Below are 57,671 nucleotides of genomic sequence, written 5' to 3' on the forward strand. Positions count from 1 at the left end.
AACGCCTGCCACTGCTCGTCAGTCAGCTCATGCCTGCGCACCACGACACAAGATCAAACCACGTCCGGCCCACCCGCTTTGAGGACGGGCCCTAGGGCGGAACGGGCCCGGCTGGGTGCGGGCGACGAGGTCGAGCATCTCGGGGACGTCGGCGGCGGTGAGCCGCAGCGCCTCGGGGTCGGGGGCGGGGGTGACGCCGTCGTCGACCATCTGGACGCCGTCGATCAGCTCGGCGGCGGGCCAGCCCGGGGGCGCCTGCGTCGCGCCGGGCACGACGATCCCGCTGCCCGGCGTCGCCATGGCCGCGAGGTCGGCCCACTCCCGGGCGGAACCGGTCGGCACGGCGTGGAACGGGGACACGTCGTCCGGGTAGCCCGCCGCGTCGCCGTACCGCCGCGCGATCGACTGGTGCGGACCGGTCAGCGCCGCCCAGGCCGGGTTGTCCAGGAGTTCCTCGCCCACGTGTGCCACCAATCCCCTCGGTTCACGGGCGAACGCGCCCGCGGGTGCAAGCAAACCCCGTTCGTCGATATTCCCTCCACATGGCACGTCCCACATCCTGGGTGGGCCTCGGGGGCCTGGTTAGTGTCGAAAGCAAGAGCGGCTCTGGGAGGCCTTGTGGCTCTGCATCTGGCTTTGGAAACCGACGGGGCGGGCGCGCACCCGGCAGCGTGGCGGTTCGGCGATCCCGCGAACCACCTGCGGCCCGCCGCGATCCGGGACGTGGTGCTGGCGGCGGAATCCGCCGGGTTCGCGCTGGCGACGTTCGCCGATTCACCGGTACCGCGGGCGGGTGCGGTGGGGCGGCTGGAGTCGGTCGGGCGCGCGGCGTTCGTGTCGACCCGCACCACGGCGATCGGGTTGGCGCCCGCGGTGCCGACGGCCACGGTCGAGCCGTTCCACCTCGCCGCGCAGATCGCGAGCCTGGACCACGCGACGCGCGGTCGGGCGGCGTGGGTGGTCACGGGGACGTCCCCGGCCGCGCTGGCGACCGTGGGGCTGGAGGAGGGGCCCGCTTCCGAAGTGGTCGCGGCGGTGCGCGCGTTGTGGGACTCGTGGGAGGACGACGCGGTCATCAAGGATGTCGCTTCTGGGCGCTACCTTGATGCCGACAAGGTGCACCACGTGGATTTCGAAGGGTCGTCGTTCACCGTCAAGGGGCCGCTGATCACGCCACGTCCGCCGCAGGGACAGCCGGTGGTGATCGCGGACGCGGGCCTGGCACTGGACGCGGACATCGCGTTGATCCCGGCGGACGAGGTCGGCCGCGCACGGCCCGATTCGCTGGTGTTCGCGGAATTGGAGGTCGTGCTCGACACCGACGTCCCGGCGGAGTCCCGGTTGGCGGCGTTGGACGCCGCGGCCGAGTGGGGGTCTTCGCGGACGCGGTACGTGGGGTCGGCCGTCGGGTTGGTGGAGTTGCTGGGTGAGCTGTCGTCGTCGGTCGACGGGGTTCTGCTGCACCCGGCGGCGCTGGCGGTCGACCTGCCGGTGCTGACCAGGCACGTGCTGCCCGCGCTCGACCTGGCGCCGCGTCGGCCGACGCTGCGCGAAACCCTGGGGCTGCCCAAGCCCGTCAACCGATTCGCGAGGGCCGGGCTGTGAGCGACGCGCAACTGCACCTCGGGCTGTTCTACACCGGGGTCGGCGGGCAGTACCTGTGGCAGGAAGCGGGCGACTTCGACCACACCACGATCGACGCCTACCTGTCCGTGGCCAAGACCTTGGAGCGCGGCCTGTTCGACGCGTTCTTCCTCGGCGAGGGCCTGCGGGTGCGGGAGAACCGCGGCCGGATCCTCGAAACCGACGTCGCGGGACGCCCGGACGCCATCACCCAGCTCGCGGCGCTGGCGGGGGCGACCGAGCACATCGGGTTGGTGGCGACGCAGAACGCCACGTACAACTTCCCGGCCGACCTCGCCCGCCGACTGGCCACTTTGGACGTGCTATCCGGCGGCCGAGCCGGGTGGAACGTGGTGACGACCGACAACGCCTGGACGGGCGCGAACTTCCGCCGCGGCGGGTGGCTGCCGCACGAGCGCCGGTACGAGCGGGCGGAGCAGTTCGTGTCCGCCGCCAAGGAGATCTGGGCGGCGGAGCGGACGGTCGAGCGGCACACGGACCTCGTCGAGTTGAGCGTCACGCCGACCGTGCCGCGGACCAGACCGGTGGTGTTGCAGGCAGGCGACTCCCCCGGCGGCCGAGACCTGGCGGCCCGGCACGCGGACGCGGTGTTCTCCGGCAACACCGAATACCCGAAAGCGCTTGCGTACGCGACGGACCTGCGATCCCGCCTGGCCGGGTACGGCCGCTCCCCAGACTCCCTGCGCATCCTGCCGGGCGCCTCGGTGGTGCTCGGCGCGACGGACGCCGAGGCCCAAGAACGCGCCGAGTGGCTGCGGCGGGAGTTGCTGACGCCGCGGCGGGCGATCGGGTTCCTGGAGCAGTACTGGGACAAGGACCTGTCGGCGTACGACCCGGACGGGCCGCTACCGGACGTCGAACCGTCGTCAGCGGAACTCGACCCGTCCCGAGGCACCCTGACCATCTCCGACCGCACGGGAAAGCTGGACCGCATCCGCCAGTGGCGCGAACTGGCAGCGGAGAAGAACCTGTCGATCCGCGAACTGGTCCTCCAGGTCCAACCCACCCGCCACGACTTCATCGGCACCCCCTCCCGCATCGCCGACGAGTGGGCCCACTACGTCCGAACCCGCGCCGTGGACGGCTTCATCCTGGGCGCGGACCGCCTGCCGACCGGGGTGGAGGAGATCGTCGACCGGCTGATCCCGGAACTCCAGGAACGCGGGGTCTACCGGACCTCGTACACGGGCTCGACCCTCCGCGAACACCTCGACCTGCCCACGGTCGACTGACACCCACACCCGGCCCGCGCGGTCTGCGGCCCAGGCTTCCCAACCCCCTGCGCCCGCGAGGGATCCCCCGCGATGGGGAACCCCTGTCTTCGATTCTCCCGGGGTTGGCAAAGCGGCGGAAGCGTTGACACCGGCCTGTGGACAACTTCGGCGCATGTGCATGGGTGGTTGTCCACAGGCTTGATCGTCTTCGCCGCGACTTGTCGGTGACCGCCAGTAAAGTGGATACCGGGGGCCGGAGGCGTGCCCCAGGTTTATCCGGGCCGGACATCCGGGCCGGTGGGCGATAGTGTCGGGGCATGTACGTGTCGCGCGTCCGGCTGGTCAACGTGCGGGGGTTCCACGGCGGGCGCGCGGTCGAGCTCGACCTGCGGCGGCCCGACAGCACCTATGCCGGGTGGACGGTCCTCGCGGGCCGCAACGGTTCGGGGAAGACGTCGTTGTTGCGCGGGATCGCGCTGGCCATCGGGGGGCCCGCGGCGGCGCGGACGTTGGTCGCCGACTTCGACAACTGGATCTCGGTGGGGCAGCAGGGGGCCACGGCGGCCGTGCAGCTGACCTTCGACCTCAACTTCGAGCGCTTCAAGAAGGGCCGCCCGCCGGAGCGGCCCTTCTGGGCGGGTCTGCGTTGGGCGGCCCCCGACGCCGAGGACACGGCGCACGCGCGGCGGCCGGTGCAGCCTTCGCTCGAGGAGCACAGTGAGGACGGGCGGGCCAAGACCGCGCCCCGCAACGGGCCGTGGCACGACAACCCGTCCGGGTGGTTCTGCGCCGCGTACGGGCCCTTCCGCCGGTTGATCGGCGGCACCGGTGACGTGCAGCGGTTGATGCTCGGCGCGGGCAGCGTCGCGCGGATGGCGAGCCTGTTCCACGAGGACGCCTCCCTCGCCGAGGGCGTCGCGTGGCTCATCGAGCAGCACCTGCGGGCCCTGGAGCGCCGCGAGGGCGCGCGCTACCTCAAGGAGACCGCGCTCAAGATCCTCGGCGACGGGCTGCTGCCCGACGACTACCGCATCAACGAGGTCGACTCCGAGGGCCTGTGGGTCTCCTCCGACGGCGGCCACCGGTTCCCGCTGCGGGAGATGAGCGACGGCTACCGCACGGTCGTCGCCCTGGTGGTCGACCTGCTCAAGCAGCTCTACGAGAGCTACGGCGACCTGCACCTCGACGGCACCGTCGTCGGCGTCCCCGGGGTCGTCATCATCGACGAGATCGACGCGCACCTGCACGTCTCGTGGCAGAAGCGGATCGGGGAGTGGCTCAAGCAGCACTTCCCCCAGATCCAGTTCATCGTGACCACGCACAGCCCGTACATCTGCCAGTCCGCCGACCCCGCCGGCCTGATCCGCCTCCCCGGCCCCGACGAGGACACCAGCCCGCAGACCGTCGACGGCGACCTGTGGGAGCGCATCGTCTACGGCACCGGCGACGACGCGGTGCTGTCGGACCTGTTCGGCCTCGACACCGCCTACTCGCACCGCGCCATCCGGTTGCGCCACCGCCTGGTCGAGTTGGAGATCAAGGTCCTGGACGGCACCGCGGACGAGCGGGAACGCGCCGACTACCACGAGCTGAAGCAGACCCTCACCAGCTCGCCGTCCGCCCGGGTCACCGAGGTGGCCGCCCGGCTGATCGCCGACGAGCGGTGATCAAGCTCGTCCGCCCGCCGCTCACCCCCGACCTGGTGGACTCGCTGCAACGCGCCACCGACGGCATCCGCGCGGCGCGGCGCAAGGAGCAGGTCGCGAAGGCCCGCGCCCTCTGGCGCTCCCGACCGGCGGTCCGCCAGGCCGTCGGCGCCACGCTGCGCGGGTTCGCCCCCGGTCGCGAGCGCTGCATGTACTGCGGCGACAACCAGGGCACCGACATCGACCACTTCTCCCCCGTGGCCCTGACCCCGCTGCTGACCTTCGCCTGGCGCAACCACCTGCTGGCCTGCTCGGCCTGCAACAGCCACCACAAGCGTGACCGCTTCCCCCTCGACGACCGCGGCAAGCCGCTGCTGCTGGACCCCACCGTCGACGACCCCTTCGACCACCTGGCCCTGTCCCTCACCCTGGGCCGCTACCACCCGCTGACCGACCGCGGCGCGGGCACGATCGACATCTGCGGCCTCAACCGCGACATCCTGACCAGGGGACGGCAGAACGCCAGGTCGACCCTGGTGTTCCTGTTCGAGCGCTGGGCCGTCGCGCACCGGACCGACGACCGCGCCACCGCGGACCGGGTCATCGACACCGTGCGGGAACAGCCCTTCGCCGACGTCGTCCAGGCGATGCTCCGCTACAGCACCCGCCCCGGTGCGGCGGACGTCTTCTCGGAGCAGCCGGAGGTCCTCGACGTCTTGCGGCACCCGGACCTCCGGGCCCGGCTCGCTCTCTAGCCCCCACCGCACGGCAGGCACGTGCGCGGCGAGCCCTCGGCGAGACGAGTTGAGCCGCCGGAGCCGGGGCCTCGGCGGCCTGGCCGCAACGGTGCTTCCGCGCTAGTGCTTGCGGACCAGCGTCACGCCGTCGCGCAGCGGCAGCAGCACGGCGGAGACGCGGTCGTCGGCCACGATCATGTCGTTGACCGCCCGGATGGCGAGCGTCTGCTCGTCCTGGGCCGCCGGGTCGATGATCCGGCCCTCTTGCAGCATGTTGTCCAGCACGATCAGGCCGCCGGGGCGCAGTCGCACCAGGATTTCCTCGTAGTAGTCGGCGTAGCCGGTCTTGTCCGCGTCGATGAACGCGAAGTCGATGACCGGGTCCAGGGGCAGGGACCGCAGGGTCTCCACCGCCGGTGCCAGGCGCAGGTCGATCCGGTCGGTCACGCCCGCGCGGGCCCAGTACTTGCGGGCCACCGCCGTCCACTCCTCGCTGACGTCGCAGGCCAGCAGCGTGCCGCCCTCGGCCAGGCCGCGCGCGATGCAGATCGACGAGTAGCCGGTGAACACGCCGATCTCGACCGCGAACCGGGCGCCGGTGAGCCGGGCCAGCATCGTCAGGAACTCGCCCTGTTCGTGGGAGATCTGCATGGAGATCACGTCGCCGTGGTCGGCGGCGGTCTCCGCGGCCAAGTCGCGGAGGAGGTCGTCGCCGGGGCTCGAGTGGGCGAGCACGTAGTCGTTGATGGCCGGGTCGACTATGTCGATGCGGTGGTCCATGTCCATGCCGCACATCCAACCGTCAAGAGCGGTCGCCGGACTACCGGTAGTGCTCGAACGCGGCGACGATCCGCTCGCGTTCGGCGCCGTCGGCGAGCAACAAGAGCAACAGGACCCTTGCCTTGGCCGGGTCCAGGAAGCCCGCGTGCACGAGACCGCGGTCGAGCAGGTCGCGCTCGGAGCCCGGGTAGCCGTAGGTCTGCCGCAGCACCGACCCGGACCCGGTCCGCGAGGACAGCACCACCGGCACGTGCGCGGCGAACTCCGCGACCGCGGGCACCATCGCGGCGGGCACGTGGCCCGCACCCAGCCCGGCGATCACGATCCCGTCGCACACCCCGCCCGCGTGCCGCAGCAGTTCGCCGTCGTCCCCGAGCGCCACGGTGATCAGCCCGACCCGGAGGTTCTCGACGGCGGGCGACGCGGGCAGCGTCAACGGCACCCGCGGCACACCGCGCAGCCGGGGCTCCCCCTCGACCAGCAGACCCATCGGCCCGAAGCCGGGCGAGCCGAACGCGGCCGTGCTGCTGGTGTGGCCCTTGCGGACGAACCGGGCGCCGTGCACCTCGTCCGACATCACGACCAGCGCCCCCAGCCCGCGCGCGGCGGGCGCGGCGGCGACCCGGATGGCCGCGTACAGGTTGGCCGGGCCGTCGGCGCCCGCCGAGGTGGGGGCGCGCATGGCGCCGGTGACCACCACCGGCACCTCGGTGTCGACGGTGAGGTCGAGGAAGAGCGCGGTCTCCTCGATCGTGTCGGTGCCGTGGGTGACGACGACCCCGGCGGCGCCCGCGTCGATCTCGGCGCGCACCGCCCCGGCCAGCGCGACCAGGTCGCCGAAGCCGATCGAGGGGCTGGGCAGCGACCGCAGCCCGCAGGTGGTGATCTCCAGGTCGAGCTCGGCCAGGCCGGGCACGGCCGCGATGAGCTCGGCGGCGTCGAAGGCGGGCACCACACCGCCCGCCGCGCTCGGCGCCATGGCGATCGTGCCGCCCATGCCGATGACCGCGATCCTGGTCACACGTCCCTCCGCAACTCCCGGCCGCGGGTCAGGCGCGGGCGGGCTTGTCGAGCAGGTCCAGCAGGGGTTCCCACGGCGCCGACGGGTCCGCGTCGGCGATCCGGCAACCCGCGCCGCGCAGAGTGTCCAGGTGCGCGGTGAACATCGGGTGCGCCCGCTGCGCGTCACTCGCCTGCGGCCGGATCACGACCGGGACGCCGGGGAGGCCCACGGCCTCGCCCAGCGCGGTCAGTGCCTGGTTGTCCGCGATGCCCAGGGCCAGTTTGGCCAGCGAGTTCGTCGTGGCGGGGACGAACAAGAACGCGTCCGGCACCGGGTACGGCTTGGGTTCGCCCGGTAACCGGGGCTCGCTGCGCACCGGGAGGTCCGTCAGCGCCTGCAACCGCTCGGTCTCCCCGACCGCCGCCATCCAGCGCCCGGCGGTCGGGGTGAACGTGATCGCGAGCCGCCAGCCGCGCGCGGCCGCCGGTTCGGCGAGTTCGGCGCGCAGCCGCCGGTCCACACCCGCCGCCGCGGCGGACACCAGGCCGAGGATCACCGGCGGAGCAGGGCGCAGAACATCGCGTCCGTGCCGTGGCGGTGCGGCCAGAGCTGCACGTACGGGCCGTCGCCGAGGTCGGGCATCTCAGGGAAGGACTCGCGGGCGTCGAGGATGGTCGCGCCGGTCTTGCGGACCACCGTGGACACGACGCCCTCGGTCTCCGACAGGTGCGGCGAGCAGACCACGTACGCCACCACACCGCCGGGCCGCACCAGGTCGAGGGCGCTGGTCAGCAGCTCGGCCTGCAGGCGGGTGAGGTCGCCGACGTCCTCGGGCTGCCGCCGCCAGCGGGCCTCCGGCCTGCGCCGCAGCGCGCCCAGACCGGTGCACGGCGCGTCGACGAGTACCCGGTCGAAGGTGCCTTCGAGGCCGGGTTCGCGGCCGTCGGCGACGTGCACGGTGACCGGCAGGCCCTCGGTGATCCGCTCGATGAGCTTGCCCCGGTGCGGGGCCTTCTCGACCGCGTCCAGGGTGCCGCCGTTGATGGCGACCAGCGCGGCGAGCATGGCGGCCTTGCCGCCGGGGCCCGCGCACAGGTCGAGCCACCGGGTGTCGGCACCGTCGACCGACGGGCGGGTGAGGGCTAGCGCGCACAGCTGGCTGCCCTCGTCCTGCACGCCCGCCAACCGCTCGCGGACGGGTTCGAGGTCGCCCGGGTCGCCCGCGCCCGACTCGAGCCGCACGCCGTAGGGCGAGTACGGGGCCGGGTCGCCGCCGGTCATCGCGGCGAGCTCGTCCGCGCTGACCTCGCCGGGGCGGGCGACCAGGTGCACGGCGGGCCGTTCATCGTCGGCGCGCAGCGCGGCGGCCAGCTCGTCGCCGGTGGTGCCGAGCGCGTCGGCGAAGGCGCGGGCGATCCAGCGCGGGTGCGCGGTGCTCGCGGCGAGGTGGCCCAGCCGGTCCTCGGCCGGGTCCGGCGCGATGCGCGCGATCCAGCCGGGCTCGTCGAGTTCGCTGACCCGGCGCAGCACGGCGTTGGCGAAGCCGGTGACGCGCGGCCCGAGGTCGTGCCGCACCAGGTCCACAGTGGACGCGACGGCGGCGTGCGCGGGGACGCGCGTGCGCAGCAACTGGTACGCGCCCAGCCGCAGCGCGTCGAGCAGCACCGGCTCCACCTTGGACAGCGGGCGGTCGACGCACTCGGCGAGGATCTCGTCGATGAGGCCGAGGGCGCGGGCGGTGCCGTAGGCCAGTTCGGTGGCCAGCGCGGCGTCGCGGCCGGTGACCCGGCGCTCGCGCAGCAGCTTGGGCAGCACGAGGTTGGCGTACGCGTCGTCCGCGCGCACGGCCCGGAGGGTGTCGAGCGCGGCGCGGCGGGCCGGGTCGTCGATCGGCGGTCGGTCCGGGGTGTCCGGCCTGCGCGGCGGGTGCGCGCGGCGCGGGCGGGACGGGCGCTGGGGGCGGCGTCCTGGCTGGTTCATCCCAGTCGCTCCCCGGCCTCGAGGCGGGTGCCGCGGGCCCAATCGCTGGCTTGCATGCGTTTCTTTCCCTGTGCCTGGACCTCGCCGAGCCGCACCGGGAAGGTGGCGGTGCCGACGAGGACGCGCTTGCGCTCCACCAGCACCTCGCCCGGGGCGAGGGTGGTGTCGGACTCGGCGCGGGTGACCGGGCCGAGCTTGAACCGTTCACCGCGGAAGAGCGCCCACGCACCCGGGTCCGGGGTGACGGCGCGGATCCGGCGGTCCACGGCGAGCCCCGGTTGCCCGAAGTCCACTTTGGCGTCTTCCACGGCGATCTTGCCCGCGTAGCTGACGCCGTCCGCGGGTTGGTCGACGGCGGTGAGCGCGCCGTCCTGGATGCCATCCACAGTAGACAGCAGGAGACCGGCGCCCGCCTCCGCCAAGCGGTGGAGAAGTGTGCCCGCGGTGTCATCCGGACGGACGGGTTCGGTGAGCACGCCGAAGACCGGGCCCGCGTCCAGCTCGCGGACGATGCGGAAGGTGCTGGCGCCGGTGATCTCGTCGCCGTGCCAGAGCGCGGCCTGCACGGGGGCGGCGCCGCGCCAGGCGGGCAGCACGGAGAAGTGCAGGTTGACCCAGCCGTGCGGCGGGATCTCCAGCGCGGACTTGCGCAGCAGCGCGCCGTAGGCGACGACCGGGCAGCAGTCCGGCGCGATCTCGCGCAACCGGTCGAGGAACGCGGGGTCGGAGGGCTTCTCCGGGGTCAGCACCTCGATGCCGTGCTCGTCGGCCAGCGCGCCGACCGGTGAGCGGGTGACGTGCTGACCGCGGCCCGCGGGCGCGTCCGGTCGGGTGACGACGGCCGCGACCTCGTGCCGGGAGGCGATCAACGCCCGCAGCGACGGCAGCGCGACCTCCGGGGTGCCCGCGAACACCAACCGCATCAGCGGCTCCCGAACAGCGGGTGCGGGCTCTGCTTGAGGACGGGCACGCCGCCGTCGAACCACTCGGACTGGCGGATCTCGCGCATCGCCTGCTTGCGGGTGTCGTCGTCGAGCCGGTCGAGGAACAGGACGCCGTCGAGGTGGTCGGTCTCGTGCTGCAGGCAGCGCGCCAGCAGGTCGGACCCCTCGATCTCGACGGGCTCGCCGTGCTCGTTGAACCCGCGCGCGACGACGTTGCGGTGCCTGCGGCAGTCCCAGTAGAAGCCGGGGATCGACAGGCAGCCCTCCTGGCCGTCCTGGACCTCGTCGTCGACCGCGGTCCACACCGGGTTGACCAGGTGCCCCTCGACCCCGTCGCAGGCGTAGGTGAACACCCGCAACCCCACCCCCAACTGCGGCGCGGCCAGCCCGGCACCCCCCTGGTCGCGCATGGTGTCCCACAGGTCGCGGACCAGGTTCCGCAGCTCCTTGTCGAAGTCGACCACCGGCGCGGCGGGCGTGCGCAGCACTGGGTCGCCGAAGAGCCGGATCGGCTGGACGGTCACGGGTCTCCCATCAAGGGTCAAGGGTCGCGGTCGGTCCAGTCTATGCACCCGCGCCCGACCCCGACGCGCCCCGGCGGCCCTGGACCGGGATCGAGCCCGGCCGACGCTCGCTCGCGACGCGTTTCGACACGCGCGCCCGCACCTCGGGCCCGCGCCCGGAACCGGCAAGATCAAAACGGGTGGCGCGCGCCTCCGGCCCCCGATGACCATGCTACCGGCGGGTGCCGACGGTCCGGGCCGATGATGATCAAGCCTGTGCACAGCTCCTGCCCTATCGGGTGGAGCCTGGCCGAGCGGTCGAGTTGTCCACAGGCCACTCGGTTGATCTTCCGGTTTCGTCGCCCCCGCCCGGTAGCGTGGATACCGGGGGCCGGAAGCATGCGTTGATCAACATGCGCCTAGATGAGTTCGAGCGGATCCAGCTGGACGCGTAGCGGGTCTTGGTCTTTCCGGGCGGTTCGCACGCCTTGCGCCTTGGCCAGCACCGCCGCGAGGTCGCGGCCGTGGGCGCGGTCCACGCGGACCAGGGCGCGTTCGCGGGTGCTGTCGGCGTCCGGGGGTCCGAGGGGGACGGGGCCCAGGATCTCGCCGGTCGGGGGGAGCGGGAGGTCGGCGAGCATCCGGTCGACGGCCGCCGGGGTGCCGTCGATGGCGGCCATGCGGACGGCCGGGGGGAAGCCGAGTTCGGTGCGGCCCGCCAACTCCACGCCCGCGTGCCAGACCGGGTCCCAGCGGACCAGGGCCTGGACGGGGGTGACGGTCGAATCCGCGAGCACCACGACCCGGCCGCCGTCGGTCGCCGGTCGCACCAGGGCGGCGGCGGTCATCCAGCGGCGCAGGGCCTCCTCGGTGGCCCGCAGGTCCGCGCGGCCGAGCAGGGCCCAGCCGTCGAGCAGGAGAGCGGTGCCGTAGCCGCCCTCGGCGACGGGTTCGGCGCCCGGGGTCGCGACGACGAGCGCGGGCCGCGCGTCCACTGTGGAGAGCACCTCGGCGGCCCCCGAGGTGCGCACGGGGAAACCGGTGAACGCGCGGCCCAGCTCCTCCGCCGTCCGCTTCGCTCCCACCACCACCGCGCGCAGGCGGCGGGAACCGCAGTTCTGGCAACGGAAGTTGGCCTCGGCGGCCGCGCACCAGCGGCACGCGGGTGTGCGCGCGACCTCCGAACCCGCCGGGATGCCGAGTGGGCCCGCGCAGCGGCGGCACCGGGCCGGTGTGCGGCAGTCTTGACAGGTCAACCCGGGCACGTAACCCCGTCGGGGCACCTGCACCAGCACCGGGTGGCCCGCCGCGAGCGCGGTGCGGGCCGCCTCGAACGCCACGGACGGGATGCGGGCCGTGCGAGCGGCGGGGTCACGCGCGAGTTGGGAGTCGTGTTCGCCGATCGCCGTCACGCGCGGCGCGGCGGCGCGGACGTCGTTGCGGGAAGCCACGATCTCCGGGGCCCATCCGGCGTCCACGAGCAACTGCGCCTCGGCGGTCCGCGCGAACCCGGCGACCACCAGCGCGGCCCCGGTGAGCGTCGCCCGCTGGAGCAGGACATCCCGCACGTGCGGGTAGGGCGAACGCGGGTCGGAGTGCTGGTCGTCCCCGTCGTCCCACACCACCAGAACGCCCGGATCCGCCACCGGCGCGTACGCGGTCGCCCGGGTACCCACGACTATCCGCGCCACACCACGCCGCACCGCCAACCAACGTCGATAACGCTTGGCGGGCCCCAAATCAGCCGACAGCGCAACCACGGCCTCTTCGCCCGCCAACGCCACACAGGCCGCGTGCACACGGGCGACATCCCGGTGATCCGGCACCACTACGACCGCACCACGCCCCGACGACGCCGCAGTGGCCGCGACCTCCGCCAACCGCGCGGGCCAGTCCTCACCCGGTAGGGCCTGCCAGACCGCGTGGGCCTGTCGTCCGGCTCTTACCGCTTCGAGAAAAGCGGCTCCACGCGGGTATCGCGACCAACCGGCCGGATCAGGCGCCATAGGGGGCGCGGCGGGATCGGGTGGCTCCTCGGCCTCCACACGCGCGTGACGCGGCGGGATGGCCAACCGCAAGACGTCGATCATCGTGCCCGCGTACCGGTCGGCCACCGCCCGGCACAGCGTGGCGACCTCGGGCGCCAGCACCGGCTCGGGCGAAACCACCCGGTCGAGGAACGCCAACGTGCCCTGGTGGTCGGTCTCGTCGCCGCGCGCCACCAGGTAGGCGTCCACGAGCTGCCCGGCGAACCGCACCCGAACCCGGCACCCGGGCACCGCGTCGGCGTCCATCGAAGCGGGCACGAGGTAGTCGTAGGTCCGGTCGAGGTGCGCCAACGGCACGTCGACGTACACCCGCGCGATCGGCTGGTCCTCCGCCTGCGCGGGCCGCCCCTTCGCGGGTTTGGTCGCCTTCGGCGGCGGGACGGGCTTCACCGGGACCTCGACGGCGAAGAGCGCGTCTGGGTCGGGCTCGGCCATGGTGGCTGGTCTACCAGACCCCTAGTCCGGCCGGTCCGAGTGGTAGGCGGCGTACATGGCCACGATCTCCGCCCGGTCGCCGGACTCGGCCTCCTCGCGGATGCGGCGGTTGAGGCCCACGGGGTACCCGTGCCGGACGAGCCTGCGCTCGCAGGCGTCCTCCATGAACGACAGCGAGAAGTACAGCCCGGTCACGTACCCGGCGGCGACCATCGACAGCCGCAGCGACAGCGGGCCGGGCACGAGCAGCACCAGCCACACCGGCAGCAACAACACCATCACCCGGGCGAAATGCCGAACCACCCAGGTGGTGGCGGACAGGTCCCACAAGACCCACGGTCGGTAGGCGTCCGGGAGCGTGCCGCCGACCGCGTACCAGAGCCACCGCACCGCACCGGGTCGTTTCGGGCGCACCCCGGTGATGGTAGGCGCCATGACGCACCTCGTCCCCGGCCGGGTACCCGGTCGGGGACGAGGTCGACGCATCAGGCGTTGACGGCCTTCTTCAGCGCGTCGACGCGGTCCGTGCGCTCCCACGGCAGGTCCAGCTCCGGACGGCCGAAGTGGCCGTACGCGGCGGTCTGGGCGTAGATGGGGCGCAGCAGGTCGAGATCGCGGATGATCGCGGCGGGCCGCAGGTCGAACACCTCGCGCACCGCGGCCTGGATCTTGGCCGGGTCCAGCTTCTCGGTGCCGAAGGTCTCCACGAACAGCCCGACCGGCGCGGCCTTGCCGATCGCGTACGCGACCTGCACCTCGATCCGGTCGGCCAAGCCCGCGGCGACCGCGTTCTTGGCCACCCAGCGCATCGCGTACGCCGCCGAGCGGTCCACCTTCGACGGGTCCTTGCCGGAGAACGCGCCGCCGCCGTGGCGGGCCATGCCGCCGTAGGTGTCGACGATGATCTTGCGGCCGGTCAGGCCCGCGTCCCCCATCGGGCCGCCGATGACGAACCGGCCGGTGGGGTTGACCAGCAGCCGCACGTTCTCGGTGTCGAGTTCGAGGTTGGCCAGCTCGGGCAGCACGACCTGCTCGCGCACGTCCACGCCGAGCAGCTTCTCCAGGTCGACGCCCTCGGCGTGCTGGCTGGAGACGACGACGGTGTCCAGTCGGACCGCGCGGTCGCGGTCGTACTCGATGGTGACCTGGGTCTTGCCGTCCGGGCGCAGGTAGGGCAGCACGCCGTCCTTGCGGACCTTGGTCAGCCGCCGGGACAGCCGGTGCGCCAGCGCGATCGGCAGCGGCATCAGCTCCGGGGTGTCGGTGCAGGCGTAGCCGAACATCAGCCCCTGGTCGCCCGCGCCCTGCCGGTCGATCTCGTCGGAGGCGTTCTCCACCCGGGTCTCGTGCGCGGTGTCCACACCCTGCGCGATGTCCGGGGACTGCGCGCCGATGGCCACGTTGACGCCGCAGGAGTTGCCGTCGAAGCCCTTGGCCGACGAGTCGTAGCCGATCTTGAGGATGACGTCCCGCACGATGCTGGGGATGTCGGCGTACGCCTCGGTGGTCACCTCGCCCGCCACGTGCACCTGGCCGGTCGTCACCAGCGTCTCCACCGCGACCCGGGACCGGGGGTCCTTGGACAGCAGCGCGTCGAGCACGGAGTCGCTGATCGCGTCGCAGATCTTGTCCGGGTGCCCCTCCGTGACCGACTCCGAGGTGAACAACCTGCGGCCCGTCTCACTCACGACAAAACCCCCACCACATCTTTGTCCGGCAGTGTCCGCGCAACTCTACTGAGTCCGGGTTACGGACGGCTCAACGATCACGAAGAGACATGGCCGAGTCCCAGACTTCGGTCGCCATGGCCGACTTCGAGCCCAACGCGATGGGCTGTTCGGTCCCGTCCGCGGCCAGCACCCAGCCCGCGTTGTCCTCGGTCTCGAACGCCTTGCCCTCCCCGACGGCGTTGACCACCAGCAGGTCGCACCCCTTGCGGGCGAGCTTGGCCCGGGCGTGGTCGAGCACGTCGGCGCCGGAGTCGCCGGTCTCGGCGGCGAACCCCACGATGGTCTGCGTGGACCCCGGCACGCCCCGGCGCGCCTCGACCAGTTCGGCGAGCACGTCGGGGTTGCGGGTGAGGCCGATCGGGTCCGGGTCCCGGTCGGTCTTCTTGATCTTGAACTCGGCCCGGGTGACAGGCCGGAAGTCGGCCACCGCGGCGGCCATGACCACCACGTCCGCGTCGGCGGCGGCCTTGTGCACGGCGTCGCGCAGCTCGGCGGTGGTGCCGACCTTGACCACGTCGACGGCGGCCGGGTCGGGCAGCGCGAGGGTGTGCGCCGAGACCAAGGTCACGCGGGCGCCGCGCTGGGCGGCGGTGCGTGCCAGCGCGTAGCCCTGCTTGCCCGACGAGCGGTTGCCCAGGTAGCGGACCGGGTCGAGGGGCTCGCGGGTGCCGCCCGCGGACACCACGACGCGCAGGCCCTCCATGTCCCGGGGCAGCGCGTCCGCGCGGTGCAGCAGCAGCTTGGCCAGGTCGACGATCTCGGCCGGGTCGGCGAGCCTGCCCTTGCCGGTGTCGGCGCCGGTGAGCCTGCCGCTGGCGGGCTCGGTCACCACGGTGCCCCGGCCGCGCAACGCGGCCACGTTCGCCCGGGTGGCGGGGTGCTCCCACATCTCGGTGTGCATCGCCGGGACCATCAGCACCGGGCAGCGCGCGGTGAGCAGCGTGCCGGTCAGCAGGTCGTCGGCGAGGCCGTGGGCGGCGCGGGCCAGCAGGTCGGCGGTGGCCGGGACGACGACCACCAGGTCGGCTTCCTGGCCGAGCCGGACGTGCGGGACCTCCGGCACGTCGGAGAACACGCCGGTGTGCACCTTGTTGCCCGAGAGCGCCTCGAACGTGGCGGCGCCGACGAACCGCAGCGCGGCCTCGGTCGGCACCACCCGCACGTCGTGCCCGGACTCGGTGAGCCCGCGCAGCACCTCACAGGCCTTGTAGGCGGCGATCCCGCCGCCCACCCCCAGCACGACCCGGGGCCGCGGGGTCATGCGGTCACTCGCCCTCGGTGTGCTCGAGCAGACCGGAGTGGATCTCGCGCAGCGCGATCGACAGCGGCTTCTCCCGGGGACCGGGCTCCACCAGCGGGCCGACGTACTCCAGCAGGCCCTCGCCGAGCTGCGCGTAGTAGTCGTTGATCTGACGGGCGCGCTTGGCCGCGTAGATGACCAGCGCGTACTTCGACGAGACCTTGTCGAGCAGGTCGTCGATCGGCGGGTTGGTGATGCCTTCGAGAACCGTGGTCGGCTCGCCCAGGGCGCCCAGCTCGGTGGGGGTGATCACTCGCGATACTCCTGGTTCGTGGTGTCCCGGGTCGAGGTGCCGGGAAGTACCCAGGTTAGCAACTCCTCGGCGGCGGTCCGCACATCGGCGTTCACCACGACCGCGTCGAACTCGGCCTCGGCGGCCAGCTCGTCCTTGGCCACGGCCAACCTGCGGGCCACCACGTCCTCGTCCTCGGTGCCGCGACCGGTCAGCCGGGAGACCAAGGTCTCCCAGGTCGGCGGCACCAGCATGACCAGGAAGGCCTCGGGCATGGCCCGGCGCACCTGGCGGGCCCCCTGCAGCTCGATCTCCAGCACCGCGGGCCTGCCCTCGGCGAGGGCGACCTCGACGGGGCCGCGCGGGGTGCCGTAGTGGTTGCCCGCGTACTCCGCGTGCTCCAGCAGCTCGCCCGCCTCGACCATGCGCTCGAACTCGGCGTGGTCGACGAAGTGGTAGTGCATGCCGTCGACCTCGCCCGGCCGCGGTGGCCGGGTGGTCGCCGACACGCTGAAGTAGACGTCCGGGTGCAGCAGGCGCAGTTCGGCGACCACGCTCGACTTGCCGACCCCGGACGGGCCGGAAACGACCGTGAGCCGGGACCGGACGACCACGTCCGACCCCGGCCCCCGGCCATGAGACCGCTCGGTCACTCGACGCTGAACTCGGCGATCAGCGCCTTGCGCTGGCGCTCGCCGAGGCCGCGCAGGCGCCTGCTCGGCGCGATCTCCAGGCGCTCGATGATCTGCTGGGCACGCACTTTGCCGACGCCCGGCAGGGCCTCCAGCAGCGCGGTGACCTTCATCTTGCCCAGGACCTCGTCGTTGTCAGACAGGGTCAGCACGTCCTTGAGGGTGGTGCCGCCACGCTTCAGACGCTCCTTGAGCTCGGCTCGGGCGCGACGGGCGGCAGCCGCCTTCTCCAGCGCTGCGGCCCGCTGCTCCTCGGTCAGCTGGGGAAGGGCCACGATTTCCTCCGTGGGGTGGGATTTCTTCCGGATCGGTGCCGCGACGTTACCGACCCCTGGCCTGCTGGGACAACGCGGGTCCATCGTGTGCGGATCGTGACCGACCCGCCGAAGTTGATCAACAACGCGTGATCTCGTGTCCCTTGACCTGGGAGTATAGCCCAGTGGCTGCCGTCACTCTCGGCATCACGCAGCGCGATCGATCGCCGACGATCGGCGAAAGTGTCACCTCCGCCACTCTCCCGGGCCGCGCAACGCACCCGGACAGACCAACGCCGTCACACGCGCGTTCACCTGCCGGTTCACCTGCGGGGACGCGTGCGCAGGGCACGCCGAAGCCACCGAGATACCCGGCGGGCACTTCGGTGGCGGATTTCAGCGTCGGAATCGGTCGGGAATCGATGCCGTTCCGGGGTGAGTTTCGGTGGGGTTATCTCCGCGAGATCTGCTCGAGATTGTGTCCGATCGATGAGCGCTCGCCGACCGGGCAGGCGGTGGGAACGCGACCGGCCGGCGGGGGTCCCGCCAGCCGGTCGGTGTGGTGTTCCCGGGGGTTCTTGCTCAGCTCACCGCGGCCGCGAGGTCGTCGCGGACGCGGAGGGCGGCGGTGCGCAGTGCGGCCGGGTCGGGGCCGTGGCGCAGCACGTCGCGGGAGCTGGTGGGCAGCACGTGCGGCAGCGCGGGGCCGAAGACCCGCGCCAGGTCGGCCGGTCCGGCGCCCTGGGCACCCAGCCCGGGGGCCAGGATGGGCCCGTTGAGGCCGGAAAGGTCAAGATCCGTACGAGATACCGTAGCGCCCACCACGAGGCCGACGGAGCCCAGTGGGGCCGCGCCCGCGTTGCGGGAGGCCGCTTGGTCGACCACGGTCTGCGCGACGCTGCGGCCGTCGACGGCGGCCCGCTGCACGGTCGCGCCCTCGGGGTTGGAGGTCAGGGCGAGGACGAACACGCCCCGGCCGGTGCGCTCGGCCTCGGCCAGCGCCGGGTCCAGCGAGCCGAACCCCAGGTAAGGCGACACGGTGACCGCGTCGGCGGCCAGCGGGGACCCGTCGGACAGGTACGCCTGCGCGTACGCGGCCATGGTCGAGCCGATGTCGCCGCGCTTGACGTCGAGCAGCACCAGCGCGCCCGCCGACCGCGCGTCGGCGATGACCCGCTCCAGCACGGCGACGCCCTTCGAGCCGTACGCCTCGAAGAACGCCGACTGCGGCTTGAGCACCGACACGTCCCCGGCCAGCGCCTCCACGCAGGTCAGCGCGAACCGCTCCAGCCCGCTCGCGTCGCGGGGCAGGCCCCACTGGTCGAGCAGCCCCGGGTGCGGGTCGATGCCCACGCACAGCGGTCCGCGCGCGCCGACCGCCGCGCTGAGCCGGGCCCCGAAGGACGCGGTCACGACCGAGCCGCCCAGTCCGCGCGCAGGGCCTCTTGCAACGCCTGCAACGGCTGGACGCCGATGTCGTCGCGGATCAGCGCCTCGATGCCGTGCACGGCCGCCGCGGCGCCCTGGATGGTGGTGACGCACGGGATGTCGCGGGAGACGGCGGCGGTGCGGATCTCGTAGCCGTCGACGCGGGGCCCGTGGTTGCCGTACGGGGTGTTGATGACCATCTCGACACCGCCGTCGCGGATGAGGTCGACGATGTTGTCGTCGCCCTCGAAGTGCTTGCGCACGACCGTGCACGGGATGCCGTTGCGGCGCAGCACCTCGGCGGTGCCGGAGGTCGCGAGGACCTCGAAGCCCAGGTCGGCGAGCCGCTTGACCGGGAACACCATGGCCCGCTTGTCCCGGTTGGCGACCGAGACGAACACCCGACCGCTGGTGGGCAGGGAGCCGTAGGAGGCGGTCTGCGACTTGGCGAACGCCTTGCCGAACGAGGCGTCGATGCCCATGACCTCGCCGGTCGACTTCATCTCCGGGCCGAGCAGCGAGTCGACGCCCTGGCCCTCGGGGGTGCGGAAGCGGTGGAAGGGCAGGACCGCCTCCTTGACCGCGACCGGCGCGCCCGCCGGGAGTTCGGCGCCGTCGCCGGTGGCCGGGAGCAGGCCCTCGCCGCGCAGGTCGGCGATGGTCGCGCCGAGCATGATCCGGGCCGCGGCCTTGGCCAGCGGCGCGGCCGTGGCCTTGGACACGAACGGCACGGTGCGGCTGGCCCGCGGGTTGGCCTCCAGCACGTAGAGGACGTCGTCCTTGAGCGCGTACTGCACGTTGAGCAGGCCGCGCACGCCGATGCCGAAGGCGATGGCCTCGGTGGAGCGGCGCACGGCCTCCAGGTCGGTGCGGCCCAGGGTGATCGGCGGCAGCGCGCAGGACGAGTCGCCGGAGTGGATGCCCGCCTCCTCGATGTGCTCCATCACGCCGCCGAGGTAGACCTCGGTGCCGTCGCACAGCGCGTCGACGTCGATCTCGATGGCGTCGTCGAGGAACCGGTCGACCAGCACCGGGTGCTCGGGGCTGACCTCGGTGGCGCGCTCGATGTAGCCGGCCAGGGTGGCCTCGTCGTAGACGATCTCCATGCCGCGCCCGCCGAGCACGTAGGACGGGCGGACCAGCACCGGGTAGCCGATCTCGTCGGCGATGCGCTTGGCGCCGACGAACGAGGTCGCGGTGCCGTACTTCGGCGCGGGCAGCCCCGCGCCGGTGAGCACCTCGCCGAACGCGCCGCGGTCCTCGGCCAGGTGGATGGCCTCCGGCGGGGTGCCCACGATCGGCACGCCGACCTCGGCCAGCCGCCGGGCCAGACCGAGCGGGGTCTGGCCGCCGAGCTGCACGATGACGCCCGCGACGGTGCCGGAGGTCTGCTCGGCGTGCACGACCTCGAGGACGTCCTCGAAGGTCAGCGGCTCGAAGTAGAGCCGGTCGGAGGTGTCGTAGTCGGTGGAGACCGTCTCCGGGTTGCAGTTGACCATCACCGTCTCGTACCCGGCCGCGCGCAGCGCCATGGCCGCGTGCACGCACGAGTAGTCGAACTCGATGCCCTGCCCGATGCGGTTCGGGCCGGAACCCAGGATGAGCACCTTGGGGCGCTCGCGCTGCGGGGTGATCTCGGTCTCGGCCTCGGGGTCGAGCTCGTAGGCCGAGTAGTGGTACGGCGTCTTGGCGGCGAACTCGGCCGCGCAGGTGTCGACGGTCTTGTAGACCGGCCGCACGCCGAGGCGGTGGCGCAGGCTGCGCACCCCGTCCTCACCCGCCAGTTCGGGGCGCAGCGCGGCGACCTGGCGGTCGGACAGGCCCGAGCGCTTGGCGCGGCGCAGCAGCGGCTCGTCGAGCACGGGCGCGTTCTCGATCTCGCCGCGCAGCTGGACCAGCGACGCGATCTGGTCGATGAACCACGGGTCGATGCCGGAGGCGTCGTGCGCCTGCTGCACGGTGGCACCCATGCGCAGCGCGCGTTCGAGGGTGTAGAGCCTGCCGTCGTGCCCGAAGCGCAGCGCCTCCAGCGTCGACTCCAGCGTGACGACCGCCGGGTCCGCCGTGGTCCAGAAGCCGCCCGCCTTGGTCTCCATCGAGCGCAGCGCCTTGCCCAGCGCCTCGACGAAGTTGCGGCCGATCGACATGGCCTCGCCGACGGACTTCATCGTCGTGGTCAGCGTCGGGTCGGCACCGGGGAACTTCTCGAAGGCGAACCGCGGCACCTTGACCACGACGTAGTCCAGCGTCGGCTCGAAGGACGCGGGGGTCTCGCCGGTGATGTCGTTGCGGATCTCGTCGAGGGTGTAGCCGATGGCCAGCTTGGCGGCGATCTTGGCGATCGGGAAGCCGGTGGCCTTCGAGGCGAGCGCGCTGGAGCGGGACACGCGCGGGTTCATCTCGATGACGACCATGCGGCCGGTCTGCGGGTGGATGGCGAACTGGATGTTGCAGCCGCCGGTGTCCACGCCGACCGCGCGCAGCACGTCGATGCCGACGTCGCGCATGTGCTGGTACTCGCGGTCGGTCAGGGTCATCGCCGGGGCGACGGTCACCGAGTCGCCGGTGTGCACGCCCATCGGGTCGATGTTCTCGATCGAGCAGATGACCACGACGTTGTCGCGCTTGTCGCGCATCAGCTCGAGCTCGTACTCCTTCCACCCGAGCACGCTCTCCTCGATGAGCACCTCGGTGACCGGGCTCTCGGCGAGACCGGTGGAGGCGAGGCGCTCGAGCTGCTCGTGGGTGTAGGCCATGCCCGAGCCGAGGCCGCCCATGGTGAACGACGGTCGGATGACGACCGGCAGGCCCAGCTCGGCGACGGTCTCGCGGATCTCGTCCATGGAGTGGCAGACCCGGCTGCGCGGGGTCTCGCCGCCGATGTCGGCGACGATGTCCTTGAACTTCTGCCGGTCCTCGCCGCGCTGGATGGCGTCGATGTCCGCGCCGATCAGCTCCACGCCGTACTTCTGCAGCACGCCGCGCTCGTGCAGGGCGACGGCGGTGTTGAGCGCGGTCTGCCCGCCCAGGGTCGCCAGGATCGCGTCCGGGCGCTCGGCGGCGATGACCTTCTCGACGAAGTCGGGGGTGATCGGCTCGATGTAGGTGGCGTCGGCGAACTCCGGGTCGGTCATGATCGTCGCCGGGTTGGAGTTGACCAGGCTGACCCGCAGGCCCTCCTCGCGCAGCACGCGGCAGGCCTGGGTGCCGGAGTAGTCGAACTCGCACGCCTGACCGATCACGATCGGCCCGGAGCCGATCACCAGCACGTGCTTGATGTCGTCCCGCTTGGGCATCTACTTACCTTCCATCAAGGTCACGAACTGGTCGAACAGGTTCGCCGCGTCGTGCGGACCGGCGGCGGCCTCCGGGTGGTACTGCACGGAGAAGGCCGGGACCTCCAGCGCCCGCACGCCCTCGACGCAGCCGTCGTTGGGGCAGTAGTGGCTGACCGTGGCCCGGCCGAACGGGCTGTCGAAGTCCTTGCCGGGCTCGCCCTCGAGGGCGAAGCCGTGGTTCTGCGCGGTGATCGCGACCGCGCGGGTGGCCACGTCGATGACCGGGATGTTGATGCCGCGGTGGCCGTAGCGCAGCTTGTAGGTGCCCAGGCCCAGGGCGCGGCCCAGGATCTGGTTGCCGAAGCAGATGCCGAACAGCGGGATCCGCCGCTCGAGCACGCCCCTGGTGAGCGCGACGGCGTGGTCGGTGGTGGCCGGGTCGCCGGGACCGTTGGACAGGAACACGCCGTCGGCCTCGACCGCGAGCAGGTCGTCGAGGGAGCTTGTGGCGGGCAGCACGTGCGTCTCGATGCCGCGCGCGGCCAGCATCCGCGGGGTGTTCGACTTGATGCCCAGGTCCAGCGCGGCGACCCGGAACCGGCGCTCGCCGTCGGCGGGCACCACGTAGGTCTGCTTGGTGCTGACCTCGCTGGCCAGCTCCGCGCCCAGCATCTGCGGGCTCTCGAGCACGCGCGCGACCATCGCCTCGGGCGTGACCAGGGCGTCGCCGGAGAACACGCCCGCGCGCATGGCGCCGCGCTCGCGCAGGTGGCGGGTCAACGAGCGGGTGTCGACACCGCTGATGCCGACCACGCCCTGGGCGACCAGCTCGTCGTCGAGGGAGCGGGTGGCGCGCCAGTTGGAGGGGATCCGGGCGGGGTCGCGCACGACGTAGCCGGAGACCCAGACGCGGGCGGACTCGTCGTCCTCGTCGTTCCAGCCGGTGTTGCCGATCTGCGGGGCCGTGGCCACCACGATCTGCCGGTGGTACGAGGGGTCGGTCAGGGTCTCCTGGTAGCCGGTCATGGCCGTGCAGAACACGACCTCGCCGAAGGTGGCGCCGGTCGCGCCGAACGCCTCGCCGCGGAACACCCTGCCGTCTTCGAGGACCAGCGCGGCGGCCGTCCTGGTTGTTGTCTCACTCACCGTCGTGTCCTTCTCCGGTCTGGTTCGAGCAGAGGGCGCGCAGGGCGGGCACCCACCGCTCGTAGTCGTCCTTGTCGTCGGCGCGGAAGCCGGTGTCGAACTCCTGCTCGCCGACCGCCCAGCGGACCACGAGCAGGCCGTCGCGGCCCATCACCTTCCCGGCGATCCCGGCCTCGGTCCGCGCGGCCCGCACCGACCCGGCGGGGATCCACACGGGAGTGGCGCCGGTGCGGTCGAAGAGCAGGCCGTCGGCCAGCAGGTGGGCGGTGGCGTCGGCGCGGAAGCCGACGTCGCCGACCGCGACCCGGTCCTGCCAGCTCGCGCCGGTCACCGTGCTGGCGTAGACGCCCGTGCTGGGTGGCAGCACGGTCTCCGCGGCCCCCGACCGCACACTGGCCAGGAGGTCTTCCGGGGCCGTGGGCAGCGCGGGCAGCACCTTCGCCTGGCGGCGGGCACGGTTGCGGTAACCCCACCACATGAGCGCGACCAGCAGCAGGAACACCGCGACGAACAGCAGCGTCAGGCTGAGCCGGTTCACGCGGTCGCCTTCCCGTCCCGGGCGGTGACCTCGCCGCGCAGCAGGGTCAGCACCACCGTGCCGGGCAGGTCCATGCCCTCGTACGGGGTGTTCGCGGCGATGCTGGCCAGTTCGGCGCCGCGCACGGTCCAGCGGCCCGCCGGGTCGACCAGGGTCAGGGTCGCGGGCTCGCCCACCGCGATGGGGCGGCCCTGGTCGGGCAGCCCACCGATCTCGGCGGGGCGCTCGCTCATCACCCGCGCCACACCGCGCCAGTCCAGCAGCCCGGGCTCGACCATGGTCGCCACCACGATCGGCAGCGCGGTCTGCAGGCCGAGCATGCCGGGGCGGGCGGCGGACCACTCGCAGTCCTTGTCCTGCGCGGCGTGCGGGGCGTGGTCGGTGGCCACGCAGTCCAGCGTGCCCGCCGCGAGCGCTTCCCGCAGCGCCTTGGCGTCCGACGCGGTGCGCAGCGGCGGGTTGACCTTGTTCACCGGGTCGTAAGTGTTGAGCCGCTCGTCGTCGAGCAGCAGGTGGTGCGGGGTGACCTCCGCGGAGACCCGGGTGCCGCGCTCCTTGGCCCAGCGCAGCACGTCGGCGGTGCCCGCGGTGGAGACGTGGCAGACGTGCAGCCGCGCGCCGACGTGCTTGGCCAGCAGGCAGTCGCGGGCCACGATGGCCTCCTCGGCGACCGCGGGCCAGCCCGCCAGGCCCAGCCGCGCGGCCAGCTCGCCCTCGTGCGCCTGGGCGCCGACGGTGAGCCGGGGCTCCTCGGCGTGCTGGGCGATGACCGCGTCCAGCGCCCGGGTGTACTCCAGGGCCCGGCGCATGACCAGCGGGTCGGCGACGCAGAGGCCGTCGTCGGAGAACACCCGCACGCGCGCGGCGGAGCGGGCCATGGTGCCGAGTTCGGCGAGTTGCTCGCCCTTGAGGCCGACGGTGACCGCGCCGACCGGGTGCACGTCGACCAGGCCGACCTCGCGACCCCGGCGCCACACGTGCTCGACGACCACGGCGTTGTCGGCGACCGGGTCGGTGTTGGCCATGGCGAACACGGCCGTGTAGCCGCCGAGCGCGGCGGCCCGGGACCCGGTCTCGATGGTCTCGGTGTCCTCGCGGCCCGGCTCGCGCAGGTGCGTGTGCAGGTCGACGAAGCCGGGCAGGGCGACGAGCCCGCCCGCGTCGATGACCTCGGCGCCGCCGGTGTCCAGGCCGGTGCCGATCGCGGTGATCACGCCGTCGCGGATCTCGATGTCGACGGGGTCGCCTTCGCCGTAGGGCTTGGCGCCGCGGATGACGGTCGTGCTCATGCGGCGTCTTCCTCTCCGGCCAGCAGGTGGTACAGGACGGCCATCCGCACGTGCACCCCGTTGGTGACCTGCTCGGTGATGGCGGCGCGGGCCGAGTCGGCGACCGCGTGGGAGATCTCCATGCCGCGCAGCATCGGACCGGGGTGCAGGACCACGGCGTGCTCGGGCAGCAGGGACGCGCGGGCCTCGTTGAGGCCGTAGGCGATGGAGTACTCGCGGGCGGACGGGAAGAACCCGCCGTGCATGCGCTCGGCCTGCACCCGCAGCAGCATCACCGCGTCCAGGGTGGGCAGCTCGGGGTCGAGGTCGTGCGAGACCACCAGCGAGCCCGCCGCGCCGACCGGCCAGTCGCCGACGGCGGTGGGCAGCAGCGTGGGCGGGGCGACCAGGACGACCTCGGCGCCGAAGGAGGTGAGCAGGTGCACGTTCGACCGGGCGACGCGGCTGTGCAGCACGTCGCCGACGATCGCGATCCGCCTGCCCTCGACGCCGCCGAGCCGCTCCCGCAGGGTCGCCATGTCCAGCAGCGCCTGCGTGGGGTGCTCGTGCGTGCCGTCGCCCGCGTTGACCACGCTGGTGTTGGTGTGCGAGAGCCACGACGCGAGCCGGTGCGCGGCGCCGGAGGCCGGGTGCCGCACGATGACGCAGTCCGCGCCCGCGGCGGCCAGCGTCAGCGCGGTGTCGCGCAGGGACTCGCCCTTCTTGACCGAGGACCCCTTGGCGGAGACGTTCACCACGTCCGCGCTCATCCACTTGCCCGCGATCTCGAACGAGACCCGGGTGCGGGTGGAGTCCTCGTAGAACAGGGTGATGACGGTGCGGCCTCGCAGCGTCGGCAGCTTCTTGACCTCGCGGCCCAGCAGCGTCTTCTTCAGGCCCTCGGCGGTGTCGAGGATGACCCGCGCGGTGTCCGGGTCGAGCCCGTCGGTGCCCAGCAGGTGCTTCACGCGCCCTCCCCCGCCCGGTTCAGCAGGACCGCGTCGCGGTCGTCGGTCTCGCTCAACAGGACGTGGACCTCCTCGGAGCGCGCGGTGGGCACGTTCTTGCCCACGTAGTCGGCGCGGATGGGCAGTTCGCGGTGGCCGCGGTCGACCAGCACGGCCAGCTGCACGGCGCGCGGGCGACCGCCCGCGTCGCGCAGGGCGTCGAGCGCGGCGCGGATGGTGCGGCCGGAGAACAGGACGTCGTCGACGAGGATGACCAGCGCGTTCTCGATGCCGCCGACGGGCAGCTCGGTCTCGCCGAGCGGGCGGGTGGGTTTGCGCCGGAGGTCGTCGCGGTAGAGCGTCACGTCGAGGGTGCCGACGCCGACCTCCACGCCGCTGAACTCGGCCACGCGGCGGGCGAGGCGGTGGGCCAGCGGGGCTCCCCTGGTCGGGATGCCCAGCAACACGACCGGGCCCGCGTCGGACGCGCCGAGCGAGGTCTTCTCGATGACCTGATGGGCCATTCGGGCGATGGTGCGCGCCACGTCACCGGCGGACAACAGCTCGCGCCGCTCCGCCGGTTCCGGCGCGCCACGATGTCGCGGCGGCACTTCGGACTCCTTCCCCGCCTCACCGGACGGGTCATTAAAGGTGTCTAGCGACCCCTCTGACCTGGGGTCGACCCGACCGTACCAGGCGAGTGGGCGGGGCCAGGCGGGTGGTGTGCGTCGCTTTGCCGGGACCCGTGGGCCGGACCGGCTTGACCTGGTGACAACTCTGGGTAACCATTACTCAGCGTGTTGAAGTGAGGATACCCGCGGCAGTCCTTAGCGCCGTCGGGGCGAACGAATGGAGAACCGCCGCATGGGCGACTACGCCAAGGCGTTGGGGGCCAAGCTCCGCGCCATCCGCCAGCAGCAAGGGCTGTCGCTGCACGGCGTCGAGCAGAAGTCCGGTGGCCGCTGGAAGGCCGTCGTGGTCGGCTCGTACGAGCGGGGCGACCGGGCCGTGACCGTACAGAAGCTGGCCGAGCTCGCGGACTTCTACGGCGTGCCGGTGGTGGAACTCCTCCCCGAGGGCCGCGTCCCGTCCGGCGCCGAGCCCGCCACCAAGATCGTCATCAACCTCGAGCGGCTGCAACAGCTGCCCGCCGAGAAGGTCGGGCCGCTCGCCCGGTACGCCGCCACCATCCAGAGCCAGCGCGGCGACTACAACGGCAAGGTCCTCTCGATCCGCACCGAGGACCTCCGCTCCCTGGCGATCATCTACGACATGACCCCGGGCGAGCTCACCGAGCAGCTGATCGACTGGGGCGTGCTGCCCCCCGAGGCGCGCCCGTCCAAGGAGGACTAGGTTCGGCCTCCCGACACCCGACCAGGCAGACGGGGATACTGCCCGGTCGGGTGTTTTTCGTACGCCCCCACCACCCCGCACCCCGCAAAACCGGCCCTGACCTGCGATTTTCGCGGTTGTCCACATACCGCCGCCGCATCCACACCCCACCACACCCGGGCCCCCCGCACCCCCACCACCGGTAGGCTGGAGCAGGGCCGACCCCCCGGGATGGGTGGGGGCTGCGTGGATTCGGGGCGGCTTGCCGGAGCCTGGGGAAGTGGGTTCGGCGGTAGCCGCGGCAGCTTGAACCGGGTGCGCTGATGGATCTCCATCACCAGCGGATCACCGAACGCCCGGGGAACACCACTGTGCTGCCGCGCCACCCAGTTCGCTGACCTGCGCGGTGGTTCGCACCTGCTAGCCGGCCGCCGATCGGCCCGGTAGTTATACGACGTCAAACCGCCGCACACGCAGGTCAACGAGGCCGCCGCCGGGCGATACAGCTCGTCGGCGTGGTCGCGGGGACCGCGTGGATTCGGGGCGGCTTGCCAGAGCCTGGGGAAGTGGTTGGCGCTCACCGCGCGAAGGGTTTCGGGGCGTCGAGGCGCGGCCGGGTCAGTGAACGGCAGGGTGATGTGCCGGGGGTATCCGGCCCGAGAAATGGGCTGACCCGCCCGGCCTGTGGGGGATCATTGATCCAAGGGGGGTCTTCACAGGTCGGACGGGGCAGTGGGAAAACCGTAGCGGGGCGGAGGTCCGCGCCGGGTGCGCTGCGGGCCAACACGCCGTCGCTGGATCGGGTGAATCGGCGCCGCGGGGGCTAGAGGGTGGCGCGGAGGCGGTCGGCGATGCCCGCGATGCGGCCGAGAACGCCGTTGACGAACCGCGGGGAGTCGTCGGTGGAGAGGGATTTGGCCAGCTGGACGGCCTCGTCGATGGCCACGGCGTCGGGGACGTCGGCGGCCCAGAGGATCTCGTACAGCCCGAGGCGGAGCACGGCCAGGTCCACGGCGGGCATGCGGGCCAGGGTCCAGCCCTCGGCGTGTTCGGTGAGCAGTTCGTCGATGCGGGCGCGGTTCGCGCTCACGCCCTCGACCAGGGTCACCGTGTAGTCGTTGACCGGGGGGACGTCGGGGGAACCGACCCGGTCGGCCAGGAGCGTGACCGGGTCGGCGCCGCGGACGGCGGCCTCGAAGAGGAGGTCCACCGCCCGCTTGCGGGCTTTGCTGCGAGCACCCACGTCAGTTGTTGACCCGGCCGAGGTAGCGACCGTCGCGCGTGTCGACCTTGACCTTCTCGCCGGTGGTGACGAACAGCGGGACCTGGATCTCCGCGCCGGTCTCGAGCCGCGCGGGCTTGGTGCCGCCGGTGGAGCGGTCGCCCTGCAGGCCGGGGTCGGTGTGCTCGATGATCAGCTCGACGGAGGTCGGCAGCTCGATGAACAGCGGCACGCCCTCGTGCGAGGAGACCACGGCGGTGCCGTTCTCCAGCAGGAACCGGGACTGCTCGCCCACGGTCTCGGCGTTGATGCCGATCTGCTCGTAGGACTCGCCGTCCATGAAGTAGAACTCGGCGCCGTCGTTGTAGAGGTAGGTCATCTCGCGGCGGTCGACGGTGGCCGTCTCGACCTTGACGCCCGCGTTGAACGTCTTGTCGACGACCTTGCCCGTCATCACGTGCTTGAGCTTCGTCCGCACGAAGGCCGGACCCTTGCCGGGCTTGACGTGCTGGAACTCGACGACGGTCCAGAGCTGGCCCTCGAGGTTGAGCACCAGGCCGTTCTTCAGGTCGTTGGTCGAGGCCACTGGGGGGATCTCCTGTTGTCCGGGCGTGGTCGTCCGGCGGACCCGCGCGGGATCCCTCGACGACCATGGGCTGCTTCGTGGGTCGGTGGGAGGCGGGCGTGACGACACCCGGCCAGACGGCGACCGCTACTCCGGCGGGAAGTGTACCGTCGCCCGGCTTCCGGCCCGGCAACCGGGTTCCGGGGCCTACGCTGGAGTAATGCAGACGTGGCTGGTGCGCGGCGCGGCGTTGGCGGTGGTGCACGCGGGATCGGCCGTGGCCGTCGCCGCTTTGAAGGCCGCCGACCCGGTCGGGTGGCACGGGCTCGAGGCCCTGGTGCTGGGCGCCCTGGTCGGTGTCGCGGCGGTGTGGGCCGCGGTCGACGGGTGGCGCGGGGTCGTCGACCGGGGCCGGGCCTGGGTGATCGCGGCCTTAGTCGCCGGGTGGGGCGCCGCCGTGCTCGGCGTCGTCGGGCGCGCGGTGTTCGTCGACCAGACCGGGGTGAGCGCCCTCGGCCAGGCCCTGACGGGCGGCGCCGCGTTCACCGCCCTGCTGGTCCTGGTCCCGGCTGGACTGGGCCTCCTCGTCGGCCCCCGCCTGGCCCTGCGCGAACTCCCGGCCGACGACGAAGACCCGCCCGCCGCCACCCCCGCGCGGCAGGCGCCGTCCCCGCGCCGCCGCAACGCGGTCTGACACCGGCGCCCACCGTCGAGCGCGGGTCCGCATCACCGACCACACCGCAACACGGCCGAACGGGTGAGCCGGGCGCAACACGATCGGGTGAACCGATCCAGAGCCCCTGACCGCCTCGAATCCGGGTGTGCTCACCCTCGGTGAGCTGGTACCCGGTCGCCAACCGAGGCCGCGCCATGGCCGAGTTCAACCGCCACGCGCGCGGACGTGGACACCGACAACCGAGGTCTGCTTCGACGTCGGCGCAGGGCTCAGCCGTCGAACCGACGAGCGGCGGGTATCGCGCCTATCCCGCGTTCTTGGCCACCCAGCGCAGAGCCAAGTCGTAGCCGTCGACGCCGAGACCGACGATGACGCCCGCGGCGATGGCCGAGATGAAGCTGTGGTGCCGGAACTCCTCGCGCTGGTGGACGTTCGAGATGTGCACCTCCACCAGGGGCGCGGTGAGTTGCGCGGCGGCGTCCCGGACGGCGATCGAGTAGTGCGTCCAGGCACCCGCGTTGAGCACGACGGGGGTGGTGCTGTCGGCGGCCTCGTGCAGCCAGCCGAGCATCTCGCCCTCGTGGTCGGTCTGTCGGACCTCGACCTCCAGCCCCAGCTCGCGACCGGTCTCCTGGCAGAGCTCGACGAGCTGGGCGTAGGTGGTGCTGCCGTAGATGACCGGCTCGCGGCTGCCGAGCCTGCCGAGGTTGGGGCCGTTGAGGACGAGGACCTTCACAGCAGGACACCCCCGGACTGCTTGCCGTCGGCGGCGACGGCGGAGTAGGCGGCGGCCAGCAGCGCCGGGTCGGGCCCTTCGAGCCGGGCAGGCTTGGCGAGCCCGTCGAGGACGACGAAGCGCAGGACGCCGGACTTGGTCTTCTTGTCGCCCAGCATGGTCTCGATGAGCTGCGGCAGGGCGTCGGGGTCGTAGGTGACCGGCAGCCCGATCGAGGTCAGGATCGAGCGGTGCCGGTCGGCGGTGGCGTCATCGAGCCTACCCGCGAGCCGGGCGAGTTCGGCGACGAAGACCATGCCGACGCTCACGGCCGCGCCGTGGCGCCACCGGTAGCGCTCGCGGCGCTCGATGGCGTGGGCGAGGGTGTGGCCGTAGTTGAGCGTTTCGCGCAGGTTGGCCTCGCGCAGGTCGGAGGCCACGACGTCGGCCTTGACCTGGATCTTGCGCCGGATCAGCTCGGGCAGCACCGGACCAGCCGGGTCGAGCGCGGCCTCGGGGTCGGCCTCGATGAGGTCGAGGATGACCGGGTCGCCGATGAAGCCGCCCTTGACCACCTCGGCCATGCCCGCGACGAGCTCGTTGCGGGGCAGGGTGGCGAGGGTGGCGAGGTCGACCAGGACGGCGGAGGGCTCGTGGATGGCCCCGACGAGGTTCTTGCCCGCGTCGGTGTTGATGCCGGTCTTGCCGCCGACCGCCGCGTCGACCATGCCCAGCAGCGTGGTCGGCACGTTGACCAGCCGGATGCCGCGCATCCAGGTGGCGGCCACGAAGCCCGCCAGGTCCGTCACCGCGCCGCCGCCCAGCGCGACGACGGTCCCCTGCCGGTCCATGCCCATGCGGCCGAGCACTTCCCAGCAGAACGCGGCCACCGACAGCGCCTTGCCGTCCTCGGCGTCGGGGATCTCGACGGTGTGCGCGTCGATCCCGGCGCCGGTCAGCTCGTCCCGCGTCGCCTGCGCCGTGGCCGCCAGCGTCGGCGTGTGCACGATGGCCACCTTGGACGAGCCGCGCACCGCCTCGACCAGCTCGTCGAGCAGGCCACGGCCGATCACGACGTCGTACGGCTGTCCGGTAGCGACCCTGATGCGGCTCGGCTGCTCGGTCACGGGGTTCCCTCCGGTGCGGCGGTCACTGGTTCGGCCGCGGTGTCTGGTGTGGCGCGGCCCGGAGGGCGCCGACGATGTGGTCGACGATCTCCTCCGGCGTCGCGGAGTCGGTCGGTACCTCGACGGTCGCGATCTCCCGGTAGAGCGGCAGGCGCGCGTCCAGCAACTCCTTGAAGGTGGCCCGCGGGTTGACCCCGGCGAGCAGCGGCCGCGCCGTGGACAGCCCGGTGCGTCGAACGCCCTCGGCCAGCCCGACGTTGAGGAAGACCACGGTGTGCGCGGCCAGCAGCGCCCGCGTCGAGTCGGCCAGCACTGAGCCGCCGCCGAGCGCGAGCACGCCGTCGTGCTCGGCCAGCGCGGTGGCCACGGCAGCGGCCTCCAAGGCGCGGAACGCGGGTTCGCCGTCCTCGGTGAAGATGTCGGTCACCGGCTTGCCCGCGGTCGCGACGACGTCGGCGTCGGTGTCGCGGAACCCGACACCGAGCGCCGCGGCCAACGCCTCGCCGATGGTCGTCTTCCCCGCCCCCGGCGGGCCGACCACGACCGCGACCGGGCTCACCAGCGGTTCCGCACGGCGTCGAGGTAGCCCTCGACGTTGCGCTTGCTCTCGGCGATGGAGTCGCCGCCGAACTTCTCCAGCGCGGTCTCGGCCAGCACCAGCGCCACCACCGACTCCAGCACCACCCCGGCGCGGGGCACGGCGCAGACGTCCGAGCGCTGGTGGATGGCGACCGCGGGCTCACCGGTCACAACATCCACAGTGGACAGTGCGCGCGGCACCGTGGAGATCGGCTTCATGGCGACCCGAACCCGCAGCGGCTCGCCGTTGGTGATGCCGCCCTCCAGTCCACCCGCGCGGTTGGTCCGCCGGGTGACGCCGGTCAGCGTGCCCTCGGCCCGGTCGATCTCGTCGTGCGCCTGGCTGCCCCACCGCTGGGCGGTGGTGAACCCGTCGCCGATCTCGACGCCCTTCATCGCCTGCACGCCCATCAGCGCCCCGGCCAGCCGCGCGTCGAGCCTGCGGTCCCAGTGCACGTGCGAGCCCAAGCCCGGCGGCAGCCCGTAGGCGATGACCTCGATGACCCCGCCGACCGTGTCACCGGCTTTTTTGACGGCCTCGACCTCGGCGACCATCGCGTCGGTGCCCACCTGCCCGAAGGCCCGCACCGGGCTCTCGTCGATCGCGGCGAGGTCCTCGGGACCGGGGAGCGGTCCTTCCGGGGCCACCGCGCCGCCGATGGAAATCACGTGGCTGATGACCTCGACGCCGAGGAGCTGCCGCAGGAACGCCCGGGCGACGGTGCCCAGCGCGGTCCGACCCGCGGTCTCGCGGGCGCTGGCCCGCTCGAGGACCGGGCGGGCCTCGTCGAAGCCGTACTTCTGCATGCCCGCGAGGTCGGCGTGGCCGGGCCGGGGCCGGGTCAGCGGCTCGTTGCGCCCGAGCTCGGCGAGTTCGGCCGGGTCTACCGGGTCGGGGGACATGACCCGCTCCCACTTGGGCCACTCGGCGTTCTCGATCCGCACCGCGACCGGTCCACCCTGGGTCAGGCCGTGGCGGACCCCGCCGAGGAACTCGACCGCATCCGTCTCGAATCCCATCCGGGGGCTGCGGCCGAAGCCGAGCCTGCGCCTGGCCAACTGGGCGTTGAGGTCGTCGGTCGTGACCTCCACGCCCGCCACCATGCCCTCCAGCACGGCGACCAACGCGGGGCCGTGTGACTCTCCAGCGGTTATCCAACGCAGCACCTCCTGATCCTGTCATGAGGGCACACCTCCCCGGCGCCCGGCGTGACCTTGACGACCTCGACATGTCCGCTCCCCGGACCGGTCCATTCCACTCTCCGAACTTGAGCAGCTCAGCAGACTTGCCACCCCGCGATCCCTCCTTGCCCAGCGACGTCACGACCGCGCCGATGCTCGATCGACGAAGCGATTCCAGGGCACCGGCCTCCGGAAAGCCGGTCGAACCGGTGGTCCCGGCACACCCGGGGTCAGAAGCACCGCCTACCGCGTGCCGGTGCCTGTCTCCAAGGCCCGAGCGCGAGGGTGGCCACAGGTCGACCATGGCGTGGAACGAACCGGGGTCTTGTCGTAGCGGGTGGCGATGGCCCGGTGTTGTGTGAGCAGGTCGATGCCGCATTCCACGGTGTGGTGTTGTTGGTATGTCTCGGTGTCGAACGCGGGCGGGCGCCCACCGGAGGAGCCTTTGTTCTTGCGGTGGGCGGCTTGGTCGCGGGGTTGGGCGATCGTGGCCCTGATGCCCCGTCGGCGCAGGCAGGACCTGTTCGCGAGAGAGGAGCAGGCCTTGACCGCGAGCACCCGACCGGGCCGGGTCCCGGGACGGCCGCCGCCGGAACAGGACACCCGGATGCCCTCGATCACAGCAGTGAACTGCGGGCTGTCACCGCGGCGCCCGGCGGCGAGCAGCAACGACAACGGCGTGCGCCCCTGCTCACACGCCAGGTGCGGCGTGCTGGTCCACCCGCCACGCGCCCTGCCCAGCGCATGACCGTCCGGTTCGCTCCCACCTGCCGGGGTGTCGAGTGGCTCGACCCGCAGAGCCCTCTATTCCTCGCCCCGGGCGCCATGGTCATGGACACGGGTGATCGAGCCCGGACCGTTACCACCACGCCGGTCACGAGGTCTCCGGTGGTACAGGCTCGCTCGGTCGCTTACCCGTCTACCGAAGACCTCTCCACATCCCGGACACCACCACACCCAAGATCCACATCTGAAACACGGCCTAGGTCGTGTCCTGTGGATCTTCATCGGAGGTGAAGGACGATGCAGGCGAGGATCATCTCGGCGCGGTGGTAGGCGGCTCGTTTCGCGTATCTGGTGGCCAGGCCGCGGAATTGTTTGAGGCGGTTGAAACAGCGTTCGACGACGTTGCGGAGCTTGTAGAGGTCGGGGTCGAAGGCCGGTGGTCTGCCACCGGCCGAGCCCTTGGCCTTGCGGCGAGCGATCTGATCGACGCGTTCAGGGATGGTGGCCTTGACCCGCCGCTGCCGTAACGCGGTGCGGGTGCTCGGGTGGGTGTAGGCCTTGTCGGCGATCACCCTCCCGACCCGCACCCGCCGCCCATCGACGTCGATGGTGTGGATATCGCCGAGCAGCGGCAACAGCTGCGGGTTGTCCCCGGCCTGGCCTGGCGTCAGGATCACCGCCAGTGGCAGACCCGCGGCGTCGACCGCCAGGTGGAGCTTGGTGCTCAGTCCGCCTCGGGAACGTCCGAGACATTCCCCGTCGACGGCGAGGTCCTCGATCCAGTCCGCGCAGCCCCCTTTTTCCGGGCACCGGCGGCGTGCTGGTGCGCCCGGACACTGGTGGAATCGACGCTGACCACGAACGCGACGTTGTCCTCCAGCGTTCCGAGGGAGTCGTCTTTGACGATCACGTGCTCCAGGATCCGATCCCAGGTCCCGTCCACGGTCCACTTCCGCAACCGCTCGTGCGCGGTCTTCCACGGCCCATACCGTTCCGGCAGGTCACGCCACGGCGCACCGGTGCGTTCCTTCCACAGGATCGCGTCGATCACCTGCCGGTGACTACGCCACCGGCCACCACGCCGCCCGCTCTGCGCGGGCAACAACGGCGCGATCACCGCCCACGCCTTGTCCGTCAACTCACCACGTCCGACCACACCCCATCATCCACACACGATCACGACAAAGATCCGCAGGACACGGCCTAGCCGCAGCGCCTAGCCTTGGCCTTCGCCTTGAACAGCATCTCGTTGCTGACCTGGCGGACCTTACCCCGAGGCCGTCACTTGCCTCCCGGAACGGGAAGCAAGAGCTCGATCACCCGCCATTGCTCACCGGTCGACTCATGCCCCGCACCCGATAGCAAGCGGCGCGTTTGGCGTGGCTGGTGGACAGGGTCCCGAACTGGTCGAATCTGTTCTTGGAGCGTTCGACCACGTTGCGGTGTCGGCAGGCTCGAACCGAGTGCGTGCCTGTCGCAGGCGAGGCGGATTTTCGTGGACGGGCGCCGCAGGCCGGTCCTAGGCGCTCACAGGTACGCGGGTAAGACCAGCGCGTAGGTCGCGGCGAGTAGACCAGGGCCGTGTGGGATGGATCGGCCCCAGCCCGGGTAGAGGGTGAGCGTGATGATCGCGGCGATGCCGGGGGCGAGGAGCAGCGCCCATGGGCCTGCGGCTCCCAGCATGGCACCGAGGGACAGGGAGAGCTTGACGTCGCCGAAGCCGAGGGCGGAAGGGGACAGGTAGTGGGCCAGTGCGTGGAATCCTGCGAAGGCCAGGCTTCCGATGACGGCGTCGCGGAGCAGGGTGAGACCTGGGCCCGCGATGGCCGCGTAGGTGAGGAGCAGCAGGGCGAGCGGGATCGCGGGGAGGGTCAGGAAGTCGGGCAGTCTGCGGTGGCGGAGGTCGATGGCAGTGAGGGGCACGGCGAGAGTGACGAGCAACAGGACCGGCGGCAACCACCACGACGGGATCAGGTGTGCGCACGCGGCGGTGGCCGACCAGAGAACCACCGCCGGGTACTCACACCAACCGGCAGGCACGGCGGTCTCCGGGTGGAGGCGGGCGGCGAGAACCCTTGTGGCCGCACCGATCGCGAACCCGACGACTCCGCCCAGGAAGACGAGCACCGGTAGCTGAACGGGCAGGACGTTGCCCGCGAGCACCAAGAACAGCGCGACGGGCCAGAACAGGCGAGGACCGGCCCAACGGGCAGATCTCGCCGCCAACGTGCGTCGAAGGAATTCCCGAAGGCGACCGGGACTCCGGCCCGGAGGCGCGGGATGTGGTTGTGGCGCCTGGGGATCGGGTTGAGCGGGACGGAGTGGAAGGTCGCGGAATGGCAGCGGGATACCGCGCGGCCGTGGCACGCGACGACGGAAAGAGGTGGGCACAGCGGGTGACGCGGGGTTGATGGTGTCGGGAGTGGATGCGTTGGGGGCAGGGATGTTTATGGCGGGGCGATTCGGACAGGGAAAGGCCGTCGGAGCGCCTGCGGGTGTGCCCGACCTGGCTACTTGGGCGGGTTGACTTGCGCGACAACAGGTCCTGGAGTCCGAAGTGGAGAGAAGAGGAAGGGTTTTGGGGAGTGGCACTGAGATCTCCTTTGCTCGCTTTCCAGGTTAGGCGAGCAAAGGGGAGGGCGGCAGTCGCTCAATGCGGTGGGGATGGAGTGTTTGACAGGATTGGCGAGGTGTGCTTACAGCGGTAGGTCGTGGAGCGCGCCGGTGGCCTCGCGCAGCGCCGAGCGCATGGCGGCGCGGGGGGCGGGGGCGCCGGTGAAGTGGGTGACCTGGCCGAACGCCTGGTGGAGCAGCATGTCGAGGCCCGTGGCCACCCGGCCGCCCGCCGCCGTCACGGCCTCGGCCAGCGGCGTGGGCCAGGGGTGGTAGATGACGTCCAGCAGGTGCGGGGTTGTGGACAACTCCCGGGCCAGCGGAGCGGTCGCCGCGGGCGGCACGGTGTTGACCAGGACGGAAGAGGCCACGGCGAGACGGGCGAGATCCACGTCCGACAAGCGCAGGACTTCCAGCGGCAAAGCCGACTTCTCCGCGCACTCCACGGCGTCCACGGCCCGCGCCGGATCACGGACCACCACCGTCGCCGACTCGATGCCCAACTCCGCGAACGCTGCCAAGGCAGCGCACGCAGTCCCACCAGCACCCAAGATGACGCCATTAACGCCATCCGCGAACCCCGTGGCCCGTAGTGCGCCAACCACGCCATCGATGTCCGTGCAGTCCGCGAACCACCCGTCCGCACCGCGGACCAGCGTGTTGGCCGCCCCCACCGCCTCCGCGCGCGAGGACACCGAGGAGGCGACCGCCAAGGCCGCGCGCTTGCCGGGCATGGTCACCGACAGCCCCACCCACTCCTCCCCCAGGTCCGCGACGAACCCGGGCAACCGCTGCTCGTCGCACTCGACGCGGTCGTAGGACCACTCCAGGCCGAGCGCGGCGTAGGCGGCGCTGTGCAGGACCGGGGACAGCGAGTGCGCCACGGGCGAGCCGAGGACGGCCGCCCTGCGCCGGTCAGTAGGCATCGTTCTTTTCGGCCAGCGCCACGTTCGCCTGGTGCTCTTCCAACGTGTTCGCGAAGCAGGAGGTGCCGTCCTTCTGGCAGCGGACGAAGAACACCCACGTGCCGTCGACGGGCTTGGCCGCCGCTTCCAGCGCCTCGCGGCTGACCGCGGCGATCGGCGTCGGCGGCAGACCGGTGTTGGCGTAGGTGTTGTACGGGCCCGCCTTCGCGCGGTCCTCCGGCTTGGTCATGATCGAGGGCCGGTCGAGCACGTAGTTGACCGTGGAGTCGTATTCCAGCTTCATGCCCTTGGCGAGCCGGTTGTACGTCACCCGGGAGACCTTGCCGAAGTCGCCGACGATGGCCTCGCGCTGCACCAGCGACCCCATGACCAGCAGCTGGTACGGCGTGAAGCCGGTGGCGTCGGCCAGTGCGGGCATGCCCACGCTCTGCAACCGCGCCGAGGAGTCGGCGACGAGCTTCTTCAGCACTTCCTCCGCGGACGTGCCCGGCTTGACCTCGTAGACGTCCGGCATGATCAGGCCTTCGAGCCTGCGCTTGGGTTCCGGCGAGTTGCTCGCGTCCGGGATGGCCCACTCGGGCACGCCGAGCGCGCTCAGGTTGGCCGTCTCGACCGTCTTGCGCAGGTCCTCGACCGAGACGCAGGTCTGCTTGCCGTTGAGGTTCGCGCAGCTGGCCTTCGAGATGAGGGAGTACACCCCGGGGGTCACCGCGGTGCCGTTGGTGATGTCGTCGAACTGGGTGCCCGCCTTGATCTGCAGGTTGCCCACGCGCGAGGTCGGGTTGACGATGCGGGTGACGGCGTCCTTGCCGGAGATCTTGGTGCGCATGACGTAGTAGCCCGGTTGCACAGAGCGCACGCGGTTGTCGTCCTCCGACGCCGCGACGAACGCGCGGGAGCTGGCGACGACCCCGTCGTCCTTGAGCCGGTTGGCGATGGCACCCGTGCTGTCGCCGCCCTTGACCTCCACCACGATGTCGGTCTCGCCCGCGCCCTGGAAGTCGTCGTAGTCGCCGATGCCGGACAGCTGCCGCCACCCGTACCAGACGCCCCCGCCGATGAGGGCGAGCACGACCAGGCCGAAGACCGCGAGCTTGACCCGCCTGCGGTCCTTGCGCGGCTTGCCGCCTTCTTCCTGCTCCTCGAAGAACCCCAGCTCGTCGTCGGTCATCATTCCGCCTCCGCAGATCGTGCGAGCGCAGCCGACCGGGCGTCGAGCCAGGACTGCAGGATCTCCACAGCCGCGGCCTGATCGACGACGGCGCGTTGGCGCTTGCCGCGGACCCCGCGCGCACTGAGCATCCGCGACGCGGACACCGTGGTCAGCCGCTCGTCGGCGAGCCGCACCGGGATCGGGGTGATCCGGCGGGCCAACTCGGTGGCATAGGCGACGGCACCGTCAGCGGCGGCGCCGTGCCGCGCCGCGAGCGTCCTGGGCAATCCGACCACCACTTCGACCACCTCGTGCTCGGCGACGAGCTCGGTGAGCCGGTCGAGGTCGCTGCCCGACCGCTCGTCGCGGGACAGCGTAACGAGGGGAGTGGCCAAAACGGGAGTCGGATCGCTCACTGCGACCCCGACGCGGACGGAGCCGACGTCCACGGCGAGCCTGCGGCCACGCCCCGGGTCGTCGGCCCCCGGCCGGTCGGGTTTGGCGTTCATGCGCTGGTCAGCGCCTTGCGGAGCGCGGTCACCGCCTCGGCGACACCACCCGGGTTGGCGCCGCCGCCCTGCGCCATGTCCGGCTTGCCGCCGCCGCGTCCTTCGATGGCCGAGACAAAAGAAGGCACGAGTTTGCCCGCGGCGATGCCGTTGTCGCGGGCGGTGGCGGTGGTGGCGACCACGAAAGCCACCTTGTCACCGTCGGTGGAGAACAGCGCCACTACGCCGGAACGCGAACCAAGGCGGTTGCGGACCTCGACGGCCAGCGAGCGCAGGTCGTTGCCGCCCACGCCGTCCGGGACCTGGAGGGCGACGAGAGCGGTCCCGTCGACGTCCTCGGCCTTGTCGGCGAGCGTGCCCGCCGACGACAGCAACTGCCCCGCGCGCAGCTTCTCCAGTTCCTTCTCGGCACCGCGCAGCCGGTCGACCAGGGCCTCGACCCGGGCCGGGACCTCGTCGCCGGGGACCTTGAGCAGCGTGGCGAGGTTCTGCACGAGCGCGCGTTCCTTGGCCAGGTAGCGCATGGCGTCCATGCCGACGTAGGCCTCGAGGCGGCGGCTGCCGGAGCCCACCGACGACTCGCCGATCAAGGTGATCGGGCCGATCTGCGACGAGTGCTCCACGTGCGTGCCACCGCACAGTTCGCGCGACCAGGGGCCGCCGATCTCGACGACGCGGACCGTTTCGTCGTAGGTCTCGCCGAAGAGGGCAACGGCGCCCAACTCCTGCGCACCGCCCATGTCGGTGTAGACGACCTTTACCGGCAGGTCTTTGCGCACAGCGAGGTTGGAGACCTCTTCGATCTCACTACGGGTGTCCGACGACAAGGCACCGGACCACGCGAAGTCGAGCCTCAGGTAGCCGGGCTTGTTGTAAGAGCCGCTCTGCAGCGCGGTGGGGCCGAGAACTTCCCTAAGAGCGGCGTGCACGACGTGGGTGCCCGAGTGGCCCTGTCGGGCGCCGATACGCCACTCCGGGTCGACCAGGGCCTCGACGTTGAGCCCCTCGACGATCTCGCCGCTGCGCACCCGGACCCGGTGGACCCACAGCTTGCGGGCCACCTTCTGCACGTCGAGCACTTCCAGCTCGACACCGGGGCCGGTGATGGTGCCCGCGTCGCTCTCCTGGCCACCGGACTCGGCGTACAGCGGGGTCCGATCGAGGATGACCTCGACGATCTCGCCCTCGGCGGCACGGCGGACCCGGGCGCCTTCGCGCACCAACCCGCGCACGGTGGCCTCGGCGGACAATGTCTCGTAGCCAAGAAACTCCGTGGCCCCCTGGGCGAGGAGGTCGCGGTAGACCGTCTGGTCGCCGTGGCCGGTCTTGCGGGCGGCGGCGTCGGCCTTGGCGCGGGCGCGCTGCTCGGCCATCAGCTCCCGGAAACCCGTCTCGTCGACGGTCAGCCCCTTCTCGGCGGCCATCTCCAGGGTGAGGTCGATCGGGAAGCCGTAGGTGTCGTGCAGCTGGAAGGCCTTGTCGCCGGGCAGCTGCGCGTGCCCCTCGGACTTCAGCTGGTCGGCGGCGAGGTCGAAGATGCGCGACCCGCTGGCCAGGGTGGACAGGAAGGTCTCTTCCTCCTTGCGCATGATCGATTCGATGCGCGGGAAGTCCGAGGCCAGTTCCGGGTACGAGGGCGACATCGTGTCGCGCACTACGGCGGCGAACTCGCCCAAGACGGGCTCGGTTACGCCCAAGAGGCGCACGGAACGCACGATGCGGCGCAGCAGGCGGCGCAGCACGTAACCGCGGGCCTCGTTGCCGGGGGTGACACCGTCGGCGATGAGCATCATGCCGCTGCGCGCGTGGTCGGCGATCACCCGGAAGCGGACGTCGTCGACGTGGCTGCCGGAGCCGTACCGGCGGCCGGACATCTCCTCGGCCTTGCCGATGACCGGGCGGACCAGGTCGGTCTCGTAGACGTTGTCGACACCCTGCAGCAGGGTGGCGACGCGCTCGATGCCCATGCCGGTGTCGATGTTCTTCGTGGGCAGCGAGCCGATCGGCTTGTGCCCGGCCTTGGGGCTGAGCTCGCCGCGCTCGTCCTGCATGAAGACGAGGTTCCAGATCTCGAGGTACCGGTCCTCGTCCGCGACCGGGCCGCCGTCGCGGCCGTGCTCGGGGCCGCGGTCGTAGTAGATCTCCGAGCAGGGGCCACCGGGACCGGGCACACCCATGTCCCAGTAGTTGTCCTTGCCGTCACGGCGCTGGATGCGCTCTTCGGGCAGACCGGCGATCTTGCGCCACAGCTCGAAGGCCTCGTCGTCGTCGTCGTAGACGGTGGCCCACAGGCGGTCGGGGTCGAAGCCGTAGCCGCCGTCGGTGACGCCGTTGGTGATCAGCGACCAGGCGAACTCGATGGCCCCGGCCTTGAAGTAGTCGCCGAAGGAGAAGTTGCCCGCCATCTGGAAGAACGTGTTGTGCCGGGTGGTCTTGCCGACCTCGTCGATGTCCCCGGTGCGCACGCACTTCTGCACGCTCGTGGCCCGGTCGTACGGCGGCGGGGCCTGGCCGAGGAAGTACGGCTTGAACTGCACCATGCCCGCGTTGACGAACAGCAGGTTGGGGTCTTCGAAGATCAGCGACGCGCTGGGCACGAGGGTGTGGCCGTTGCGCGTGAAGTGGTTCAGGAAGCGGCTTGAGATCTCGTGGGTCTGCACTGGGGGTCCTCTGTCGCGAGTGGTCGGTCTGGTGCGGCGCGGCGGACGGCGGGCACGGCTCAGCCGTCCGCCCTGCGCGCTCGCGCGTCGCGGCGGCGGGGACCTGGGGTTACGCCTGACCGGCGCTCCACCGCGTCGGACAGTTCTTCTTCGCGTTCGACCATGCCCGCGCGCACGTCCGCGCCGAAGGCACCGATGGCACCGGCGAGCTCGTGCACGGCGTCACCGAGGTTGCCCGCGATACCGGCGGGGGTGACGGCGTGGGCGGTCCGACGGGCCTTGCGGGACAGGGCGACCCCGGCAGCGACACCGACGCCCAGCCAGAACAGCCGCCTCATGAGCGCCCCCCGCGGCGGACGGCGCGGCGGCGGCCGGACGAGTGCTTGCCCTCGACCCCGGCCTTGGCCTTGCGGCGGGCCCGGATGGCCTTGCTGACGCCGTAGGACAGCGCGGCGGCCTTGACCAGCGGACCGCCGAGGGTGGCGGTGAAGACCGAGGCCAGCGCCGAGACGTTGCCGGTGACGGCCTGGGCGTTGGCGGTGATCCCGTCCACCCGTTCGAGCTGGGTGTTGACGTGGGTCAGGGTCGTGTTCGCGCCGGAGAAGAGCGGGTCGCTGTTCTCGTGGGCCTTGCGGATGGCGATGGTGGCCTCGTCGAGCGTGCGGCCGAGCTTGACCAGCACGATGCCCATCAGCACTACCAGCAGCACGAACGCCCCTGCGGCCACCAGCGCGGCGATCTGCCCTGCTGTCACGGGCCCTCCTCAATAGGCTTGACCGGCGGATTGATCCGCGCCAGGCTACCGCGCGCCCTCCCCGGCCAGTGTGCGTGGTGGCGGCCCGGTCGGGCGAGTCGATTACTCGCCGCGCACCACCCTGCGCAGCTTCGGCACGCGGTCGGCGAGGTTGCGTTCCGCACCGCGCTGGGTGGGCTCGTAGTAGTCGCGTCCGCGCAAGTCGTCCGGCGGGTACTGCTGGGTCAGCACGCCCTCAGGGACGTCGTGGGGGTAGCGGTAGCCGGTGGCGTTGCCGAGCTTCTTGGCGCCCGCGTAGTGGCCGTCGCGCAGGTGGGCGGGTACCAGGCCGGTACCGCCCGCGCGGACGTCGGCGATGGCGGCGTCGACGGCGGTGATGACGGCGTTGGACTTGGGCGCGGTGGCCAGGTGGATGGTGGCCTGGGCCAGCGCGAGCCTGCCCTCGGGCAGGCCGATGAGCTGCACGGCTTGGGCGGCGGCCACGGCGGCCTGCAGGGCGGTGGGGTCGGCGAGGCCGATGTCCTCGCTGGCGTGCACGACGAGGCGGCGGGCGATGAACCGGGGGTCCTCGCCCGCCTCGATCATGCGGGCGAGGTAGTGCAGCGCGGCGTCGACGTCGGAGCCGCGGATGGACTTGATGAAGGCGCTGATGACATCGTAGTGCTGGTCGCCGGAGCGGTCGTACCGGACGGCTGCCTTGTCGACGGTGGCCTCAACCGTGGCTAGGTCGATGTCGCCGTCGCGGGTGGCTGCGGCCGAGTCGGCGGCGGCCTCCAGGGCGGTGAGGGCGCGGCGGGCGTCTCCCCCGGCGAGGCGCACGAGGTGGGCCTCGGCGTCTTCTTGGAGGGTGACCTTGTTGTCGAGGCCGCGTTCGTCGGAGACCGCGCGACGGATGAGCGCTTGAACGTCGGTATCGGTAAGAGGCTGGAGTTGCAGCACAAGAGACCGGGAGAGCAAGGGGGAGACCACGGAGAAGAAGGGGTTCTCGGTGGTGGCGGCGACCAAGAGGACGATCCGGTCCTCTACGGCGCTGAGCAGCGCGTCTTGCTGCGTCCTGGAGAAGCGGTGCACCTCGTCGATGAACAGGACGGTGGACTCACCGGAGTGCGTGAGGCGTCGGCGGGCTTCTTCGATGACCGTGCGGACCTCTTTGACGCCCGCGGATAGGGCGGAGAGGGCGACGAACCGGCGTCCGATGGCCGAGGAGACCAGCGTGGCCAGCGTGGTCTTGCCGGTACCGGGTGGGCCGTAGAGCAGGATCGAGGCCGGTGCCGCGCCTTCGACGAGGCGGCGCAGGGGCGCGCCGGGGCCGAGCAAATGGTCCTGGCCCAGGACCTCGTCGAGCGTGGCAGGCCGCATCCGCACCGCGAGCGGTGTGTTGGCGTGTGCCTTGCGAACGGCCGCGTCGGAGGCGGGGGCGCCGAAAAGGTCGAACTCCTGTTCCACAGTGCTCGACGCTACCTGGTGGTGCGGGCTTGGACCGCCCGCACCACGTCGGTGGCGGCGGGCGCTCAGAGCGGTAGAGCGAACCCGCCACACTTGGTGCCATCGATCAATGTGCGCCAAGAGACCGGCGGTAAGGCCAATGCGCCTCCAGAGCGGTTTTTGGTATCTCGTATCCCAACGGCGGATCGGGTGAGGCGTATCTCCACGCAGTTCTCCTCCGCAGCGGCGCTATGGCTGCTCTTGAACCAGCCCGTGTCCCGAGTCGACGGTGCCATCAACGTTCTCCTTCGCGATTTTCTGGATCAGCCGTCGAGAGTCCTCGCGGCCCAGAGTCAGGTCCCATACGCGGTGGAAGGCGCGAAGCATGCTCGCGGTCTCTTCCTCGCCGTCGTAGTAGGTGGCGGGGCCGGGGACACCTGACGAGTAGCCGACGGGTGTCCCCCGGTCGCCGAAACCGAAGACGAGCAGAGTCCGGCCTCTTACCGGATTTCCGTACACACCCGTGGGTAGCACACGGATGTTGAGAGCCGGGTACTTGTCCATCAGGTTGACCAGGTGCTCCAGTTGCTCATGCATCACCTCTGGAGCCCCCATGTTGGCGCGCAACGCGTCCTCGGTGATGACGAAGCGCATGACGCGGCGGTCGCTCTCCCCCAGAAGCCGGGCTTGCCGGTCCATGCGGAAGAACCAGCGGTCCTCGGCCTGCGCGCCTTCCGGCTCCCACCAGATCCCCTCGGCCTCGGCGAACAGCGCCTGCACGTAGGCCGGGGACTGGAGCACGCCGGGGATGACGCCGCTCTCCACCGAGTTGATCTCGTAGGCGCTGGCCTCGAGGTCGGCGAACCGGCGGTAGGCGTCGGGCAGGTTGTCCACGTGCACCCGCCGCTGCTGGCGCTTGCGGGCCAGCGCCCCCAGTTCGAGGACGGTGTGGCGTTCCTCCCCGCTCGCCCCGTAGCACGCGAGGAGCCTGTCGAGGTCCTCTTGGCTGGCGGTGGCCGTGCCGTCCTCCAACTGCACGATCCGCGACCGGACCTTCCCCACCGCGTCGGCTCCGGCTTGCTGCGGCTTGCCCGCGCGTTCGCGCAAGCGCCGCAGCACCAGACCGAGCTGCCTGCGCTCGAACGTGGCCCGCGCCTGTCCCATCCCCCAACCTCCCAGTCGACCGTGCGTCCAACCACCCGTTCCGGTTTCCGACCGCCCCCAGGCCGGCCGGAAACCGGAACGGGCACATCAGGTGGTCCCGTCCGCCCGCTCGAGGACCGTCAAGTGCGCCGCGCGCCAGCGCGCGGTCCACGGCTCGGGTCGGAAGGTGTCCGGGTCGAGCTTGACCACCGAACGGCTGCCGTGAGCGTGCGACTCGCCGCTCGGACCCACGCAACGGAACCGGTAGCGCAGGCTGGTGGTCCCGATGTGGGTCGCGGAGAGCTCCACCGCCAGCGGTCCGGTGCCGATGAAGGGCAGCTCGAAGTCGATCTCGAAGCGTCGTACGACCTGGAACTGGTCCGGGTTGTCGGCGGTGTCGGCCGCCCAGCGGAACCCGTGCCCGCGCAGGAACGCGGTGGTGGCGCGCTCCACGTGCAGCGCGTACCGGGCGTTGTGCAGGATGCCGAGCGGATCGAGTTCGTCGAAGTGCACGGTGTTGACGTGTCGGAACGGTGTCACGCGCGGGTCGTCCCGCAGGGCGGTCACGCGTGACCCCAGTTCATTCCCACGGCGCGCTCGGCGACCATGAGGACCGGCAGGGTGGTCGTGGCGCGGGAACTCACGGGGAACACCGAGGCATCAATGACCACCAAGTCGGCCACGCCGTGCACGCGGCAGCGCTCGTCGACCACCCCACCGGGGCCCATTCGGCAGGTGCCGACAGGGTGGTTGTAGGTGCCGACCACGGCGCGGACGGCGTCTTCCAGGCCGCTCGCGGCGATGGCGGGTCCAGGCACGAGTTCGGCGACCAGGATCTCGGCCAGCGGCGTGCTCTCGGCCAAGCGCCAGATCACCCGTGCACCGTCGACGACGCGTCTGACGTCTTCGGGATCTCGGTAAACACCGGTGTCGATGACCGGCGGGTCGCCGATCTCGCGTGACCGCAGGCGCACCGAGCCGGTTGACCGCGGCGCGACGAGACCGGCGGTCATGCGGAAGTCGTAGCCCGTGGGGTGGTGCCCTTCTTGTGTCTGGGTGGGAGACGTGGCGACAGCGTGTATGTGGATGTCCGCGTCGGGTTCGGCCGGATCGGTCTTGAGGGTGAGCATGGTGCGCAGCGGCGCTTGCGGTTCATCGTGCTGTTCGGCCGTGGCGGCGTAGACCACTGCCGTTGTGGGGTGTTCCTTGAGGTTCGCGCCTACCGCCGGGTTGTCGACTACTACGTCGATTCCGACGTCCTTCAGGTGCTCGGCAGGGCCGATGCCTGAGCGCATCAGGATGGTCGGTGTGTTGTAAGAGCCTGCGGACAGCACTACCTGTCGTGCGGGGATGACTTCACCCGAGGTGAGCCGCACGCCCGTCGCGCGATTGCCTTGAACGACAACGGAGTGGACTTCCGTACCCGCGCGGATCTCCAGGTTCGGCCGGTCATCGACGTCCGACAGGTACACCAGGGCAGCGTTGTGACGGATGCCATCGACCTGGTTGAGAGGCGTAAGACCCGCTCCGACGGCATATGGGGCGTTGAGGTCGTCCACGAGCGGATAGCCGGTCGTCTCGCAGGCAGCCAAGAAGCGCTCTTGCGAGTCAGTCAGCTCTTTCCTGCTATAGCGCCGGATTGGGGTCTTGCCACGAGCGGGCGGATCGTCTGGGTGGCGTTCGAGGGACTCGTAGGTCGGCAGCACCTTGTGCCACGACCAATCCGGCATCCCCCAGGCGTCGTGGTCGACGGGTCTGCCGCGCAGCGTGACGCAGTAATTCACCGCGGTCGAGCCGCCGATGACCTTGCCGCGCCGGAGCGGGAAGGAAACTCCGTAGTCCAGCGGTTCGCTGGCGTACTCCCAGTCGGCGGTGCGCGGTATGCCGAAGCCGTCGACCAGTTCTTCTGGCCACTGCTCGGCAGCGCCGTAGTAGGGCCCGGCCTCGAGCAGCAGGACCGTGCGCTTCGGATCATCAGCGAGCCGGGAAGCCACTACGCATCCCCCAGCTCCTCCCCCAACGATGACCACATCGTGTGTCATGGACGCACGCTAACACATAAGTGCGATCGATCGTGCGGTTATTTTGGCAGGGTGGATCCGGCGGTTGTACCGGCGGAAATCGACGAAACCGCCGCGTCACCGGTGGTCACGTACCATCTGTCCAGGTCCGGGTGGGCACCCCGGACGCGACTTGCGCTGAGAGTGGCTGATGACCGAGGCACGGGTGGACGGGCGCGTCCAACGCGGGAACCACACGCGCGGGCTCATCCTGGCGCGTGCGGTGGAGATCGCGTCCGTCGAGGGCTTGGCGAGCTTGTCGCTGGGTCGGCTGTCGACCGACCTGCACCTGAGCAAGAGCGGCGTCTTCGGGCTTTTCGGCTCCAAGGAGGAGCTGCAACTGGCCACCATCGACGCCGCCACCAAAATCTACATCGACACGGTCGTCGTCCCGGTCATGGACCTGTCCCCCGGGCTGGCGAAGGTGTGGCGGCTGTGCGTGAGCTGGCTGGACTACTCGCGCGGGCGGGTGTTCCCCGGCGGGTGCTTCTTCTACGCGGTGGCCGCGGAGTTCGACGCCCAGCCCGGGCGGGTGCGCGAGACCATCGTGGCCCTGTCCGCGCGGTGGGCGCGGCTGGTGGAGAAGCTGATCGACCAGGCGCGCGCGGTCGGCGAGATCAAGGAGGAGGTGGAGACCGCGCAGTTGGGCTTCGAATTGGTGGCGTTCATGGAGACGGCCAACGCGTATTCGGTGCTCAACGACGACGTGTCGGTCTACCGCCGCTCGCGTACTGCCATCCGATCCCTACTACGGCACGCCGCGTCCGATCCGGCACTGGTACCGCAGGACTAGCGCGCTCCCCTACCAGCACTATCCGCGCCAAGACAGTCCCAGACCGGCAACTTCCCCGTATCGAGGCATTCCCGAAGCCGCCCCTTCCCACCGGGTGGACGCGCGACGCCCCCGGTTGACCCTCCACGATCTCGGTGTTCGGATAGAGGCGTGTCCACGACCCGGCCAGGCCACCCGCTGACCCGGCGCAGGCACGTCGACTTCGTCCGCGTCTGCAGCCAGGGCTGTCCGCGCTGAACTCTCCCCCACCGACGGTTCCGCCCACGGCCGACCCGGGAGTTCGCCATGCCCGTTCCACCGGATCCACTGAAGTTCGCCTACTGGGTGCCCAATGTCAGCGGCGGTCTCGTCGTCAGCGACATCGAGCAGCGCACCGACTGGTCCTACGACTACAACCGCGAGCTGGCCGTGCTGGCCGAGGAGAACGGCTTCGAGTACGCGCTGAGCCAGGTCCGCTACATGGCCAGCTACGGGGCCGCCTTCCAGCACGAGTCGACCAGCTTCAGCCTCGCGCTGCTGCTGGCCACGCGGCGCCTCAAGGTGATCGCGGCCGTGCACCCCGGCCTGTGGCACCCCGGGGTGCTGGCCAAGCTGATCACCACGGCCGACCACCTCTCCGGCGGGCGTGCCGCGGTGAACGTGGTGTCCGGTTGGTTCAAGGGCGAGTTCACGGCGTTGGGCGAGCCGTGGTTGGAGCACGACGAGCGCTACCGGCGGTCGGAGGAGTTCATCCGCGTGCTGCGCAAGAGCTGGACGGAGGACGACGCCGAGTTCGCGGGCGACTTCTACCGGTTGCGCGGCTACGACCTCAAGCCCAAGCCGACCTCCACCCCGGAGGTCTTCCAAGGCGGCAACTCCACCGCCGCGCGGGCGATGGCGGGCCGGGTGTCCGACTGGTACTTCAGCAACGGCAAGGACTTCGACGGGGTCACCGAGCAGATCGCGGAGGTGAACACCTCGGCTCGGGCGCACGGCCGGACCGTCCGGTTCGGCCTCAACGGGTTCGTGATCGCCCGTGACACCGAGGCGGAGGCCCGGGAGACGCTGCGGGAGATCGTGGCGAAGGCGAACCCCGAGGCGGTGGGAGGGTTCCGGGATGCCGTGCGGCAGGCGGGTAGCTCTACCGGCGACGGTAAGGGCATGTGGGCAGACTCGTCGTTCGATGATCTGGTGCAGTACAACGACGGATTCCGCACCAAGCTGATCGGGACACCGGAACAGATCGCGGAGCGGTTAGTGCGCTACCGCGCTCTTGGCGTCAACCTCGCCCTCTTGGGCTTCCTGCACTACCACGAGGAAATCGAGTATTTCGGCAAAAACGTGCTGCCGATCGTGCGCGCCCTTGAGGCCGACGCCGACCGCAGCGCCGCTTCTCCTGAACCTCTTCGCGCGTGACCCGCCACAGGAAGGCACGAGATGACCACGACCAAGGCCGACTGGGCCCAGTCCTCCCCGACGACCCCTGCCGAGTGGCTGACACGCGCCGCCGAGGTGTCGGCACTGCTCGCCGTCGACGCTGTCGAGCGTGACCGTGAGGGGAAGACACCCCACGCGGAGGTTCGACTGCTCAAGGACTCGGGGTTGGTCACGTTGCTCGGGCCGACTCGGCACGGCGGTGGGGGCCAGGACTGGCCTACCGCGTACCGGGTGGTCCGTGAGGTCGCCAAGGCCGACGGCTCCATCGGGCAACTCCTCGGCTACCACTACCTGTGGTTCTGGGCCGCCCGCCTGGTGGGTACGTCCGAGCAGATCGAGGCGGTGGAGGAGCTGGCGACCACCAACCGGCTCTTCTTTGGTGGCGCGGTCAACCCCCGGGACGCGGATGTGACTATCCGCGACGAGGGAGACACCATCGTCTACAACGGGCACAAGTCGTTCTCCACCGGCAGCAAGGTCTCGGACCTCACGGTGCTCGAAGGCGTGTTGGAAGGCACCGACAAGCACATCTTCGCCATCGTGCCATCGGACATCGATGGCCTGACCTTCCACGATGACTGGGACAACATCGGGCAGCGGCTCACGGAGTCGGGCGGTGTGACCATTTCCGACGTGCGCGTGCCGTGGGCGTCGGCGGCCGGGTACGTGGATAAGGAGTTCACGCCACGGGTCTACAACACGCTCAACGTGCCGACGATCCAGTTGGTGTTCGTCAACTTCTACCTCGGCATCGCGCGCGGCGCGTTGGAGACCGCGCGGACCTACACCGCGCAGAAGTCGCGCTCTTGGCTGCACGGCGGCCACGAACGCGCGGTGGACGAACCGTACGTGCTCGACATCTATGGCGACTTCACCGCCAAGCTGTGGGCGGTGGAGGCGTTGGCGGACCAGGTCGCGCAAGAGGGCCTGGCCATCCACCAGAGCCCCGACTTGGTGACCGAGCGCGAGCGCGGCGTGCACGAGGTGCGGGTCGCGGCGGTTAAGGCGCGGGCGACCGAGGTGGCGTTGGAGGTCACCGCAGGCGTGTTCGAGGTGACCGGCGCGCGGTCCACGGCGGCGCGCGAAGGGCTCGACCGGTTCTGGCGCAACGTGCGCACGCATACGCTACACGACCCGGTGGCCTACAAGCGGCGGGAGGTCGGGGTGTTCGTGCTGCGCGACGAGGTCCCCGAGCCCACCTGGTACTCCTGATCAACCCTGGAGGTTCTCCGTGTCCTCGATCGTCGTACTCTCCGGCAGCCCGTCGGCGAAGTCCCGGACGGCCGCGCTGGCCGAACACCTCGCCGACCGGCTCCGCCGCCACGGCCACTCCGTGCGGCTGGTCCGCGTGCGCGACCTGCCACCCCAGGCGCTCCTGCACGCCGACGTGGCGGACCCGGCGATCGTGGACGTGGTCACCGCGATCGAATCCGCAGACGGGGTCGTAGTGGCTTCGCCGGTGTACAAGGCTGCCTACAGCGGGCTCTTGAAGACCCTCTTGGACCTCTTACCGCAGTTCGCGTTGGCGGGTAAGACGGTGTTGCCGGTGCTCACCGGTGGCAGCCCTGCGCATGTACTTGCGCTGGACTACGCGCTGCGGCCGGTGCTGACCTCGCTCGGAGCGCACCACGTGGTGCCGGGGTGGTTCGTGTTGGACAAGCACATCGAGGTGGGTCCGACGGGCGTTGTGGTGCACCCGGACTCGGAGACACCACTGCTGTCCGTTGTGGACACGTTCTCGGGGGTGCTGCGGGTACCGTTGGCGAGTTGACCCTTCCACCGCAGTTCATCGGTAGCCGTTGGGCCCGACGGTCGGTTGGCGGATCCGTTGACCGGCGTCGGGCCCAAGCGCTCTCATGAGCGGCTGGTGTTCCGCAAGTCACTCGTTCGGGGCTGTGGACAACTTCGAGCGGCCCCGGCGGCCGCTCCGTAAAGTCATCGACATGCCACTTCTCGATCGCACCCTGCTGGGCCCCGGACCGTCCAACCCCTACCCGGAGGCCACCGCCGCGCTGTCCGCTCCCCTGCTCGGCCACCTCGACCCGGAGTTCCTGCGCGTGCTCGACGAGACCTGCGCGCGGCTGCGGCGCGCGTGGGGCACGGAGAACGCGCGCACGCTGCCGCTGTCCGGCACGGGGTCGATCGGCATGGAGGCGGCGTTCGCCAACTTCGCGCGCCCGGGCGACGTGGTCGTCGTCGGGGTGAACGGGCTCTTCGGCGAGCGCATGGTCGAGGTGGCGGGCCGCTACGGGGCCGAGGTCGTGCGCGTCGACCACGACTGGGGCACACCGGTCGACACCGAGCGGGTGCTGGCCGCGCACCCGGAGCCGTCGATGGTGGCCGCGGTGCACGCCGAGACTTCAACCGGGGTGCGCAGCGACATCCGGGAACTGGCGCTGGCGGTGCACAAGCGCGACGAGCGGGCTCTTGTGCTGGCGGACTGCGTGACCTCGCTGGCGGGCATCGAGGTAGCGATCGACGCGTGGGACGTCGACATCGCGTACTCGGGCACGCAGAAGTGCCTCGGCGTGGCACCGGGCCTCGCCCCGTTCACGGTGTCACCGCGCGCGTGGGACCGGCGGGTGCCGCGCCCGCCGACCTGGTACCTCGACCTCAACCTGATCGGCGCCTACGTCGACGGCTCCAGCGGCGGGCGCACCTACCACCACACGGCACCGGTCGCGATGATCACCTCCCTGCACGCCGCCCTGGGCCGGATCCTGGACGAGGGCCTGGAAGCGGTGTGGGAGCGCCACCAGGCAGCGGGCGCGCGGCTGCACGAGGGCCTGGCCGAGCTGGGCCTGTCCCTGTTCGCCGCGGAGGGCTATCGGCTTCCGGAACTGACGACCGTGCGGGTTCCGGAAGGGGTGGACTCGGCGAAGACCCGGGAAGCGCTGCTGACCGAGTACGGAATCGAGATCGGCGCGGGAGTCGGCGCCTTCGCGAGTTCGGTCTGGCGAATCGGGCTCATGGGCCACAACGCCCGCCCCGACCGGGTCGAGTTAGTACTCGGCGCGCTGGGACGGGTGCTGGGGAGGAGGTGACGCCTTTGATGCCGAAGAAGTCGGGCGACGTCCGGAAGAGAGGTGAGTAGCGGGTTCGCCGAGGCTTGATGACGACTCCGACCGCAGAGCTCCTACCGCGCGGATATTGATTGCGGCAATGGTGGGGAACCGAGGCTTCCAGCTATCCCGCACCTGACCGCAACGCTCTCCTTGCCGGAAGGGGCCCGCGAGCCGGAACGCGTCACACCCGCACGCGGAACTCGTCCACCCTCAGTGCACCGCGCCATCGTCCTCGGCCAGCAAGGTGACCACCCGTGCCGCTACACCAGGCACGCGCCGCACCGGCAAGTCAGGGGCGGCAGGACTCCCGCTGGGTTGTGGGGCTGCGGTAGGGAGTCCGGTTGTGGCTGCGGCCAGGCTGTGGCAGGGAGTCCGATCTCCGGCTCGGGCTCCGGCTTCGGCTCCGGTCGCGGCACCAACCACCGCGGGAACTCCGGATCAAGCCGCGGCTGGGGCCACGGCGCTGGCTGCGGCCGGGCCCCTGCTTCAGCCCCACTCGACAAGGCTGCGGCTACGGGCGGGGAGCCTTGGCCCGGATCAAGCTACGGCTAGAGCCGCGGTCCCGGCTGCGTCGAGGAGTCCTGTTGTCACTCCGCTCGACGAAGGCGGGACCCTGGCGGGGAAGGCAAGTCCGGACCAAGCCTCGGCTGGAGCCACGGCATCGGGTGCGGCCAGGAACCCTGCATAAGCTCCGCTCGACGAGGCCAAGACCATGGCCGGAAGCCTGAATCCGAACCAAAGCGCAGCTGGAGCCACGGCGCTGGCTGCGGTCGGGCCCCTGCTTCAGCCCCACTCGACGAGGCTGCGGCTACGACCGGGAGCCTCGTCCCAGCTCCGGCCACGGTCCCGGCTATGTCCAGGAACCCTGCCGCAATTCCACCCGACGAAGCCGAGATCATCGCCGATGGCCGAGTCCGGACCAAGCCACAGCTGGAGCCACGGCGCTGGCTGCCTCCAGGAGCCGTGCATAGGCTCCACTGATGAGGCTGCGACTGCGGCCGGGAGCCTTGGTCAGGTCAAGCCACGGTCCCGGCCGCCTCGAGGAGCCTTGCTTTCAGCCCCACTCGGCGAGGCTGCGGCTACGGCTGAGCGACCGGGTCCGGACCTGGTCGCACCTGGAGCTGCGGCGCTGGCTGCCTTCAGGAAACGTGCACAAGCTCCGCTCGACGAGGCCGAGACGACGGCCGGAAGCCTGAATCCGGACCAAGCCGCCGCTGGAGCCATAGTGCTGGCTGCCTATGGGAACTCTGCTCCAGCCCCACTCGACGAGGCTGCGGCTACGGCCGGGAGCCTTGGCCCAGATCAAGCCACGGGTGAAGTCACGATCCCGGCTGCGACCGGGAACCTCACTCCAGCCCTACTCGACGAGGCCAAGGCCATCGCCGAGAGCATGAGCCCGGACCAAGCCACGGCTAGAGCCGCGACGCCGGCTGCCTCCAAGAGCTCTGCTTCAGCTCTACTCGACGAGGCCGCGGCCATGGGCGGGGAGCCTTGGTCAGATCGAGCCACGGCTAGGGCCGTGGTCCCGGCTGCGTCGAGGAGCCCTGCTTGACTCCGCTCGACGGGGCCGAGCCCTGGCAGGGAACGCAACCACAACTAGAGCCACGGCGGTGGTGAGGCGGCGTCCAAGAGCCCTGCACAAGTTCCATTCAACGGGGCCAACACCATGGCCGGAAGCCTGAATCCGGACCAAGCCACGGCTGGAGCCACGGTCCGACTCCTTCCAGGAGCCTTGTTTAGCTCCACCCGACTGGGCCAAGTCCATCGCCGAGAGCCCGAGTCTGGACCAAGCCAGGCTGGAGCTGCGATCCCGGCTGTGGCCGGGAACCCCGCTCCAGCACCATTCCACGGGGCCGAGGTATGGCTTGGGAGGCCGGGTTCCGATCAAGTCGGCCTCACCTGTCATCGACAGGCTTCTCGCACGTTCTCTTGATGTCTCCACCGATCGCGGCCGTCGACTGGCGGCTCAAGGTTCAACGCCGCGGTCGGTGCGGGAAAGCCGAAGTGGGGTCGTCCGCGCTGTCGTCCGGGTTCTGGCCCGTGCCTCGAGTGCGCGGCGACGAATCCAGGTCTGGTGCCGCCAGAGCCGGCCGCCGTGGGAAGCGGTGGTACGGGCTGAGGTGTTGGCCTGGTCGGGTGGGTCAGGTGGTTTTCAGGTCGGGGGTTTCGGGGGTGAGAAGGTCGGCGGCGGATGGTGCGGTTTGGGGGTTCAGGCGGTCGCGGCGGGCTTGGAGCATGATCGAGATCGCGTAGGGGACGAGGTCCTGGCCTCGGCGCCAGAGCCAGGGGATGCCCTTGATGATGAGCCACGCCACGTGGGCCAGGGGGCCTGCCTGGAGGCCGCCCTCGCAAGTGAGGCTGACCGGTGTGGGGATCGCGCATCCCTTGTGGGCCAGGATTTCCGCGAATCCCTTGGCCAGCATCCGGTGGCCCAGTTCCGACGGGTGCAGGCGGTCGACGCTCCACGTCGTCGTCTGGTAGGCGCCGGGGAGGGTGTCCAGGTTCAGGTAGGGGGCGCCGGTTTCGGCGGACACCGCATCGATCACGGCGTTGAGGCGGTCGATGCGGTCGCGGAGGGCCCTGCGGAGGGACTCCGGCATGCGGAAGACCTTGCCGTGGTCGTGGTAGCGCACCAGCACGACCACGGTGCCCGCGGCGTGCAGGCTGTTCACGGTGTGCGTCAGGTCCGCGCGCATCGCCGACGGGTCGAAGTCCGAGCGGAGGGTGTCGTTCATCCCCGCGATCAGGATGGCGGCGTCCGGTTGGGTGTTGAGCACCTCGGGTAACTGGGTGCCCCGGACGTCGGCGAGGCGGGCGCCGGGCGCCGACACGTTGCGCACGGCGGCGCCCAGGGCGGCGCCGAGCAGCGGGCCGACGCCGCGCCAGCCGCCGCCCGGGAGGGGGTCGCCGAGGCCCACCGACGTGGAGTCGCCGAGGACTGCCAGGGTGCGGGCGGTCCACGTCGGATGCTCGACAGCGTTGCGTTCGAATCCCACCGCGGTCACGGGCTCAACCTTGCGGCGCACAGGCTCACCGGCGGTGAGGACCCGGTGTCCGCACGGGGACGGACCGGAGAAGTCTTCGGTGCTAGTCGAACGCGGGGTAGAGCGGCAGCGAACGCTCGCCGAACCGTCGCGTGAGAGCCGTGACGACCGACTCGGCGTGCTCGGCCACCGCCGCCGACTTGGCTCGGCGTGCGGCCGCGGCCAAACCGGCCCAGCGGGCCACCAACACGTCGGCCTGGTGCGGTCGGGCTACCGCGCCGCCGGAGCCCAACTGCTCCACGTCCGGCACCGTCAGGTACTGCCAGGTGGTCAGCCACACCCAGAACACCTGCGCGTCCAGCAGCCGCGGCAGCAGGACCTCGTCGTCGTCGAGGTCCGGCCACATCACGCGGATCTCGGCGCGCCAGGCGGCGAGCATCGCGTCGGTCATGCCCGGCGGCAGGGAGTAGGCGCACCAGCAGGACGGGAAGGGGACCGTCAGGTAGGCCGCGTCGAAGAGGATGTTGCGGACGCAGCCGCCCTCGAAGTCGAGGAAGCGGACGCCCCGGTTGGTGATCAGGTTGTTGTCGGGGCAGGAGTCCGACGGGCTGAACGCCCGGTGCCGGGCGGTGTCCAAGAGGGCCAGTGTCGCCCGGGCCGCGTCGAGCGCGGCGTCGGAGGTGGCGACGCCGTACTCGGTGCGGAGTAACAGCGGCAGCGCCTCCACCGCGATCGGACCGTCCACGGTGAGCGGGTCCTTGGACTTGGGCGGGCTGAGCCTGCGCAGCAGCGCGTCGAAATCGGCCTCACGGCCCGCGGTGCTGGCGTGCAGCCTGCCCAGCGACCGCGCCCACGACAGCAGCGCGCCCTCCGCGACGCGCGCGTCGTCGCCGTGCAGCTTCTCCGCCAGCGTCGGCGCGCGGCCCAGGTCCTCCAGCACCAGCAGGCTGGTGCCGCGGTCGTGGGCGAACAGCTCCGGGCACATCCGGTCCTCGGCGGCGAGCGCGGTGAACAGCTGGTAGCTGACCGCCTCGCGCACCCAACTGTCGCGGGAACCGGTGTCCGGCCGTTCGACGTACCGCTTGACCGCGAGGGTGCGCGGCAGGGAGAAGGGGCTCGCCGCGACCTTGACGCGCAGCACGATGGAGCGCTCGCTGCCGCCGAGGTCCTCGGGTTCGGCGAGTCGGATGCGCGCGCCGAAGCGCTTGCTGAGCACGGACTCGGCGGCCACGACGGTCGCCAACACCTCCGCGCTGGCGGGGTGGTCGACTACGCCGGTACCGCCCGGTTCGCCGGTTTCCGGCGGATCGGCGGCGATCTCCACACTCATCTCCTCTGACCCTACTCCCGATCGTAGGGGGCCGGTCCGGCCCAGTCAGCACTCTCGCCCAGATGACCGTAGTGGGCGGGGCGGGCCCGACACGAGGCGCCCGCCAAGAAATAACGACGTCGATCGTGTTTCGCGCACACCACCCACCAAAGGGTGCCCACTCGGCGGGGAGGTCAACCCCGGGAAAGCGGCCTTTCCCGGATGTCGGGAGCGCTCCTGTTGCGCCGCAACAGCAGTACCAGGGCCGCGGCCAGCACGATCCCCGCCAGGTTGACCGCGAGCTGCCCGGCGGAACGCGCGACTTTGTCCCACTCACCGAGAATCGCGGCCACACCGATGTAACCGGCGGCGGGCACGGTGGTGACGGAGATGAACACGCCGACGAGCGCGGCGGACTTGGCGGAGGTCATCGACAGCATGCCCGCCGCCCCGGCCAACAGGGCCACGACCAGCGACCACGGGCCCACCTCGTAGACGAAGTCGACGTCGTGGTCGCCGGAGATCACGGACGCGTCGAACAACCCCGTGTAGTTGCCCAACCACGTTCCGCCCGCGGTGACCAGGATGGCCAACGGGAAACCGGCGCCCAGCGCGAGCAGCGCCCGCCGCACGAGGTCGAACCGGCGGCGCACCAACCCGACCGCCACCGCGGCCAGCGGCCCGAACTCCGGGCCGACGACCATCGCGCCGACGATCGTCACCGGCGAGTCGGTGATCACGCCGACGGCGGCGAGCAGGCACGCGATGGTCAAGAACGCCAGGAAGGTGGTGTTGAGGCGGGATTCCTCGCCGGTGCGGCCGACGAGTTCCTCCCACACCACCGCGTCCGCCGCCTCGCCGGGCGCGGCCTCCTCGGCGCGGTCGGCGGCGTCGGAGAGCGACGTGTCGACCTGCTCCAGCGTCAGCCCGCCGTCGCGGTCGACGCCCAGCCCGCACAGCGCGGCCAGGATCTCGTCCGCGGCCTCACGG

The 57,671-nt window shown here is 71.3% G+C and carries 53 protein-coding genes and 1 pseudogene (1 of these 54 running past the window's edge); 11 read left to right on the forward strand and 43 right to left on the reverse strand.

Annotation, left to right across the window (positions count from 1 at the left end; genetic code table 11):
- Nucleotides 1–27: 27 nt before the first annotated feature.
- A complete protein-coding gene (locus tag CLV40_RS38435; protein ID WP_181043806.1) occupies nt 28–462 on the reverse strand; it encodes a hypothetical protein in 435 nt (144 codons plus the stop codon).
- A 156-nt stretch (nt 463–618) separates the two neighbouring features.
- Between CLV40_RS38435 and CLV40_RS29510 the strand changes: the two genes are divergently transcribed.
- The 4 genes from CLV40_RS29510 (at nt 619) to CLV40_RS29525 (ending at nt 5,259) form a co-directional block, all read left to right on the forward strand.
- Nucleotides 619–1,605 (forward strand): LLM class flavin-dependent oxidoreductase, encoded by a 987-nt coding sequence (locus tag CLV40_RS29510; protein WP_245931642.1) that lies wholly within the window; start codon nt 619–621, stop codon nt 1,603–1,605.
- On the forward strand, nt 1,602–2,876 hold the full coding sequence (locus CLV40_RS29515) for an LLM class flavin-dependent oxidoreductase (RefSeq protein ID WP_181043807.1): 1,275 nt from the start codon (nt 1,602–1,604) through the stop codon (nt 2,874–2,876). Before CLV40_RS29510 ends, CLV40_RS29515 begins: the two co-directional genes overlap by 4 nt.
- A gap of 299 nt (nt 2,877–3,175) precedes the next feature.
- Nucleotides 3,176–4,525, forward strand: coding sequence for an AAA family ATPase (locus CLV40_RS29520; protein WP_104482289.1), 1,350 nt, complete (start codon nt 3,176–3,178; stop codon nt 4,523–4,525).
- Nucleotides 4,522–5,259, forward strand: coding sequence for an HNH endonuclease family protein (locus tag CLV40_RS29525; protein WP_219824143.1), 738 nt, complete (start codon nt 4,522–4,524; stop codon nt 5,257–5,259). Before CLV40_RS29520 ends, CLV40_RS29525 begins: the two co-directional genes overlap by 4 nt.
- A 102-nt stretch (nt 5,260–5,361) precedes the next feature.
- On the opposite strand, the gene CLV40_RS29530 is transcribed toward CLV40_RS29525, so the two are convergent.
- The 20 genes from CLV40_RS29530 to pyrR form a co-directional block, all read right to left on the reverse strand.
- Entirely contained in the window at nt 5,362–6,027 is a 666-nt protein-coding gene (locus CLV40_RS29530) for an O-methyltransferase (protein ID WP_245931643.1), read from the reverse strand.
- Between the two features lie 34 nt (nt 6,028–6,061).
- The gene (locus CLV40_RS29535; protein WP_245931644.1) at nt 6,062–7,042 is read right to left on the reverse strand and encodes an asparaginase; all 981 of its coding nucleotides are present in this window, start codon (nt 7,040–7,042) and stop codon (nt 6,062–6,064) included.
- A 28-nt stretch (nt 7,043–7,070) separates the two neighbouring features.
- Complete coding sequence (locus tag CLV40_RS29540) at nt 7,071–7,565, reverse strand: flavoprotein (RefSeq protein ID WP_245931645.1); 495 nt, start codon at nt 7,563–7,565, stop codon at nt 7,071–7,073.
- 11 nt (nt 7,566–7,576) lie between these two features.
- A complete protein-coding gene (locus CLV40_RS29545; RefSeq protein ID WP_104482291.1) occupies nt 7,577–9,004 on the reverse strand; it encodes an RsmB/NOP family class I SAM-dependent RNA methyltransferase in 1,428 nt (475 codons plus the stop codon).
- Complete coding sequence (gene fmt, locus CLV40_RS29550) at nt 9,001–9,927, reverse strand: methionyl-tRNA formyltransferase (RefSeq protein WP_104482292.1); 927 nt, start codon at nt 9,925–9,927, stop codon at nt 9,001–9,003. Before fmt ends, CLV40_RS29545 begins: the two co-directional genes overlap by 4 nt.
- Nucleotides 9,927–10,472: a peptide deformylase gene (def, locus tag CLV40_RS29555; protein ID WP_104482293.1), complete on the reverse strand. Its 546-nt coding sequence runs from the start codon at nt 10,470–10,472 to the stop codon at nt 9,927–9,929. Before def ends, fmt begins: the two co-directional genes overlap by 1 nt.
- A 398-nt stretch (nt 10,473–10,870) precedes the next feature.
- Nucleotides 10,871–12,934 carry a primosomal protein N' gene (locus CLV40_RS29560; RefSeq protein ID WP_104482294.1) on the reverse strand — a complete coding sequence of 688 codons (2,064 nt, stop codon included), beginning with the start codon at nt 12,932–12,934 and terminating at the stop codon, nt 10,871–10,873.
- A 21-nt stretch (nt 12,935–12,955) separates the two neighbouring features.
- Nucleotides 12,956–13,348 carry a DUF5313 family protein gene (locus tag CLV40_RS29565; RefSeq protein WP_245931646.1) on the reverse strand — a complete coding sequence of 131 codons (393 nt, stop codon included), beginning with the start codon at nt 13,346–13,348 and terminating at the stop codon, nt 12,956–12,958.
- A gap of 71 nt (nt 13,349–13,419) precedes the next feature.
- Nucleotides 13,420–14,622: a methionine adenosyltransferase gene (gene metK, locus CLV40_RS29570; RefSeq protein WP_181043808.1), complete on the reverse strand. Its 1,203-nt coding sequence runs from the start codon at nt 14,620–14,622 to the stop codon at nt 13,420–13,422.
- Nucleotides 14,623–14,692: 70 nt separating this feature from the next.
- Nucleotides 14,693–15,925 carry a bifunctional phosphopantothenoylcysteine decarboxylase/phosphopantothenate--cysteine ligase CoaBC gene (coaBC, locus tag CLV40_RS29575; protein WP_181043809.1) on the reverse strand — a complete coding sequence of 411 codons (1,233 nt, stop codon included), beginning with the start codon at nt 15,923–15,925 and terminating at the stop codon, nt 14,693–14,695.
- Nucleotides 15,926–15,929: 4 nt separating this feature from the next.
- Nucleotides 15,930–16,217, reverse strand: a complete 288-nt coding sequence (gene rpoZ, locus CLV40_RS29580; RefSeq protein ID WP_104482296.1) for a DNA-directed RNA polymerase subunit omega — start codon at nt 16,215–16,217, stop codon at nt 15,930–15,932.
- Nucleotides 16,214–16,849 (reverse strand): guanylate kinase, encoded by a 636-nt coding sequence (gene gmk, locus CLV40_RS29585; RefSeq protein ID WP_104482297.1) that lies wholly within the window; start codon nt 16,847–16,849, stop codon nt 16,214–16,216. Before gmk ends, rpoZ begins: the two co-directional genes overlap by 4 nt.
- Entirely contained in the window at nt 16,846–17,163 is a 318-nt protein-coding gene (mihF, locus tag CLV40_RS29590) for an integration host factor, actinobacterial type (RefSeq protein ID WP_104482298.1), read from the reverse strand. Before mihF ends, gmk begins: the two co-directional genes overlap by 4 nt.
- A gap of 561 nt (nt 17,164–17,724) precedes the next feature.
- Nucleotides 17,725–18,555 (reverse strand): orotidine-5'-phosphate decarboxylase, encoded by an 831-nt coding sequence (gene pyrF, locus CLV40_RS29595; RefSeq protein ID WP_104482299.1) that lies wholly within the window; start codon nt 18,553–18,555, stop codon nt 17,725–17,727.
- The gene (carB, locus tag CLV40_RS29600; RefSeq protein ID WP_104482300.1) at nt 18,552–21,866 is read right to left on the reverse strand and encodes a carbamoyl-phosphate synthase large subunit; all 3,315 of its coding nucleotides are present in this window, start codon (nt 21,864–21,866) and stop codon (nt 18,552–18,554) included. The genes pyrF and carB overlap by 4 nt, the downstream gene beginning before the upstream one ends.
- On the reverse strand, nt 21,867–22,994 hold the full coding sequence (gene carA / locus CLV40_RS29605) for a glutamine-hydrolyzing carbamoyl-phosphate synthase small subunit (protein WP_104482301.1): 1,128 nt from the start codon (nt 22,992–22,994) through the stop codon (nt 21,867–21,869).
- Nucleotides 22,987–23,532, reverse strand: a complete 546-nt coding sequence (locus tag CLV40_RS29610) for a PH-like domain-containing protein (RefSeq protein WP_104482302.1) — start codon at nt 23,530–23,532, stop codon at nt 22,987–22,989. The genes carA and CLV40_RS29610 overlap by 8 nt, the downstream gene beginning before the upstream one ends.
- A complete protein-coding gene (locus CLV40_RS29615; RefSeq protein ID WP_104482303.1) occupies nt 23,529–24,821 on the reverse strand; it encodes a dihydroorotase in 1,293 nt (430 codons plus the stop codon). The genes CLV40_RS29610 and CLV40_RS29615 overlap by 4 nt, the downstream gene beginning before the upstream one ends.
- Nucleotides 24,818–25,768 (reverse strand): aspartate carbamoyltransferase catalytic subunit, encoded by a 951-nt coding sequence (locus CLV40_RS29620; RefSeq protein WP_104482304.1) that lies wholly within the window; start codon nt 25,766–25,768, stop codon nt 24,818–24,820. The genes CLV40_RS29615 and CLV40_RS29620 overlap by 4 nt, the downstream gene beginning before the upstream one ends.
- A complete protein-coding gene (gene pyrR, locus CLV40_RS29625) occupies nt 25,765–26,358 on the reverse strand; it encodes a bifunctional pyr operon transcriptional regulator/uracil phosphoribosyltransferase PyrR (protein ID WP_104482305.1) in 594 nt (197 codons plus the stop codon). Before pyrR ends, CLV40_RS29620 begins: the two co-directional genes overlap by 4 nt.
- Before the next feature lie 253 nt (nt 26,359–26,611).
- Between pyrR and bldD the strand changes: the two genes are divergently transcribed.
- Entirely contained in the window at nt 26,612–27,100 is a 489-nt protein-coding gene (gene bldD, locus CLV40_RS29630) for a transcriptional regulator BldD (RefSeq protein WP_018686187.1), read from the forward strand.
- Between the two features lie 802 nt (nt 27,101–27,902).
- Here the strand turns inward: bldD and nusB are convergent.
- Together nusB and efp are read right to left on the reverse strand one after the other, a co-directional pair.
- Nucleotides 27,903–28,322 (reverse strand): transcription antitermination factor NusB, encoded by a 420-nt coding sequence (gene nusB / locus CLV40_RS29635; protein ID WP_104482306.1) that lies wholly within the window; start codon nt 28,320–28,322, stop codon nt 27,903–27,905.
- A gap of 1 nt (nt 28,323) precedes the next feature.
- Nucleotides 28,324–28,887 carry an elongation factor P gene (gene efp / locus CLV40_RS29640; RefSeq protein WP_104482307.1) on the reverse strand — a complete coding sequence of 188 codons (564 nt, stop codon included), beginning with the start codon at nt 28,885–28,887 and terminating at the stop codon, nt 28,324–28,326.
- 199 nt (nt 28,888–29,086) lie between these two features.
- Here efp and CLV40_RS29645 point away from each other — a divergent pair, with 199 nt between their 5' ends.
- Nucleotides 29,087–29,560, forward strand: a complete 474-nt coding sequence (locus CLV40_RS29645) for a hypothetical protein (RefSeq protein WP_245931647.1) — start codon at nt 29,087–29,089, stop codon at nt 29,558–29,560.
- Between the two features lie 286 nt (nt 29,561–29,846).
- Here CLV40_RS29645 and aroQ read toward each other — a convergent pair whose 3' ends face one another.
- The 17 genes and pseudogenes from aroQ to CLV40_RS29735 all read right to left on the reverse strand — a co-directional run bounded on the left by aroQ (nt 29,847) and on the right by CLV40_RS29735 (nt 47,096).
- Nucleotides 29,847–30,278, reverse strand: a complete 432-nt coding sequence (gene aroQ / locus CLV40_RS29650; protein ID WP_104482308.1) for a type II 3-dehydroquinate dehydratase — start codon at nt 30,276–30,278, stop codon at nt 29,847–29,849.
- Nucleotides 30,275–31,384 (reverse strand): 3-dehydroquinate synthase, encoded by a 1,110-nt coding sequence (gene aroB / locus CLV40_RS29655; protein ID WP_104482309.1) that lies wholly within the window; start codon nt 31,382–31,384, stop codon nt 30,275–30,277. The genes aroQ and aroB overlap by 4 nt, the downstream gene beginning before the upstream one ends.
- A gap of 22 nt (nt 31,385–31,406) precedes the next feature.
- Nucleotides 31,407–31,943 (reverse strand): shikimate kinase, encoded by a 537-nt coding sequence (locus tag CLV40_RS29660; RefSeq protein ID WP_181043810.1) that lies wholly within the window; start codon nt 31,941–31,943, stop codon nt 31,407–31,409.
- Nucleotides 31,940–33,130: a chorismate synthase gene (gene aroC / locus CLV40_RS29665; protein WP_104482311.1), complete on the reverse strand. Its 1,191-nt coding sequence runs from the start codon at nt 33,128–33,130 to the stop codon at nt 31,940–31,942. The genes CLV40_RS29660 and aroC overlap by 4 nt, the downstream gene beginning before the upstream one ends.
- A gap of 1,019 nt (nt 33,131–34,149) precedes the next feature.
- Nucleotides 34,150–35,027 (reverse strand): annotated as a pseudogene (locus CLV40_RS29675) (IS5 family transposase).
- Between the two features lie 371 nt (nt 35,028–35,398).
- Nucleotides 35,399–36,034, reverse strand: coding sequence for a prepilin peptidase (locus CLV40_RS38440; RefSeq protein WP_181043812.1), 636 nt, complete (start codon nt 36,032–36,034; stop codon nt 35,399–35,401).
- Between the two features lie 533 nt (nt 36,035–36,567).
- Nucleotides 36,568–37,410, reverse strand: coding sequence for a shikimate dehydrogenase (locus tag CLV40_RS29685; RefSeq protein ID WP_104482314.1), 843 nt, complete (start codon nt 37,408–37,410; stop codon nt 36,568–36,570).
- Complete coding sequence (gene mltG, locus CLV40_RS29690; RefSeq protein ID WP_104482315.1) at nt 37,400–38,581, reverse strand: endolytic transglycosylase MltG; 1,182 nt, start codon at nt 38,579–38,581, stop codon at nt 37,400–37,402. Before mltG ends, CLV40_RS29685 begins: the two co-directional genes overlap by 11 nt.
- Entirely contained in the window at nt 38,581–39,072 is a 492-nt protein-coding gene (ruvX, locus tag CLV40_RS29695) for a Holliday junction resolvase RuvX (RefSeq protein ID WP_104482316.1), read from the reverse strand. The genes mltG and ruvX overlap by 1 nt, the downstream gene beginning before the upstream one ends.
- Nucleotides 39,069–41,732, reverse strand: a complete 2,664-nt coding sequence (alaS, locus tag CLV40_RS29700) for an alanine--tRNA ligase (protein ID WP_104482317.1) — start codon at nt 41,730–41,732, stop codon at nt 39,069–39,071. Before alaS ends, ruvX begins: the two co-directional genes overlap by 4 nt.
- Nucleotides 41,733–41,791: 59 nt before the next feature.
- Complete coding sequence (locus tag CLV40_RS29705) at nt 41,792–42,070, reverse strand: hypothetical protein (protein ID WP_104482318.1); 279 nt, start codon at nt 42,068–42,070, stop codon at nt 41,792–41,794.
- On the reverse strand, nt 42,067–42,486 hold the full coding sequence (locus tag CLV40_RS29710) for a DUF948 domain-containing protein (RefSeq protein ID WP_104482319.1): 420 nt from the start codon (nt 42,484–42,486) through the stop codon (nt 42,067–42,069). Before CLV40_RS29710 ends, CLV40_RS29705 begins: the two co-directional genes overlap by 4 nt.
- Nucleotides 42,487–42,588: 102 nt before the next feature.
- Nucleotides 42,589–43,932, reverse strand: coding sequence for a replication-associated recombination protein A (locus CLV40_RS29715; protein ID WP_104482320.1), 1,344 nt, complete (start codon nt 43,930–43,932; stop codon nt 42,589–42,591).
- A 65-nt stretch (nt 43,933–43,997) separates the two neighbouring features.
- The gene (locus CLV40_RS29720) at nt 43,998–44,207 is read right to left on the reverse strand and encodes a DUF397 domain-containing protein (protein ID WP_104482321.1); all 210 of its coding nucleotides are present in this window, start codon (nt 44,205–44,207) and stop codon (nt 43,998–44,000) included.
- Nucleotides 44,161–45,075, reverse strand: a complete 915-nt coding sequence (locus CLV40_RS29725; protein ID WP_104482322.1) for a helix-turn-helix domain-containing protein — start codon at nt 45,073–45,075, stop codon at nt 44,161–44,163. Before CLV40_RS29725 ends, CLV40_RS29720 begins: the two co-directional genes overlap by 47 nt.
- Nucleotides 45,076–45,162: 87 nt before the next feature.
- Complete coding sequence (locus CLV40_RS29730) at nt 45,163–45,621, reverse strand: acyl-CoA thioesterase (RefSeq protein WP_181043813.1); 459 nt, start codon at nt 45,619–45,621, stop codon at nt 45,163–45,165.
- A complete protein-coding gene (locus tag CLV40_RS29735) occupies nt 45,618–47,096 on the reverse strand; it encodes a GMC family oxidoreductase (RefSeq protein ID WP_104482324.1) in 1,479 nt (492 codons plus the stop codon). The genes CLV40_RS29730 and CLV40_RS29735 overlap by 4 nt, the downstream gene beginning before the upstream one ends.
- Before the next feature lie 169 nt (nt 47,097–47,265).
- Here CLV40_RS29735 and CLV40_RS29740 point away from each other — a divergent pair, with 169 nt between their 5' ends.
- The 5 genes from CLV40_RS29740 (at nt 47,266) to CLV40_RS29760 (ending at nt 52,367) form a co-directional block, all read left to right on the forward strand.
- A complete protein-coding gene (locus CLV40_RS29740; RefSeq protein ID WP_104482325.1) occupies nt 47,266–47,907 on the forward strand; it encodes a TetR/AcrR family transcriptional regulator in 642 nt (213 codons plus the stop codon).
- A gap of 285 nt (nt 47,908–48,192) precedes the next feature.
- On the forward strand, nt 48,193–49,302 hold the full coding sequence (gene sfnG / locus CLV40_RS29745; RefSeq protein WP_104482326.1) for a dimethylsulfone monooxygenase SfnG: 1,110 nt from the start codon (nt 48,193–48,195) through the stop codon (nt 49,300–49,302).
- Nucleotides 49,303–49,323: 21 nt separating this feature from the next.
- The gene (locus CLV40_RS29750) at nt 49,324–50,535 is read left to right on the forward strand and encodes an acyl-CoA dehydrogenase family protein (RefSeq protein WP_104482327.1); all 1,212 of its coding nucleotides are present in this window, start codon (nt 49,324–49,326) and stop codon (nt 50,533–50,535) included.
- Nucleotides 50,536–50,554: 19 nt separating this feature from the next.
- On the forward strand, nt 50,555–51,094 hold the full coding sequence (gene ssuE / locus CLV40_RS29755) for an NADPH-dependent FMN reductase (RefSeq protein WP_104482328.1): 540 nt from the start codon (nt 50,555–50,557) through the stop codon (nt 51,092–51,094).
- A 172-nt stretch (nt 51,095–51,266) separates the two neighbouring features.
- Nucleotides 51,267–52,367, forward strand: a complete 1,101-nt coding sequence (locus CLV40_RS29760; protein ID WP_104482376.1) for a pyridoxal-phosphate-dependent aminotransferase family protein — start codon at nt 51,267–51,269, stop codon at nt 52,365–52,367.
- Nucleotides 52,368–54,529: 2,162 nt separating this feature from the next.
- Here CLV40_RS29760 and CLV40_RS29765 read toward each other — a convergent pair.
- The 3 genes from CLV40_RS29765 to CLV40_RS29775 all read right to left on the reverse strand — a co-directional run.
- On the reverse strand, nt 54,530–55,393 hold the full coding sequence (locus CLV40_RS29765) for an SGNH/GDSL hydrolase family protein (protein WP_219824144.1): 864 nt from the start codon (nt 55,391–55,393) through the stop codon (nt 54,530–54,532).
- An 82-nt stretch (nt 55,394–55,475) separates the two neighbouring features.
- Nucleotides 55,476–56,696: a hypothetical protein gene (locus CLV40_RS29770; protein ID WP_219824146.1), complete on the reverse strand. Its 1,221-nt coding sequence runs from the start codon at nt 56,694–56,696 to the stop codon at nt 55,476–55,478.
- Between the two features lie 179 nt (nt 56,697–56,875).
- Nucleotides 56,876–57,671 carry the 3' portion of a DUF389 domain-containing protein gene (locus CLV40_RS29775; RefSeq protein WP_104482330.1) on the reverse strand. Its footprint extends 146 nt past the window's final position, so the window shows 796 of its 942 coding nt (coding positions 147–942); the start codon falls outside the window, past its right edge; it ends in the stop codon at nt 56,876–56,878.

This window comes from Actinokineospora auranticolor (genome assembly GCF_002934265.1).
GTDB classification, from domain to species: Bacteria; Actinomycetota; Actinomycetes; order Mycobacteriales; family Pseudonocardiaceae; genus Actinokineospora; species Actinokineospora auranticolor.

What these genes read in the sequence shown, in the direction of transcription:
- CLV40_RS29520 (WP_104482289.1), top strand. Translation starts at nt 3,176, where the DNA reads ATGTACGTGTCGCGCGTCCGGCTGGTCAACGTGCGGGGGTTCCACGGC.
- CLV40_RS29530 (WP_245931643.1), bottom strand. Translation starts at nt 6,027, where the DNA reads ATGGACATGGACCACCGCATCGACATAGTCGACCCGGCCATCAACGAC.
- CLV40_RS29545 (WP_104482291.1), bottom strand. Translation starts at nt 9,004, where the DNA reads ATGAACCAGCCAGGACGCCGCCCCCAGCGCCCGTCCCGCCCGCGCCGC.
- fmt (WP_104482292.1), bottom strand. Translation starts at nt 9,927, where the DNA reads ATGCGGTTGGTGTTCGCGGGCACCCCGGAGGTCGCGCTGCCGTCGCTG.
- CLV40_RS29560 (WP_104482294.1), bottom strand. Translation starts at nt 12,934, where the DNA reads ATGGCCGAGCCCGACCCAGACGCGCTCTTCGCCGTCGAGGTCCCGGTG.
- coaBC (WP_181043809.1), bottom strand. Translation starts at nt 15,925, where the DNA reads ATGACCCCGCGGCCCCGGGTCGTGCTGGGGGTGGGCGGCGGGATCGCC.
- carB (WP_104482300.1), bottom strand. Translation starts at nt 21,866, where the DNA reads ATGCCCAAGCGGGACGACATCAAGCACGTGCTGGTGATCGGCTCCGGG.
- CLV40_RS29615 (WP_104482303.1), bottom strand. Translation starts at nt 24,821, where the DNA reads ATGAGCACGACCGTCATCCGCGGCGCCAAGCCCTACGGCGAAGGCGAC.
- bldD (WP_018686187.1), top strand. Translation starts at nt 26,612, where the DNA reads ATGGGCGACTACGCCAAGGCGTTGGGGGCCAAGCTCCGCGCCATCCGC.
- CLV40_RS29645 (WP_245931647.1), top strand. Translation starts at nt 29,087, where the DNA reads ATGCAGACGTGGCTGGTGCGCGGCGCGGCGTTGGCGGTGGTGCACGCG.
- CLV40_RS29685 (WP_104482314.1), bottom strand. Translation starts at nt 37,410, where the DNA reads ATGCCTACTGACCGGCGCAGGGCGGCCGTCCTCGGCTCGCCCGTGGCG.
- mltG (WP_104482315.1), bottom strand. Translation starts at nt 38,581, where the DNA reads ATGACCGACGACGAGCTGGGGTTCTTCGAGGAGCAGGAAGAAGGCGGC.
- ruvX (WP_104482316.1), bottom strand. Translation starts at nt 39,072, where the DNA reads ATGAACGCCAAACCCGACCGGCCGGGGGCCGACGACCCGGGGCGTGGC.
- CLV40_RS29705 (WP_104482318.1), bottom strand. Translation starts at nt 42,070, where the DNA reads ATGAGGCGGCTGTTCTGGCTGGGCGTCGGTGTCGCTGCCGGGGTCGCC.
- CLV40_RS29720 (WP_104482321.1), bottom strand. Translation starts at nt 44,207, where the DNA reads ATGGCACCGTCGACTCGGGACACGGGCTGGTTCAAGAGCAGCCATAGC.
- CLV40_RS29725 (WP_104482322.1), bottom strand. Translation starts at nt 45,075, where the DNA reads ATGGGACAGGCGCGGGCCACGTTCGAGCGCAGGCAGCTCGGTCTGGTG.
- CLV40_RS29735 (WP_104482324.1), bottom strand. Translation starts at nt 47,096, where the DNA reads ATGACACACGATGTGGTCATCGTTGGGGGAGGAGCTGGGGGATGCGTA.
- CLV40_RS29740 (WP_104482325.1), top strand. Translation starts at nt 47,266, where the DNA reads ATGACCGAGGCACGGGTGGACGGGCGCGTCCAACGCGGGAACCACACG.
- sfnG (WP_104482326.1), top strand. Translation starts at nt 48,193, where the DNA reads ATGCCCGTTCCACCGGATCCACTGAAGTTCGCCTACTGGGTGCCCAAT.
- CLV40_RS29750 (WP_104482327.1), top strand. Translation starts at nt 49,324, where the DNA reads ATGACCACGACCAAGGCCGACTGGGCCCAGTCCTCCCCGACGACCCCT.
- CLV40_RS29760 (WP_104482376.1), top strand. Translation starts at nt 51,267, where the DNA reads ATGCCACTTCTCGATCGCACCCTGCTGGGCCCCGGACCGTCCAACCCC.